65 protein-coding genes and 2 pseudogenes (1 of these 67 only partly in view) are annotated in these 55,883 nt (G+C 60.8%); 14 read left to right on the plus strand and 53 right to left on the minus strand.

Annotation, left to right across the window (positions count from 1 at the left end; genetic code table 11):
• Window positions 1-253 precede the first annotated feature (253 nt).
• From rpsI to eccCb, 6 genes and pseudogenes are all read right to left on the minus strand, one after another.
• Window positions 254-766 carry a 30S ribosomal protein S9 gene (gene rpsI, locus QMA15_RS14005; protein WP_019747567.1) on the minus strand — a complete coding sequence of 171 codons (513 nt, stop codon included), beginning with the start codon at window positions 764-766 and terminating at the stop codon, window positions 254-256.
• Complete coding sequence (rplM, locus tag QMA15_RS14010; RefSeq protein WP_019747566.1) at window positions 763-1,206, minus strand: 50S ribosomal protein L13; 444 nt, start codon at window positions 1,204-1,206, stop codon at window positions 763-765. Before rplM ends, rpsI begins: the two co-directional genes overlap by 4 nt.
• 289 nt (window positions 1,207-1,495) lie before the next feature.
• The gene (locus QMA15_RS14015) at window positions 1,496-1,789 is read right to left on the minus strand and encodes a WXG100 family type VII secretion target (protein ID WP_003940975.1); all 294 of its coding nucleotides are present in this window, start codon (window positions 1,787-1,789) and stop codon (window positions 1,496-1,498) included.
• 87 nt (window positions 1,790-1,876) lie between these two features.
• Window positions 1,877-2,182 carry a WXG100 family type VII secretion target gene (locus tag QMA15_RS14020; RefSeq protein ID WP_003940986.1) on the minus strand — a complete coding sequence of 102 codons (306 nt, stop codon included), beginning with the start codon at window positions 2,180-2,182 and terminating at the stop codon, window positions 1,877-1,879.
• A gap of 182 nt (window positions 2,183-2,364) precedes the next feature.
• Entirely contained in the window at window positions 2,365-3,867 is a 1,503-nt protein-coding gene (locus QMA15_RS14025) for a type VII secretion-associated protein (RefSeq protein WP_070796259.1), read from the minus strand.
• Window positions 3,864-6,311 (minus strand): annotated as a pseudogene (eccCb, locus tag QMA15_RS14030) (type VII secretion protein EccCb); the annotation flags it as partial. The gene QMA15_RS14025 and the pseudogene eccCb, both read right to left, overlap by 4 nt.
• 104 nt (window positions 6,312-6,415) lie before the next feature.
• On the opposite strand from eccCb, the gene QMA15_RS14035 reads away from it, so the two are divergent.
• From QMA15_RS14035 to QMA15_RS14060, 6 genes are all read left to right on the plus strand, one after another.
• On the plus strand, window positions 6,416-6,571 hold the full coding sequence (locus QMA15_RS14035; protein WP_283569500.1) for a hypothetical protein: 156 nt from the start codon (window positions 6,416-6,418) through the stop codon (window positions 6,569-6,571).
• A gap of 435 nt (window positions 6,572-7,006) precedes the next feature.
• Window positions 7,007-7,555 carry a hypothetical protein gene (locus QMA15_RS14040; protein ID WP_290285010.1) on the plus strand — a complete coding sequence of 183 codons (549 nt, stop codon included), beginning with the start codon at window positions 7,007-7,009 and terminating at the stop codon, window positions 7,553-7,555.
• Between the two features lie 131 nt (window positions 7,556-7,686).
• Window positions 7,687-7,875, plus strand: a complete 189-nt coding sequence (locus QMA15_RS14045) for a hypothetical protein (protein WP_290285012.1) — start codon at window positions 7,687-7,689, stop codon at window positions 7,873-7,875.
• Between the two features lie 240 nt (window positions 7,876-8,115).
• Complete coding sequence (locus QMA15_RS14050; protein WP_290285014.1) at window positions 8,116-8,430, plus strand: hypothetical protein; 315 nt, start codon at window positions 8,116-8,118, stop codon at window positions 8,428-8,430.
• A 55-nt stretch (window positions 8,431-8,485) separates the two neighbouring features.
• Window positions 8,486-8,938, plus strand: a complete 453-nt coding sequence (locus QMA15_RS14055; protein ID WP_290285016.1) for a hypothetical protein — start codon at window positions 8,486-8,488, stop codon at window positions 8,936-8,938.
• Window positions 8,939-8,961: 23 nt separating this feature from the next.
• Window positions 8,962-9,165: a hypothetical protein gene (locus QMA15_RS14060; RefSeq protein ID WP_290285017.1), complete on the plus strand. Its 204-nt coding sequence runs from the start codon at window positions 8,962-8,964 to the stop codon at window positions 9,163-9,165.
• Window positions 9,166-9,285: 120 nt separating this feature from the next.
• On the opposite strand, the gene QMA15_RS14065 is transcribed toward QMA15_RS14060, so the two are convergent.
• From QMA15_RS14065 to eccCa, 12 genes and pseudogenes are all read right to left on the minus strand, one after another.
• Window positions 9,286-9,609, minus strand: a complete 324-nt coding sequence (locus tag QMA15_RS14065) for a hypothetical protein (RefSeq protein ID WP_290285020.1) — start codon at window positions 9,607-9,609, stop codon at window positions 9,286-9,288.
• Between the two features lie 20 nt (window positions 9,610-9,629).
• Window positions 9,630-14,510: a tape measure protein gene (locus tag QMA15_RS14070; protein ID WP_290285022.1), complete on the minus strand. Its 4,881-nt coding sequence runs from the start codon at window positions 14,508-14,510 to the stop codon at window positions 9,630-9,632.
• A gap of 30 nt (window positions 14,511-14,540) precedes the next feature.
• On the minus strand, window positions 14,541-14,774 hold the full coding sequence (locus QMA15_RS14075) for a hypothetical protein (RefSeq protein WP_290285023.1): 234 nt from the start codon (window positions 14,772-14,774) through the stop codon (window positions 14,541-14,543).
• 145 nt (window positions 14,775-14,919) lie between these two features.
• Window positions 14,920-15,351, minus strand: coding sequence for a hypothetical protein (locus QMA15_RS14080; protein ID WP_290285025.1), 432 nt, complete (start codon window positions 15,349-15,351; stop codon window positions 14,920-14,922).
• The gene (locus QMA15_RS14085) at window positions 15,341-15,604 is read right to left on the minus strand and encodes a hypothetical protein (protein ID WP_290285027.1); all 264 of its coding nucleotides are present in this window, start codon (window positions 15,602-15,604) and stop codon (window positions 15,341-15,343) included. Before QMA15_RS14085 ends, QMA15_RS14080 begins: the two co-directional genes overlap by 11 nt.
• Window positions 15,605-15,919: 315 nt before the next feature.
• Window positions 15,920-16,666, minus strand: coding sequence for a hypothetical protein (locus QMA15_RS14090; protein ID WP_290285029.1), 747 nt, complete (start codon window positions 16,664-16,666; stop codon window positions 15,920-15,922).
• A gap of 823 nt (window positions 16,667-17,489) precedes the next feature.
• Window positions 17,490-19,454 carry an AAA family ATPase gene (locus QMA15_RS14095; RefSeq protein ID WP_290285030.1) on the minus strand — a complete coding sequence of 655 codons (1,965 nt, stop codon included), beginning with the start codon at window positions 19,452-19,454 and terminating at the stop codon, window positions 17,490-17,492.
• A 237-nt stretch (window positions 19,455-19,691) separates the two neighbouring features.
• Window positions 19,692-20,057 (minus strand): helix-turn-helix domain-containing protein, encoded by a 366-nt coding sequence (locus tag QMA15_RS32775; protein ID WP_356701053.1) that lies wholly within the window; start codon window positions 20,055-20,057, stop codon window positions 19,692-19,694.
• Window positions 20,058-20,073: 16 nt separating this feature from the next.
• On the minus strand, window positions 20,074-20,580 hold the full coding sequence (locus QMA15_RS14100; protein ID WP_290285032.1) for a hypothetical protein: 507 nt from the start codon (window positions 20,578-20,580) through the stop codon (window positions 20,074-20,076).
• A 263-nt stretch (window positions 20,581-20,843) separates the two neighbouring features.
• The gene (locus tag QMA15_RS32780) at window positions 20,844-21,059 is read right to left on the minus strand and encodes a helix-turn-helix domain-containing protein (protein ID WP_356701007.1); all 216 of its coding nucleotides are present in this window, start codon (window positions 21,057-21,059) and stop codon (window positions 20,844-20,846) included.
• A gap of 657 nt (window positions 21,060-21,716) precedes the next feature.
• The gene (locus QMA15_RS14105; RefSeq protein WP_290285034.1) at window positions 21,717-23,069 is read right to left on the minus strand and encodes a recombinase family protein; all 1,353 of its coding nucleotides are present in this window, start codon (window positions 23,067-23,069) and stop codon (window positions 21,717-21,719) included.
• Window positions 23,070-23,083: 14 nt separating this feature from the next.
• A pseudogene (gene eccCa, locus QMA15_RS14110) lies at window positions 23,084-24,682 on the minus strand (type VII secretion protein EccCa); the annotation flags it as partial.
• Between the two features lie 224 nt (window positions 24,683-24,906).
• Here eccCa and eccD point away from each other — a divergent pair.
• Together eccD and mycP are read left to right on the plus strand one after the other, a co-directional pair.
• Window positions 24,907-26,373: a type VII secretion integral membrane protein EccD gene (eccD, locus tag QMA15_RS14115; protein ID WP_279163696.1), complete on the plus strand. Its 1,467-nt coding sequence runs from the start codon at window positions 24,907-24,909 to the stop codon at window positions 26,371-26,373.
• 14 nt (window positions 26,374-26,387) lie between these two features.
• Window positions 26,388-27,800, plus strand: a complete 1,413-nt coding sequence (mycP, locus tag QMA15_RS14120) for a type VII secretion-associated serine protease mycosin (RefSeq protein ID WP_080945645.1) — start codon at window positions 26,388-26,390, stop codon at window positions 27,798-27,800.
• A gap of 14 nt (window positions 27,801-27,814) precedes the next feature.
• On the opposite strand, the gene eccB is transcribed toward mycP, so the two are convergent.
• Window positions 27,815-29,281 carry a type VII secretion protein EccB gene (gene eccB / locus QMA15_RS14125; RefSeq protein WP_279163695.1) on the minus strand — a complete coding sequence of 489 codons (1,467 nt, stop codon included), beginning with the start codon at window positions 29,279-29,281 and terminating at the stop codon, window positions 27,815-27,817.
• A gap of 97 nt (window positions 29,282-29,378) precedes the next feature.
• Between eccB and eccE the strand changes: the two genes are divergently transcribed.
• The gene (gene eccE, locus QMA15_RS14130; RefSeq protein ID WP_290285039.1) at window positions 29,379-31,019 is read left to right on the plus strand and encodes a type VII secretion protein EccE; all 1,641 of its coding nucleotides are present in this window, start codon (window positions 29,379-29,381) and stop codon (window positions 31,017-31,019) included.
• Window positions 31,020-31,035: 16 nt separating this feature from the next.
• Here the strand turns inward: eccE and QMA15_RS14135 are convergent, their stop codons facing one another.
• Together QMA15_RS14135 and QMA15_RS14140 are read right to left on the minus strand one after the other, a co-directional pair.
• The gene (locus QMA15_RS14135; RefSeq protein ID WP_020906901.1) at window positions 31,036-31,593 is read right to left on the minus strand and encodes an NAD(P)H-dependent oxidoreductase; all 558 of its coding nucleotides are present in this window, start codon (window positions 31,591-31,593) and stop codon (window positions 31,036-31,038) included.
• 22 nt (window positions 31,594-31,615) lie between these two features.
• Window positions 31,616-32,194, minus strand: coding sequence for a TetR/AcrR family transcriptional regulator (locus tag QMA15_RS14140; protein ID WP_020969046.1), 579 nt, complete (start codon window positions 32,192-32,194; stop codon window positions 31,616-31,618).
• Between the two features lie 57 nt (window positions 32,195-32,251).
• Between QMA15_RS14140 and QMA15_RS14145 the strand changes: the two genes are divergently transcribed.
• The gene (locus QMA15_RS14145) at window positions 32,252-33,394 is read left to right on the plus strand and encodes an acyl-CoA dehydrogenase family protein (RefSeq protein WP_020906899.1); all 1,143 of its coding nucleotides are present in this window, start codon (window positions 32,252-32,254) and stop codon (window positions 33,392-33,394) included.
• A gap of 57 nt (window positions 33,395-33,451) precedes the next feature.
• Here the strand turns inward: QMA15_RS14145 and truA are convergent, their stop codons facing one another.
• From truA to rpsJ, 32 genes are all read right to left on the minus strand, one after another.
• A complete protein-coding gene (truA, locus tag QMA15_RS14150; RefSeq protein ID WP_084326077.1) occupies window positions 33,452-34,336 on the minus strand; it encodes a tRNA pseudouridine(38-40) synthase TruA in 885 nt (294 codons plus the stop codon).
• A 6-nt stretch (window positions 34,337-34,342) separates the two neighbouring features.
• Window positions 34,343-34,900: a 50S ribosomal protein L17 gene (gene rplQ, locus QMA15_RS14155; protein ID WP_020906897.1), complete on the minus strand. Its 558-nt coding sequence runs from the start codon at window positions 34,898-34,900 to the stop codon at window positions 34,343-34,345.
• A 29-nt stretch (window positions 34,901-34,929) separates the two neighbouring features.
• The gene (locus QMA15_RS14160) at window positions 34,930-35,991 is read right to left on the minus strand and encodes a DNA-directed RNA polymerase subunit alpha (RefSeq protein WP_003941016.1); all 1,062 of its coding nucleotides are present in this window, start codon (window positions 35,989-35,991) and stop codon (window positions 34,930-34,932) included.
• Window positions 35,992-36,111: 120 nt separating this feature from the next.
• Window positions 36,112-36,717, minus strand: coding sequence for a 30S ribosomal protein S4 (rpsD, locus tag QMA15_RS14165; RefSeq protein WP_003940769.1), 606 nt, complete (start codon window positions 36,715-36,717; stop codon window positions 36,112-36,114).
• 22 nt (window positions 36,718-36,739) lie between these two features.
• Complete coding sequence (rpsK, locus tag QMA15_RS14170; RefSeq protein ID WP_003940683.1) at window positions 36,740-37,153, minus strand: 30S ribosomal protein S11; 414 nt, start codon at window positions 37,151-37,153, stop codon at window positions 36,740-36,742.
• Complete coding sequence (gene rpsM, locus QMA15_RS14175; protein ID WP_003940834.1) at window positions 37,153-37,527, minus strand: 30S ribosomal protein S13; 375 nt, start codon at window positions 37,525-37,527, stop codon at window positions 37,153-37,155. Before rpsM ends, rpsK begins: the two co-directional genes overlap by 1 nt.
• A 250-nt stretch (window positions 37,528-37,777) precedes the next feature.
• The gene (gene rpmJ, locus QMA15_RS14180; protein WP_003938068.1) at window positions 37,778-37,891 is read right to left on the minus strand and encodes a 50S ribosomal protein L36; all 114 of its coding nucleotides are present in this window, start codon (window positions 37,889-37,891) and stop codon (window positions 37,778-37,780) included.
• A 90-nt stretch (window positions 37,892-37,981) separates the two neighbouring features.
• Window positions 37,982-38,203: a translation initiation factor IF-1 gene (infA, locus tag QMA15_RS14185; protein WP_003418601.1), complete on the minus strand. Its 222-nt coding sequence runs from the start codon at window positions 38,201-38,203 to the stop codon at window positions 37,982-37,984.
• Between the two features lie 313 nt (window positions 38,204-38,516).
• Window positions 38,517-39,314 carry a type I methionyl aminopeptidase gene (gene map, locus QMA15_RS14190; RefSeq protein ID WP_290285049.1) on the minus strand — a complete coding sequence of 266 codons (798 nt, stop codon included), beginning with the start codon at window positions 39,312-39,314 and terminating at the stop codon, window positions 38,517-38,519.
• Window positions 39,314-39,859: an adenylate kinase gene (locus QMA15_RS14195; RefSeq protein WP_003940868.1), complete on the minus strand. Its 546-nt coding sequence runs from the start codon at window positions 39,857-39,859 to the stop codon at window positions 39,314-39,316. Before QMA15_RS14195 ends, map begins: the two co-directional genes overlap by 1 nt.
• A complete protein-coding gene (gene secY / locus QMA15_RS14200; RefSeq protein ID WP_020906895.1) occupies window positions 39,856-41,175 on the minus strand; it encodes a preprotein translocase subunit SecY in 1,320 nt (439 codons plus the stop codon). The genes QMA15_RS14195 and secY overlap by 4 nt, the downstream gene beginning before the upstream one ends.
• Window positions 41,176-41,432: 257 nt before the next feature.
• Window positions 41,433-41,876, minus strand: coding sequence for a 50S ribosomal protein L15 (gene rplO, locus QMA15_RS14205; RefSeq protein WP_019747555.1), 444 nt, complete (start codon window positions 41,874-41,876; stop codon window positions 41,433-41,435).
• A 2-nt stretch (window positions 41,877-41,878) separates the two neighbouring features.
• On the minus strand, window positions 41,879-42,058 hold the full coding sequence (rpmD, locus tag QMA15_RS14210) for a 50S ribosomal protein L30 (RefSeq protein WP_003940751.1): 180 nt from the start codon (window positions 42,056-42,058) through the stop codon (window positions 41,879-41,881).
• Window positions 42,058-42,729, minus strand: coding sequence for a 30S ribosomal protein S5 (gene rpsE / locus QMA15_RS14215; RefSeq protein WP_003940718.1), 672 nt, complete (start codon window positions 42,727-42,729; stop codon window positions 42,058-42,060). Before rpsE ends, rpmD begins: the two co-directional genes overlap by 1 nt.
• A gap of 31 nt (window positions 42,730-42,760) precedes the next feature.
• Window positions 42,761-43,168, minus strand: coding sequence for a 50S ribosomal protein L18 (gene rplR / locus QMA15_RS14220; protein WP_003940996.1), 408 nt, complete (start codon window positions 43,166-43,168; stop codon window positions 42,761-42,763).
• Between the two features lies 1 nt (window position 43,169).
• Window positions 43,170-43,709, minus strand: a complete 540-nt coding sequence (rplF, locus tag QMA15_RS14225) for a 50S ribosomal protein L6 (RefSeq protein WP_003940970.1) — start codon at window positions 43,707-43,709, stop codon at window positions 43,170-43,172.
• Window positions 43,710-43,723: 14 nt separating this feature from the next.
• Window positions 43,724-44,122, minus strand: a complete 399-nt coding sequence (gene rpsH, locus QMA15_RS14230) for a 30S ribosomal protein S8 (protein ID WP_003940873.1) — start codon at window positions 44,120-44,122, stop codon at window positions 43,724-43,726.
• A gap of 452 nt (window positions 44,123-44,574) precedes the next feature.
• On the minus strand, window positions 44,575-44,760 hold the full coding sequence (locus QMA15_RS14235; protein WP_003940698.1) for a type Z 30S ribosomal protein S14: 186 nt from the start codon (window positions 44,758-44,760) through the stop codon (window positions 44,575-44,577).
• Between the two features lie 4 nt (window positions 44,761-44,764).
• Window positions 44,765-45,331, minus strand: a complete 567-nt coding sequence (rplE, locus tag QMA15_RS14240; protein WP_290285054.1) for a 50S ribosomal protein L5 — start codon at window positions 45,329-45,331, stop codon at window positions 44,765-44,767.
• Window position 45,332: 1 nt separating this feature from the next.
• The gene (rplX, locus tag QMA15_RS14245) at window positions 45,333-45,650 is read right to left on the minus strand and encodes a 50S ribosomal protein L24 (RefSeq protein ID WP_003941019.1); all 318 of its coding nucleotides are present in this window, start codon (window positions 45,648-45,650) and stop codon (window positions 45,333-45,335) included.
• Complete coding sequence (gene rplN / locus QMA15_RS14250; RefSeq protein WP_003940951.1) at window positions 45,650-46,018, minus strand: 50S ribosomal protein L14; 369 nt, start codon at window positions 46,016-46,018, stop codon at window positions 45,650-45,652. Before rplN ends, rplX begins: the two co-directional genes overlap by 1 nt.
• A gap of 337 nt (window positions 46,019-46,355) precedes the next feature.
• Window positions 46,356-46,637 (minus strand): 30S ribosomal protein S17, encoded by a 282-nt coding sequence (rpsQ, locus tag QMA15_RS14255; RefSeq protein WP_003941020.1) that lies wholly within the window; start codon window positions 46,635-46,637, stop codon window positions 46,356-46,358.
• Window positions 46,634-46,870: a 50S ribosomal protein L29 gene (gene rpmC, locus QMA15_RS14260; RefSeq protein ID WP_003940734.1), complete on the minus strand. Its 237-nt coding sequence runs from the start codon at window positions 46,868-46,870 to the stop codon at window positions 46,634-46,636. Before rpmC ends, rpsQ begins: the two co-directional genes overlap by 4 nt.
• Window positions 46,870-47,286, minus strand: a complete 417-nt coding sequence (gene rplP, locus QMA15_RS14265) for a 50S ribosomal protein L16 (protein WP_003940899.1) — start codon at window positions 47,284-47,286, stop codon at window positions 46,870-46,872. Before rplP ends, rpmC begins: the two co-directional genes overlap by 1 nt.
• A 3-nt stretch (window positions 47,287-47,289) precedes the next feature.
• On the minus strand, window positions 47,290-48,096 hold the full coding sequence (gene rpsC / locus QMA15_RS14270) for a 30S ribosomal protein S3 (RefSeq protein ID WP_003941003.1): 807 nt from the start codon (window positions 48,094-48,096) through the stop codon (window positions 47,290-47,292).
• Window positions 48,096-48,500: a 50S ribosomal protein L22 gene (rplV, locus tag QMA15_RS14275; RefSeq protein ID WP_003940717.1), complete on the minus strand. Its 405-nt coding sequence runs from the start codon at window positions 48,498-48,500 to the stop codon at window positions 48,096-48,098. The genes rpsC and rplV overlap by 1 nt, the downstream gene beginning before the upstream one ends.
• A complete protein-coding gene (rpsS, locus tag QMA15_RS14280; protein ID WP_003940820.1) occupies window positions 48,497-48,778 on the minus strand; it encodes a 30S ribosomal protein S19 in 282 nt (93 codons plus the stop codon). Before rpsS ends, rplV begins: the two co-directional genes overlap by 4 nt.
• 13 nt (window positions 48,779-48,791) lie before the next feature.
• On the minus strand, window positions 48,792-49,628 hold the full coding sequence (rplB, locus tag QMA15_RS14285) for a 50S ribosomal protein L2 (RefSeq protein WP_003940895.1): 837 nt from the start codon (window positions 49,626-49,628) through the stop codon (window positions 48,792-48,794).
• Window positions 49,629-49,667: 39 nt separating this feature from the next.
• Window positions 49,668-49,973 (minus strand): 50S ribosomal protein L23, encoded by a 306-nt coding sequence (gene rplW / locus QMA15_RS14290; protein ID WP_003940990.1) that lies wholly within the window; start codon window positions 49,971-49,973, stop codon window positions 49,668-49,670.
• A complete protein-coding gene (gene rplD / locus QMA15_RS14295) occupies window positions 49,970-50,644 on the minus strand; it encodes a 50S ribosomal protein L4 (RefSeq protein WP_003940723.1) in 675 nt (224 codons plus the stop codon). The genes rplW and rplD overlap by 4 nt, the downstream gene beginning before the upstream one ends.
• Window positions 50,641-51,297, minus strand: coding sequence for a 50S ribosomal protein L3 (rplC, locus tag QMA15_RS14300; protein ID WP_003940826.1), 657 nt, complete (start codon window positions 51,295-51,297; stop codon window positions 50,641-50,643). Before rplC ends, rplD begins: the two co-directional genes overlap by 4 nt.
• A gap of 17 nt (window positions 51,298-51,314) precedes the next feature.
• A complete protein-coding gene (rpsJ, locus tag QMA15_RS14305) occupies window positions 51,315-51,620 on the minus strand; it encodes a 30S ribosomal protein S10 (RefSeq protein WP_003938093.1) in 306 nt (101 codons plus the stop codon).
• A 575-nt stretch (window positions 51,621-52,195) separates the two neighbouring features.
• Between rpsJ and QMA15_RS14310 the strand changes: the two genes are divergently transcribed.
• The 4 genes from QMA15_RS14310 to QMA15_RS14325 all read left to right on the plus strand — a co-directional run.
• On the plus strand, window positions 52,196-52,672 hold the full coding sequence (locus QMA15_RS14310) for a hotdog fold domain-containing protein (RefSeq protein ID WP_003940943.1): 477 nt from the start codon (window positions 52,196-52,198) through the stop codon (window positions 52,670-52,672).
• Between the two features lie 85 nt (window positions 52,673-52,757).
• Window positions 52,758-53,282 carry a chorismate mutase family protein gene (locus tag QMA15_RS14315; RefSeq protein WP_019747551.1) on the plus strand — a complete coding sequence of 175 codons (525 nt, stop codon included), beginning with the start codon at window positions 52,758-52,760 and terminating at the stop codon, window positions 53,280-53,282.
• On the plus strand, window positions 53,279-55,363 hold the full coding sequence (pabB, locus tag QMA15_RS14320) for an aminodeoxychorismate synthase component I (protein ID WP_021343555.1): 2,085 nt from the start codon (window positions 53,279-53,281) through the stop codon (window positions 55,361-55,363). Before QMA15_RS14315 ends, pabB begins: the two co-directional genes overlap by 4 nt.
• An 8-nt stretch (window positions 55,364-55,371) precedes the next feature.
• Window positions 55,372-55,883, plus strand: partial view of a prephenate dehydrogenase dimerization domain-containing protein gene (locus tag QMA15_RS14325; RefSeq protein WP_290285065.1) — the 5' portion only. The gene runs 367 nt beyond the window's last position; 512 of the gene's 879 nt are visible here — the first part of the coding sequence; it begins with the start codon at window positions 55,372-55,374; the stop codon falls past the right edge of the window.

Here is a 55,883-nt window from a genome sequence, read left to right on the forward strand (position 1 = left end):
TACGCTCGCCGCGGCAACCGCCAATCTCAATGCAAGATCTGCAGTCAGATCCGAATTGGCAAGTCCACGAACACCGTCAGTACCGAACAACCGACCCATAGAACGACTCCTGAATCCTGTGAACCTCGAGAATGAAACTCGAGAATGGAATTTCTCCGAGAAACACAAGAGCGAGCGTCCGGTAACGATGGACGCCCGCTCTTGTGGTGAACAGGTGCCGAAGCAGACCCGTCGGGTCAACCTCGGCAAAGCATCAGCGCTTGGAGTACTGCGATGCCTTACGGGCCTTCTTCAGGCCGTACTTCTTACGCTCGACCGCGCGGGCGTCACGCGTCAGGAAGCCTGCACGCTTGAGGGCCGGACGATCATCAGGGGTTACCTCGATGAGTGCGCGCGCGATAGCCAGACGCAGTGCGCCTGCCTGACCGGACGGGCCGCCACCGTGCAGCAGTGCAATGATGTCGAAAGACTCGGGACGCTCGACGAGCACCAGCGGAGCCTTGATCAGCTGCTGGTGAACCTTGTTGGGGAAGTAATCCTCCAACGTACGGCCGTTGAGCTTGAACTGACCGGTACCGGGAGTCATCCGGACGCGAACGACAGCCTCCTTGCGGCGACCGACGGTCTGGACCGGGCGATCGAGGACGATCGGTGCGAGCGTAGCTGCAGCAACCTCTTCGACGACCTCGACTGCGTCAGCGGCGACAAGCTCTTCCACTGCTTCGATGTTCTCTTCGGACACGTTCTGCTCTTCCGGCGATGTCACTGTGCGACCTGCTTGATCTCGAACGGCACCGGCTGCTGCGCGGTGTGGGGGTGATTCGGGCCCGCGTAGACCTTGAGCTTGCTGCTCATTGCGCGGCCGAGCTTCGTCTTGGGGAGCATGCCGACAATGGCCTTCTCGACGAGACGATCGGGAGTCCTGTCGAGGACCTCACCGACAGTGCGGGACTTCAGGCCACCCGGGAATCCGGAGTGGTGGTAAACGTTCTTGCCCTGCAGCTTGTTGCCGCTGATGGCAACCTTCTCAGCGTTGATGATGACAACGAAGTCACCACCGTCGATGTGCGGCGCGTAGGTGGGCTTGTGCTTGCCACGCAGCAAGTTCGCTGCCTGAACGGCAAGACGGCCGAGCACCACGTCAGTGGCGTCGATGACGTGCCACGAGTGGGTCACATCTCCGGCCTTCGGGGTGTACGTAGACACAGATCTTCCTCGTCTTAATTCATTCCACTGCTGACCATGTGCGTATCGCGTAAACGATCCTCGGCGGCCAGTTGAGACCCGAGAACCGCCGGTCTCCACGCATTTCTGCCGGAGCCCTACGGCACGCCACCGATAGACGATACCGGTCTACCCGCTGCCAGGTCAAAGCGCAGCCATCTCCGCCGACAATGCCCTCGTCCGGAACCAGCAGGTAAGCGATCGACATGCGACTGCCCCGGCAACCTGACGGTACCGGGGCAGTCGGGGTGTCGTCACGACATGAATGTTGTCAGCGACCGAACCCGTTTGCGGCGATCCGGTCAGCTTCCTGCATCTTCTCCGAGCCGCTCGCCGTCGCTCCGGCGATCTGCGCGAGAACCATGTTCAGTTCTTCGGACGCCTGGGCCCAGCGGCGCTGTGCGTCGTTCCAGGCTTCGGAACCTGCCCCTTCCCAGCCTGCTTGCAGCTTGTCGACGACAACCTTGATGTCGCCCTGCTTGTCGTTGATCGCTTTGGCCTGCTGTTTCATCTGATCGGACAGCATTGCGAGGCCGCCGAAGTCGTACTTGATCCTGTCGGACATAACTGCTCCCGGTTCGGTGTGACTGGAGAGAACTTTGTGAGAACTACTGGCTGAGGACTGCTTGATCGAACGGCGAAGAGCTGACGGTCAGGACATGTTCACCGTCGCGCCGCGAAGCGAGCTGACGTTGTCGTCTTCGGTCGAGTCGAAGGTTCCCGCAGCCTGTTTGATCTGCTCGCAGATGTCGGTTAGAGCAGTGTCCAACTTCAGGGCCGCGCTGTTGTATCGCTCCATGATTCCTGCGTATTCGACCTGCGCCGCACCGTTCCACGAATTGTGCGAAGCGTCGGCCTCCGACCGAACAGCGTTGACCAGTCCCCTGATGTCACCGAGATGTCCGTCGATGGTCCCCGCCGAATCGATCAATTCAGCGGTAGTTGCGGTAAAGCCCATGTCGTCCCCCTGGATTCGGTGAGTACCGTTCGGTATCGGCGACCACCCACGACGGCTTGTCCGTCGGATGTGCACCGGGGTCGAGCGGAACTCCCTGATGTGCGCTACACATACTTTGACGCGACCTCCGTGCCAACGGTTCCGGCCCGATCGAAGAATGTTTGCAGAACCGACCGATCCGGTCAGGGCGTGAATTCGAGTGACTGCCACATCCGCAGGCAGTCCGCTTCGAGACTGTCCCACTCACCGACCAGATACTGGCAGCCGATACTCACTTGCCGACCGTTGTCGACGTACACGCGCCAACGCACCTCGGAGAAATCGTCCGGAAACTCGACGTACACCACTGCCTGTTTTCCTGCGGCATCGTCGATCACAGAAAACTCTCCGAACCGCAATGGGTCCTCGAACGCCGAAAACTGCTGACGCAAAGCGGCTTCGACGGAATCGAATCCAGCACCTTCCGCAAGACGTTTCTCGATGACCACGATCTTGCGATCAGCGCCGGAACTGGGTATCAAATCGGTGCGCCCGCTCGAGGTCCCTCGTGACAGAAGCTTCCAATCGGAAGGCAGCTCTGCTGCAACGCTCCCCACCTCCACACGCGTGAGTTCCGGCGTGACACCGGACTCGATCGACGGAATCGAAGTCTTCGGCGCAGGCTTTTCCTGCTCTTTCGACGCCTCCACGATCTCGACTTTGTCTTCCGCCGCAGCTGCGACCGAGTCCGCCAACCGAGAATCGCCTCGGTCGCGAGTCGACACCACGACCGTTGCCGCGACAGCAGCGACGACGGCGAGCACCGCAAGCGCCGCCGCGAACCGTCGACGGCCTCCGTGCCACCCGCCGACTCGACGGGGCGAGGTGGCAGTCGAGTCCACGGAAGGAATCGACATCGCGCCATCCGGATCGCCTACCCACCCGGCGCCAAAAGCTGAATTGTCGACGATTCGACCGGAACTGTCCCGCGCAGTTGTCTGGCGAACGAGCGTCCGAGGATCCACCAGAGACGACGCCACCCGACTCTCGTCCAGAATTCGAATGCTCGCATGGCCGTGGACATTCGTCGACCCACGTTCGAGCGAAGCCGCAACGGCATGGGAGCGCGGCCCGACCAACACCACAGCGTCCCGAACCGACAAGTCCCCGATTCCGGAAAACAACCCCGCAACGTCTGCGATCGCCGAGCTTTGTGCCCCGTCGATTCGGAGTTCACCGTCGACCTCAACGACAACAGAAGCGACCACCATTCCGCCACGCAGTTCGAGGACGACACACCGTGATCGCCAGGCTGTACGAGCCGACCTCGCCGCCGCGACCGACGTCGGAACGAGGACGACGTCGTGCGCCACTCGCCGTGCGGCATCGAGCAATCGCCGCCTGCGTGGGGCACCCCAGTCCGAGGGATGACTGAGATAGAGGATGTCTGCATCGACGATTCCGCACCCGTCCATCGCACTGGAGATCAGCCTGGCCAGCTCCAGGACGGTGGGGACAATCCGACCATCTACGTCGACATAATCGTCGTCGACGTAATCGATCGCATTTTCACCGGTCGTACCGGGACCCGACGCCGGTTCGCGTCTGAGGTCTGCACTGCAACAGAATTCGCGTTGACCCGAGACGACCCAGATATTGGATGCACCCCAATGTAGCGAGACCGACACCAAGGACGGAACGGTCACAGCGGTGGCATCCACGGAACTTGGACAAGTTGGGTTTGCGACCGAGAAACGTAGACCCCACGACCTTCCGGCAATGCCGACGCGCGGACGGTGCCGACGAGATTTCCCTCGTCGCGACTTCCGCTCATGATCAATCCGGCCGGTGCCATGTCGCGAATTCTCGCAATGACCGGCTCGTAGAGTGCTCTGGCCGCGCCACCGGAACGGCGGGCAATCACCAGGTGCAAACCGATGTCCTTGGAATGCGGAATGTATTCGAGCAACGGCGCCACCGGATTACCACTCGGTGTGGCCACCAGGTCGTAGTCGTCGATCAGTACATAAATCTCCGGCCCACTCCACCACGACCTTTCCCGTAATTGCTGCTGTGTTGTTTCGGCGTTCGGCATTCTGGCGGCGACGATCCGAGCCAAGTCGACCATCAACTCACCGAAGGTCGTCGACGACGCCGAGTAACCGCCGAGGTGATTCCCTTCGACCACTCCCAGCAGGGAATGCCGATAGTCACCGATAATCAGCTTGGCCTGCGCCGGTGTGTTCGACGCGATGATCCCTTCCGCTATTCCGCGCAAAAGAGATGTCTTGCCACACGCGGTGTCGCCGAATATCAAGAAGTGTGGGTGTTCCCGGAAGTCCATGTACACCGGGGCGAGGTCGGTCTCACCGAGCCCGATCGGCACGGTGAGGCACCGACCGTCGGCCGCACTCGGTGAGGGCCACCGGGTTCCGACAGCTTCGAGAAGTTCTGCCCGCGAGTACGAATCCGGAAGCATCCGCACGGTGGGCGCCGGGCGCGAATTCGACATGGCTGCAATATGTTCGACCGTCGACGCCACAGACCCACCGGAATTCTCACTACCTGGCGAACCGCCGATTCGAGGTAGTCCGGTGAGAAGGTGAAGCCCGTCGCGCGTGATGCCACGACCCGGTCGACCTTCCGGCACCAGGCTGGCTTTCTGGCGACCCGCATCCGAATCTCCCGGATCACCCAATCGAAGTTCGATGCGAGTACCCAGTTGATCCTTGAGTGCCGGCCGGATCTCGGCCCACCTCGACGTCGTGACGATCACGTGCACACCGAAGGACAAACCTTGACCGGCGAGCATGTTGATCTGAGGCTCGAGTGATTCGAAATCCGAACGAACGCTGGGCCAACCATCGACGACGAGGAAGACGTCACCGTACGGGTCATCTCGGAGTCCCGCCGCCACACCTTCCCCGGCAGGATCAGCTGTTCGCAATCCTCGGAAATCAGCCATGGAGTCGATGCCGAGGTCACGAAACAGTCGCTCTCGTTTCGCGACCACACCGAGTACCTCGGCAACCGTGCGGCGGACGCGGTCGGAATCCAAGCGGTTTGCCACCGATCCGACGTGCGGCAGATCTTTCAATCCGAGGAGCGTTCCACCGCCGAAGTCGAGGCAGTAGAACTGAATCTGTTCCGGCGTGTGCGTCATGCTCAGAGACAAGATCAACGTGCGCAAGGCCGTCGACTTTCCCGACTGCGGGCCGCCGACGATCGCGAGGTTGCCCGTTGATCCGTTCAGATCGGCGACGAGAAGATCGCGGCGCTGATCGAACGGCCTGTCGACTACGCCGAAGGGTGCGCTCAGATTTCCGCGAGGTTGATCACCGGCCGCCCACCGCGGCAACAACTGGTCAAGCGTCGGGGATGCCTCGAGCGGCGGTAACCACACCTCGTGCGCGCGTGGACCGTGAGAGCGCATGCGGTCGACGAGGACTCCCATGAGAGTACGTGCATCGTCACCGATTTCGCCCATGTCGATGACATCGGGCTCGACGGGAACGACAACAGCCTCTGGCCCGACCACGGGCGTCGCGGTAAACGGCAGCGGCGCGAGTTCGACGGGGGAATCTACCGAGAATCGAGTGGGCACTATCCGCTCGCCCTCGTACGGGCCTGACACGTATGCTCCTTGGAAGCGAACGATCTCCGCAGAATCGGACTTCAGGTATCCCGCACCGGGTGTGCCCGGCAGGTGATAAGCATCGGGAACGCCGAGAACGGAACGGGACTCGTTCGCCGAGAACGTTTTCAAACCGACGCGATACGAAAGATGGCTGTCGAGACCCCGAAGCTTTCCTTCGTCGAGCCGCTGACTGGCCAGCAGCAGGTGAATGTGAAGTGACCTGCCCAATCGCCCGATGGCCACGAACAATTCGGCAAATTCCGGCTGTTGACTGAGCAGTTCGGAAAACTCGTCGACAACGACGAAGAGTGCAGGCAACGGATCGAGTGCAGCGCCGGCCAGCCTCGCCTTCTCGTAATCGGACACGTTTGCGAAGTTTCCTGCCGCACGCAGCAGTTCCTGTCGACGATTCATTTCGCCGGCGAGCGCGTCCTTCATACGATCGACCATCGCCAATTCCTCGGCAAGGTTGGTGATGATCGCAGCAACGTGCGGCGCCTCCTCCAGGCCAACAGATGTCAGGGTTGTCCACTGTAAGGATCCACACAAAAAAGACGGCCCCAGCGAGTGCTACCAACACTCAGCCAGGGCCTCGGCCCAACCGGAATGGAACTCCGATGAACCGTACGAAAAATGTAGCAAGAGCTACCGACAAACTTTCGACCAGCGAGAACGTGCGTGAAGTCGCCGCCGTGATGCTGATCCTCGCAATCACCTACGCCGCCACATACGGCTTCCTTAAAGCGCTCATAGCGCTGGGATGGTGCGCATAAATCCCACCGAGACAGTGACGCTCGGACCATTCCGGCAACCGTAGGTCACCGATCTCAGTTCGATTCTCTGCGCCCGTAGAAACCACACGGGTGTGACGGCTAGCCCCCGTTGAAGTCACCCGTCAGATGGGTAGCAGCACCCATTCCGATTGAATCCAGCCACCTGTTGAAGGCGAGCCCGGACAGGAACCGCGTGGCAGCGGTAGCGCTGATTCAAACATCCCGGCCTCGACAGCCCGAGTAATTCCCGGACTGTGGACATACCAAGCAATCGACCGACGTGACCGACGCGGCCCTTGTGGCAGTCCTCTGACCTATTGCGTCAGGGGTCAGCCCTGCACTGCTACTCCCTCCGTTCCCTCTGCGGTCACCAATACACATGCCCCAGAAGCATTCTCAGCGCCCAATGACGCTGCATCACACTTGGAGTACCCCATGAACTCAACACCCGCCTACGATCTCGATGTCGACATCGACGGCACATACCAAATCACCCACACCAAGCAGGACATCTCCGCGGCCGACACCGCCTACGCGATGCGCGTAACGACACACACCACGATCACCCCAGGGGAAGTTCCCGCATATGACGTTCTTGTTGAGCAGAGTCACGGCCGCGAACTTGAGGTCGACCTGACATCGGGTCTCGAGCTTCTGAAGTCGTTGCAGAAGGCGTTGGAGACGTTGATGGTTTTGCAGCCTGATCACGAAGCAACTGTTGAGTATCGGAAGGCTGATTCTGCACGAGGAAGTGCCTGCGCGACGGACGACGCACATGTGGGCACTCCGGAGAAGGTCGAACCGTGGACCAACGCGAAGCCAGTACATCCCGCAGTGTTCGCCGACCTTGCCCGCCGAACTAACGTCGCCGACGACGCAGCCTCATGCACTGCGCACTACGTTCTGCGCAACCCGGATGCCGCTCCCGAAACTCTGGCCACGCTTCACGAGTGGTTCACGCAGTCCCTCACCAAGTCCACGTAGATCGAACTGTACAAGATTGTACAGCTGAGGATCTGCCAGAACCGACAAATAGCGCCCCACCCGAGCATCTCGATTCGGGTGGGGCGCAGTCGAATTAGTGGACCTACGACCTCGACTGGTATACATCCGTCGTGACCAACTCAAAGAAGCCGTTACTCACCACCGACGAATGGATCGAGGCAGTAGTCGCAGATGCGCCGCCCCTCACCGAAGAGCAAATACGCATACTGCGGCAGGCGTTTTCCGTGGTCGTCAACGCTCCACGCTCACGGGAGGGGGCAGCGAGCCAGAGCGACACGCCGCGCAGTGAAACGACATAAGGGCTGGTAGGGCGATAGACGAGCGATGGAATTTGGCCCATTTGGGCCAAATCCATTGCAGCCCTGCTGATATAAACTCGTGGTGACCAAATCACCGAACGACTCAAAGCAGCTCTCCACCGAAGAGTGGCTCGACATGGTGGTTGATGAGGCGCCTCCGTTGTCTCAATCGCAGTTGGATGCGATCTGTCGAATTTTCGAATCTGCAGACCGGAGTCATCTGTGACGGACAGAGTGTCGATGACACATCAGGAATGGGTGCAGCGAGTTCTCGATGAGGCTCCTCCCCTCAGCGAAGATCAGAAGGATCTGCTGCGGCCAGGCTTACGACAAAATGCAAGCAGAAGAGCAATCGGCCCATTCGCACGTCAACAACCCAACTATGAACCGCAAGCAACGAACAACAAACCGATGACTCAGGACGAATGGGTGCAGATGGTTGTTGATGAGGCTCCACCACTATCCGAATCGCAACTTGCTCTGTTGCGTCGGGTGTTCTTTGGCATTCACGATCGCGTCCTAGCGGAAAAGAAAGCGCAGGAGGTATCTGACTGAGAAACTTCGGACCGACTGGTATCCACTGTCTGAGCAACCTGGTAGTAATACTCGCATGAACAGGACAATCGCCGCAGTAGCGGCCATCAGCTCGGCCGCACTCATCCTCGGCGGATGCTCCAGCAATGACACCGCCGAAGAAGAAACCTTCAAACCGAAATCCGGAACGCAGCAGTATGACTCGGCGCAAGGCATCGCGGACGACCTCGCTGCTGCCGGTCTTCCCTGCGAGAACTTCACGATCAACGAGTCGACCCGATATGCAACACAGTCAGCAACCTGTGAGGTAGCCGGCACGGAAACAGTGCTCTCAGTTTTCACTTCGGATACCGACCAGGCTGAGAACATCGGCATTTTCTCGTCGCTGATGGAGCCACTAAAAATCGAGTACGGGCTTGTCGCGGGCTCGAAGTGGATGATCAATTGCGGTGACACGACGATCAACGACAACTGCAAGAACATCAAAGCCCAGCTCGGTGGTCGCCTCATCAAGCCGACCTATATCTGACGACCAGACAAAGGAGAACCGGGATGGAAAGCATTGCCGCCGATCAGTTGACGAATGCACACAAGGGGCGGACCTTCGTGCACAACGGCAGCGAGTTTGTGCTGCTAAGTGTGGCGGAGAAGGATGGTGGCTGGCGAGAACAACTTCAGGTGACCTTGACTGTCAGTAGGCAGGGACAGCAGGAGGAATATGTGGTCAGGTACGACGATCCCGTTGATCTGCTCTAGGCCCCGGCTTGAGCTCATCGTTTAGTTGTTTCTTCGAGTTGTTGCCCCTGTCGAGTAGGTAACTGAACGACGAAAAGCCGCCCCACCAGACCGAGAAGTCCAGTGGGGCGGCAATCGTTTCTAGCTCTTTGGCTCAGGCAAACCAGCAGGGCCGTACATCGCGTCGATACCTGCCTGTGATGGCATGTCGATCAGCGCGAGACGTTCCTGTAGGTACCTTTCGCGGTTCTCCTTCGAATACGCATTCCACCGACTGGCCTGGTGCTCCAGGATCACCTTCGTCCTGAGCCAGATCAGCGCAGCATCCTCATCCGAGATACCCGAATGCAGATCCTGAAAAGCAGGTTCAGACCAACCGAGCCTTTCCATCGAAGCCCGATGCATCGCAAGTGCGCGAGCACCACTGACACGGCCATTGTTCTCGTCGTACAATTGTGCGTACACGGATCTCACAATCTCCCTATTCATCGCGGCAAGAATCCGCCCACGCGCATTTGCTGCTGACGCTTGATGTACGTGTATATCGCTTCGAAGTTCTGCGACTGCGTCACCTCACCGATGTTGATTGAAGCATCGACAGTTGTTGGTTTCGCGGGCGCCAGAGTGGAACCCGCAAACGCCTGCAACTGACCCGGCGAATTAAAAATAGGCTCAGGACGCTGAGACAAATTGATACCCATCTCACCAGGCATCAACCAACCACCATCATCAAAAACCTTCGGCGCCTTCACACCCCAACGCTCCAGAATCTCAGCAGCAGACATCCCGCCCGTCTGCGCATCAATCTCAGCCTGAGTGAATGTCGCCGGCGTCGGTGCCGGAATCGCAGGCTTACCCATCAGCTCAGCGAAGTCCGTCGACAACCAACGGGACTCACCGATACCGAAGTAATCCTGCCCCTGGAGGCCGGTGAAGAGTGCGTCCACGGCGTTGTGGCCGAACGACTTCAGGATCCCATTCAGCGAGTAGTCCTTGCCTCCGGTCTCCTGCTTGCCCTTCAGGACCTCGGCGAGTCCGTCCTTCGCTTCTTGCAGTGCGATGTCGGCCCGCAGTCGATCGTTCGGTGATGCTTCGGCGTCCGCGTACACATCGTTGCGGCGCTCGTTGGCGTCGTCGACCTGCATCTGCGCTTCGAGGCGTTCAATCTCCGCGTCGGTGTAGGCCTTGGAAAGTTCGGGTGCCTGTGGTGACGGTCCCTTCTTTCCTGTTCCGGCTTCGTCCTTTTTAGCCTGGAGATCGATGACTTTCTGTTCGGCCTGCTGAACTTTGATGTCTGCCTGCGCACGGTCAGCTTCCGACTTTTTCTCATCGCCGTAGACCTTGTCTCGCGCTTCCTTCGCCTGCTGAACAGCGATATCAGCAGATTGGAGGTCGAGTTCCTGCTTGTCCGTCCACGTCACCTCACTGGTAGCACCGATGCTGGTTCCCTGTGCTTCGTTCCATCCGGCGATCATCGAATTTGGAAGATGGTACTTGAATGGGAACTGACTCGACTGCGCATTTGCGCGACCGTTGTCGAGGCCCGAAGTGCCATGCGCACCCCCAGATTCTGCAGAATGACCCCCAACCGTCGCAGCCATATGCTCTTCGGAAACACCAACCTGGAACTGCGTTCCTGCCGGTCCGAGACCCTGCTGAAGCCCAGCGACACCGCTGGTTCCGAGGAGGTTGTAGGTCGTATACAACCGCTTCACAGATCCCGTGACGCCCATGACGATCTGCTGCAACCAACCAACAAACCCGGAGCAGTCGAAGTTCGTCGGCCCCGTTCCGCCCCACTGGTAGGTGTTCCCGTCAACCGATGCGCCGGCCGCTAGTGCATCCGTGATGCCATTCCGTCCACCCTCGGCGAACCTTGGCAGAGTGTTCAGTCGGGGGTCGTCCCGGTTGATCGCTGCCAGTAGTCCGTTGTATTTCTCGGAGGATCGACCGTTGATGATCCATTCGCCCTTATCGACCCATGATGTAGGTACACCGTCGTAGCCGATTCCGAGAATGCCGTCCGTTGTGGATGTTCCCGGACCTGAGGTTGGGAGCCTGGATCCTACCGAGTTCTTCGGCAGTCGTGAGCCTCGCGAGTTGAATACTGGTGCAGCAGGACCGTACTGGCCGGTCGCACTGAACGCTGCTTGCGCTGCCGCCGTACGCTGAACATCGATCGTGATGACCGAGGTTCGGTTTCGCGCCGCATTAGTGATTTCAGCGTTCACAACCTGCGCGTTCGCGATCGCGTCCTTGATGATCAACTGAACATCGGGCGAAGCAGTCGTCAAGTCGATCTTCTGCAACTCAGCGAGGGTTACATTTCGACCCTCTGAGAACTGATCGAGAACCAAACCAACCTTGGGATCAACCTGTGTGCGATCGATCTCGGCCAGCCGCTGCCTAGTATCAGCATCTGCAACAAAGAACCTTGTCTGGTCAGCAGTGATAGTCGGCGTCGCAACATTTTTGTCGAGCTTGCCGAGTTCCACAACCACAGCGCCAATGCCTGCAAGCGCAGCGTCAGACTCTGCCGTGATCTCAACTTCACCAGTGGTCTCATTGATCTTGAGTAAGCCGAGGTTCAGGTTGGTGATCGCATCGATCGCGGCCTGATCCTTGACTGTCATGGTGATCGTGCGATCACCCTGGAACTCATCGGCCCGCACAGCGATGTTGGACAACGCTTCTGATGCCTCGTCGCGACCATCGACTGCCATCGTGATATCGACGCGCTTGTCTACGAGCAGCCCTTGAGTTTGCGCGAGTTCGCGAACCTTCTCGATCGGCAGGTCGTACATATCAGCTAGTGACTGCAGACCGCCTTCAAGTTCAGCAGCTGCGTCCTTGCTGCTCAGTCCACTGGCAATCAGGTTTGCGAATTCCTTACTGAGGCCGATCAGTGAGTCACGAAGTGCCTTGGCGTTGGGCATCTCCGGGTTCAGGCCCCCATCCAAACCGACCAGCGCATCACCCAGACCGCCGACAGGATCAACGCCCTCCTCCGCTGCTTTAGCCAGTTCTCGGACAGCCTCAGCCGCATCAAACATCGCGGACTGCGTGTCAGTCTCGAGAATTCCCAACGCCTGGAGAACAGTCGTCAGGCCATCGAGCTTGGATTTCGAATCGCCGGCAGAATCCGCGATCTGTGAAATGGCGCCCGCGATCTCAACACCCGCCGGCCCCACTGCCTCCATCGTCAACTGCAGAAGCCTGTGCGAGGCACGCTGCTTATCGAGCCACTCGACAGCCTCCTTGCTGTCATCACCGCTCGCCAACATGCGCCCACGCAAAGCGTCGAACGCTGCAGACGAACCGGTCACAGCCCGGCCCAGATCCTCGTTGGTGATCTTCAATCCATCGAGGGTCGCGGTCACCGCCTTCGACGTGTTGGCTGCGTCTTCCTGAGCCAACGTCGACGAAGCTGTCTCGCCGCGGGTGATACCCATCGCGTGACTGAGCGATTCCCAGCCGGCTACAGACTTCTGAATGAAACTTGGGCCTGTCGACGCCAGAGAAGCCTGCTCCTGGCGAAGCGAACGAAGGTTAGAGACAACCTGAGACGAAATCGAGGCCTCGTCCCCCGCCACCATCGCCTTCATCAAATCTGCCTGTGCAGAAGCAGCGTTCGTCACCGAGTCCGCAAGGATACGGTTCTGATTCGTTGCCTTCGCTACACCAGATTTGTAGTTAACAAACGCGACCGTTGCGGCCATCAGACCCATAGCGAGCGGCCCGCCTAGAGCGTTCACAACGCCGCCAACACTTGCCTTCAGCGCTCCCACAGCGGGGGTTGCGCCAACACGCATCGCTGATGCAAACCCGCTAGTCGCCGAAGACGCACCCATGAATGCGTTCTGCATGCCGCGGATGGTCGACGAGTTGTTTCCGAGTGCCCGCATCGCTGCACCAGTTACGCCGATCTGCGGAGCTAGATTCCTGAAGTCACCTCGAATCGCACCAAGTGACGCCCGGTAGCCTGACGTTGCCGTATTCGCGCTACGCATTCCTGCGGTGATCGGTGCGAGACTTGACGTGACTCGTCCCATGATCGCCGGAATGGTCTTGAACAACAGCCAACCCGCTGCCAATGCCACTACGGCACCTTGGTTGTCCCGCAGTAGACCGGCAGTGAGATTCAGCGCCGGCACCAGGGTTGCGTTGAGGATCGATGCTGACGCTTCAAGCGCCGACAGAAAACCGTCCCACGCGGACACACCAAGCGCACCGGATGCCGCAGCCAGCGAAGCTGCAATGCTCACGACAGCTGGACCAGCGGATTTCACCGTCCCAAGCAGGGAGTTGAACACGCCGACAATGCGATTCCAAGAACCGTCTACCCCGGAGAGGGAGAGCAGTTCCGATACCTTGGCTTTGCCCTGATCTACGAGGCCTGGCAGCTCGCCAGTGATCCAAGCTGAGAACTTATTGATCCCGTAGGTGGACTGGTCGATTACCGACGACGTGAGCCCTGAAAGCATCTTTCCGGCATCAAAGTTTTCAGGCAACATCACATCAAACAACAGATGATCGAAAGCCTTAGCCAACGGGCCAACAGACTTCGCCGTATCATCCAACGCCGTTGTAATAGACGACATCTGGCCAGGCAAACGCTCAAACCCAGGACCCAAAGCAGCCGCACCAAGACGGCCCATCGCAGCCTTGACATTCTCAAAAGCGCCAACAACAGTGTTACCCGACTCAAGAGCCGCGCCACCAATATTCTCGGAAATGACCTTCATGAACGTCGCGGAATCAACCTCGCCGCCCTTGACCATCTTCGCCAAAGCCTCAGCAGTCACACCATATTCCGCCTGCAACCACTGCAGAATCGGAATACCGCGGTCCGACAACTGATTCAAAGTATCCGTATACACCGTTCCGGACGCCTGAACCTGATTGAAAATCGAACCCATCTCAGAAAGAGACGAACCCGCAATCGTCGCAGCATCACCAGTCAACGACAGATACTTCGTCAACTCCTTACCCGGAGCGATACCCGCAGCAACCGCCGAAGCAGCCACAGTCGCAGCATCACCCAAACCGAAAGCAGTACCCTTCACAGACGCCAAAGCGGAATCCATGATCTTCGCGGTCGACTGAGTCGAATGACCCAAACCGCGGAGCTTGCCCTCAGCGGTATCGATCGCGGTGAGACGACCCATACCCTTCACTAGTGACGCTGCGAGCAGTCCGCCGACAGCTAGTCCTGAACCAATTGCACCAGCCTTCAGAGCCGAAGCGAGGCCCGTCGACATCTTGGTGCCGATGTTTTTGCCTGTGCTGTCCGCGCCCTGCTCAGCCGCACCGAGTGCCGCCCGAACCTGTCCCGGAACCTGCTTAGTGTCAACAATTAGGCTCACATAAGCAGTGGCCAGTTCAACTGCCATGGATCAGCCCTCCACCGACGAACGACTGTCCGCGTCGAGACCCAGAGCCAAAATCCCCTGAAGCTCGTCGTGACTGATGCCCGCGTCTTCCAGCAGCGCGAGAATGCGCCCCCAACTCGACCCGAAAAATAGTGTGAGAGCGATCCCCAGTGTTCGCAGGAACTGCTCGCCGTCCTCATCGAGCGATTCAGCATCCAGCAGTCGACGAACCTCGATCGGGTCCCCCTTCGACTCCAAGAGCCGCGCCCAAAGATGGACTCCCCTATGTGTTTTGATCACTAATCCCCCAAAGATTGCCCGATCTGGGCATGCAAAGGAGGCCCGAACCAATGCGGTCCGAGCCTCCGAGATGTGTTACTTATTCAGTTATTTCGAACATCAATCAGTAGTACGAGTTCTCACCGAGAAGGATCCGGCGCGCTTGCAGATAGGGACTGTTCACGCGAGCTGGGGCAGTCCCCTCACTCGGCACAATCGGCGCCGGCGGACGACTCAGCGCGAGAACCGCCGCCATGGCTTCCGCCTGCTCCTCCAACTCCTCACGAGTGCCACCAGTCAGAAATTCCAACGACTCCGCTGGCAGCTTCTTCTCCACGCGAACCTGATGCCGAAGGAGGGCAGCGACCACCAAATCTCTCTCCGCAGTCACAGCTTCAATCTCCGCAGGATCCTCCAACTGGGGAATTTCCCCATTAGCTTCGAGTTCGGCGAGCCGAGCATTCGCGGCCCTCACCGCCTTATCGGCTTCCTTCCGGGCAGCGCGCTCCTCAGCGAGATCCGCCGTCGTCAACTCACCCAAGTCTTCATCTATCAACTAGCAACCTTCCTTTCAATTTGGTTTCTCGACGCTCATGCAGTTCATCCAGCGGCGTCCGCGATTTCGGCACCGGATCCTGCTCAGCAATCAACTGCATCACCGCGACAAGACGAGACGACAACATCGCCACATCGCGAGCCGAGATCGTCGCATCAATCGCCCCCGCCAACCTGTCCCGCAACGCCTGCAGAGTTGCCAAGACCTCGCCTCCGCGAGCAACTGGCGCGATTTTCACTCGTATGACTTCCATCGATTTCGTCCTTCCATGCCTTGAGTTCACCCATAGTCGCCGCAGCTCAGTCACCAAGTTGGTGTACAGACCTGATGGGGGGATATAGGGCGCTTTGCCTGAGGATCGCCTTTTGATGTTTAAGGGGGTCGGCCCCCCTATTTGAGGTATGCACTGTTCACGGCATGTGAGTTATCCACAGGTGATGTGGAAATTGAGCCGATATATATATGCAGCCCTGTACCCGAGGGTCGCCGTTGTGGTGCCCCTGGGAGGTCTAGCCCGTGGGGCAGTGACACTGATGGTCTACTGCCCCACGGTGACTTCGTTTCCGCCTTAGTGGACGTAGCCGGGGTAGAGGTCTGGGGTGTTGTTGATCTCCGCGACAGGTAGGTCCGCGACAGCATCGAGGCCGCCTGCCCATGTCACATCGATGCCGTATTCGGTGTTGATTTGCACTCGATCGTTGATGTTGTCCAACGGGTTTGAGAGTGTGTATTCGCTCTTTTCCGTTACTGGGTCGACAGGCGCGTCGAGGGCGAGGATCGTCTCGACATGGTTGCGGTCGTTCGGGTGGCGCTCGAAGTGCTGGTCGGTGATGCCAGTCCAGCCACGTTCAACTGCGGTCGCGGCGATGGCCTTCTCGAGCACCGTGTCGCCGACGAGTACAGCGTCCGCTTGAAGGTCGGCGAGTCGTTGCTGCGCTGCTGCCGCGTCGCTTGCGTTGCTTGTCCATTCTCCTGCCGCTTCTCGGGTGAGTCGCTTGGCTTCGAGGTAACGCTGCTGGGTTTCACGGTCAAACCGGCTGACGCCGAGGAGTTTCCGCTCAGTGTCTAGTCGGAGCTGCTTGCGTGCTTCGCCCTGTTCGGTCAGGAGTGCGTCTAGTTCCCGCTGTGCGTCACGGTATGCGCGTGCTGTGTGGACGTGGCGCTGCATGTCCCGTGTCCTGTTGCCGTGTGCTTCGGCTACGGGGTTGGGGTTCCGGATTGACTTGATGTGCGTGGTGCCTTCGGCGATCTCGGCGAGGCGGTTTTCGTAGGCTGCGATGACCTGCTGTGCGGCCGGCGTGTTGTCGATACCCATTTGATTTGCTCCTTATTGGTTAGAGTTGTTGTTCTGCAATGGTTCCGAGCCCTCAGGTGCTCCCCTGCGGACTGGATGCGGTAGGGGCAGGTTTGTGGTCACTGCCCCGTTCTCGTCCTCTGTGCATGACGTGTACACGCAGTGACGTTCACTGTCGTAAGCGGCACGACTCGAACACTTGCGGCTTGTGCGAATCAATCGTTCCTCCAAACGGATTGCAGCATGTTCGTTCAAGATTTCGTCTGCTGCGAGAAGTAGGTCGGACATGTTCGCCTCGGTGATGAAACCTGTGCGTGTACCAGAGGGCCGCGTCTGACTGATCGTGTAGTCGCCAGTCGACGTTCGGCTGACTCGGAATGACCCATTCGCGGCCACTTCGCCTTCGAGTAAGTCCGAGAACATGTCGCACAGTTCGCGGAGCTTTGCCGCGGTCAATGTCCATTGGCCGGCGCCGAGTCCGAACTTGACTACGTATCGACGTAGGTTCGGTCGCCTGACGCGCTTGTGGGTGCGCATCTTTACTGAAACTTCCAATTAGCTTCCCTTTGTTAGTTGGTCAGCTAAGACGAAGATCATGCGTTCGACGCCGCCATAGCGGGCGAATGCGTCATCAACGATTTGTCTGAATCCGGGATGGTTCTGTTCGTGTAGTGCGTTGACGGCCTTTGCGGCTTCGGCTTCGTCAGTGCTGCTGATTCGGAGGTTTAACATTGGGCTGGTACTCCTTTCGGCGAGTGTGGTTGTTTTCGTGAGAACGTGGACTGGCATGCAATTCCAAGGGGTTAGGCCGGGGATGCGACAACTGACGCATCCCCGGAAACGGCTAAGCGATTTGAGTGGACTCGGCAGCGTGGACGATGCACTGGACGCACTTGCCCGTCGAGCGGATCGGTCCTCCGCAAACTAGGCATGAATCCCCCGGACTCGTGGGGGTGGCAGAGATGGCAAACTTCAAATCGTGTTGAACTTTGCCATTCTGTTTATGCAGGTAGTCCCTATCTTTGCCATCTTCGCCATCTTTGCCAGGTTTCAGGGTGTAGGGGGTAACTTCGCCAGCGGTGGCAATCTTTGGCAGAGACCAGAAACCCTTGGGTGGACGGCCCCGCATCCGTTTCACGACACCGAGAGCCTCGACCGCTCGATAGAGGGTTCGTTCTTTGATCTCGGCGTCCTTCGCGGCGCGCTTAATCTCCGCCGAATCATGCTCAGAGCCATCCGCAAGCCACTCCCCCAACCACGATTCAGCCTCGGTGCGCTGCACAGCCTGACCGCCATCCGAGTTCGGTCGAGAAGCATCCCGGAGTACGTCACCGACACTTCGATCGGAGTTGCCGACAATCACGAACCGGCCAACCTCAGCGGTCTTACCCGAGTCGGTAACAACGTCTTGGGATTCGATTCTGTATGTCAGCGCCAGGTCTTCCTCACCGATCGAGTTCTTCTCTTGGCTCATGATCCGATCGCCCGCATCCGATTCCGGATCCTTCGCAAAACCAAACACCGAACGCGCAACCTCACCGAAGGCAGACGACCCGTTGATCCCGGCGACCACGTCACCGTTGCTCGACTTGTTCAAGTGGGCGATACCGAGCACTACCCCGTCAATGTTCTCCGCGAGCTTCGCCCACGGCTCCACCAACGACCGAACCTCATTGTTGCGGTTGATGTCCGTCTTCGATCCAATCGTCGACATCAGCGGATCGACCACCACCAGCTTCACCTGATTCTCAATCAACAGCGCAGTCAGCTCGGCCATGTCATGAGAAGACAGGAACCGGACCTCCTCGCCGTCGAGTTCGACCTTCGGCGTGAACACCCGATGCATGTCAGCACCCGAAGCCCTCAGCCCAGGCTTCACGACGTACTTCGCAGATTCCTCAGCCGCGATGTAGGCGACGTTGACCGGCTTCCCTTCCCAGTGGCCGGCGAGTGTCCCCGTCGATGCGCTGGCCGCGATCCACCTGCCGCCGGTCGACTTGCCTGCACCAGGTCGACCCGCGAACAATGCGAGCGCCCCAAGCGGAATTCGACCCTTCCCGTCGTACTCCCACGCCCAGACAGGCACGTCGTCCTTCTCGTCAGTGAAGGGGATCAGCCGCAACGAACGACCACCAGCCGGAGTTGCAGGAGAAGAAACTGGTGGGCCAGCTGCCAGATCGACGGGCACGAACTCATCGACACCGAAGCCTGCCGCAACATGATCCGCGGCGTCCTTCCCTGCCTTCGCCTCAACAACACCCACAGTCGCAAGACCATCGAGCAACGACGCCACCTGATCCGCATGACGACGGCCAGCCGCGTCCTTGTCTCGAACGACGATCACGGTCTTTCCGTGCAATGGGGAGAGGTCGGCGAGGTGGGCTTTGCCGGCGCCCATCGCCGTACATGTAGCCGCAACCCCAAGCGTTTCGAGAGCGTGGACATCATTCTCGCCCTCAACGACGTAAACGACGTCGGCGCCCAGGTCCGTCCGATAGAGCTTCGTTCCCTTTGTGTTTCCAGACTGCCGAAACCGCTTCGCCGGCGACCGATGCACCTGCCGGCCATCCGGATACTCATACGTAGACCCGCCCGGATCGTTGAAGAGGTCCGTCGTCGACAACCCCACCGCAGACAACACGTCCGCCAGATCCTCCCCCGCGTGGGAATGGACGAGAACCCGATCGAACCCGTTGTCTGTGATCGTGATCGAAAGGTCAGCCGACGAGTGCCCCGGCGCCTGCGCCGACGCCCGACCGCTGCTCAACTCCCGGACGTTCAGACCCTGCTCACGGAACCTGTCAATCACACGTTCATACGCAATCAAATTCAATCTCGATCCTATTAGTCAAAAGTTGTTGTCAATTAAGAGAATTAAGAAACTCCCCGAGAACTGCTCGCAACTGCTCCGCTTCGTCTGGGTGCAGCGCCAAACTGACGCCGCTCTGATTCCCCAACACAAGTCGAGCCATCGGTTTCCCTCGACTGTTTGTCCGAGACTCCAAGTGCCAGGGCGCATTCACGCGGCGAACACTGACAACTTCAGTCATAAAGCTCCACCACTTTCTTTCAGCTCCCTACTCACCACAGCGACCAGCGACGCGTTGCAACCGATCTCGCAGGCAATGGCCTTCTGACTCATCCCGCCGGCCTCGATAAGCTCCCTGATCCGCGGTCTCGCGGCATGCTTATGTCCGCGTCCGGGGCCTGGCTTCGACGCCGTAGATAGCCCGTGACGCATTCGCTGGTCAGCCTTATCCCTGGCCGCAGTCAGATCCGCAGCGAGATAGACCCACTCACCACCACGACGGCGGGCCGGAACCAGACCGTTCGAGCGCCAGTTCCGCAGGCTGCGACGACTCCGACCGATGAACCTCGCGGCTTCCACTTCGCCCATCCACCGCGCCGGCATGTGCACCGGCTCGGACTCATCCACAATTGGCAAGGCTCGCAACAGGATCACCCACCCTCGACTCGAACAGGATGTCCCCGATCGTGGGGAACAATTTCATGTGACGAGCCAGCGCCTGCATAAGGTGCGTGTGCATCCCTTGTGGGGGAACCCAACCCGGAGTAGCCATCACGCGTAATAGACGCTCACGCAGCCGATCAGCGGGCCGTGGATCGTTGTTACGCACACCTCTGATGTAGCCACGATCCTCTCCGCAACGGAACCTCCAAGTCTGCCCGAGATTCGTCATGTCGACGCCCGCGGCTTCAGCCCACTGAGCCAGCCACCTCAGTAATTCGTCAGCTGCATCGAGGGCATCGAGGTTTGCCGGCGCCCGAGGGCCTGGCTTATCGGTCGGCTTGGAATCGGGATTTGAGTCGCCGGTGCCAAGCCGTGGCTGTCGATACAGTCCACCACGCAGATGAGCGATCACATCAGGGATCGCGTTGACCACTGTCTCCAGCGAATAGACATGTGTGGTCAATCTCCACACCTCATCAGTGCGGTGATCCTGTCTCGTGTCTCAGGCGTGAGAGGAGGCCAGTCCTTGACGAGATCGTCGATGAACTTGGATATCTCAGGGTTAGGGTGGTACGTTTTTGTTGGCAAGCTGCGCCCTTCGATCAGAAAAACAGCACAGAAAATATCCCTGAGCTGCGAACTCAGGGCAGGTCAAGCAATCAGACGTTCAGTTCGAACGTGTTTTCGAGTATATGCCGCACTGGCGACGACTCACCGTGGTCCGCACTAGGTGTTCCGCGGCCGTCCTCCGACGTTCCGGGTGCAAAATCTTTGCACCTGAATCTGCACGGCACGCTCGAGATCGTCTAGCGAGTACAAGATGCTGCCGTTGGCCCTCGGGTGACCTATCAGATCCCCTCGGTTACGCCAGTTCCGCAGTGTGCGCGGCGTGCGGTTCACGTGCTCCGCAGCTTGGCGCGTGGTGAGCATGGATTCTGACATGGTGCTCCCTACTTTGATTAGTTGATAATTGATTTTCTGGGAAACCGTTTCCCTCTACGTGTATCTTATCGACCGGCTCGGTCACACCGCTTTGTTGAGAAAACTACACCCAGTGGCGGACAGAAACACATAATGCGAGATGTAGCGAGATAGATGAACTAAAGACGCAGGTTGAACCGATATGGCGAAGCGCGCATTGCACAAGTCGGCGGGTCGCGCCTCCCGCAACAGCGAATCTCTACGGGATCCCGTAGAGATTCCGGACAGGCCATTTCTTCCTATCGACAACATCGACAGGAAGAAGAATGTCCGGCCGGAGTCCCGTTGGGTGTCCCACCAGGTGTCCCAGTGGGACAAACCCACGATGCCGCCGTGAACAGCAGATTCTTCGGCGATCGCCGCAAAACTCCTACGATCAGAAAGAGGATGCGGGAGCCTCTACAAGGTCCTTGTAGAGCTTCGAGTCCCCTTGGCACGATGTTCTCTAACGACACCGTGCTTCTCGTTAGATCCTCTTGAGACTCTCAATAGACTCTCCATCGGGTCTACTTAGATCCTCAATAGGACCTATCGAATTGCACGGATAATCGACTAGCAAAAAGCAACCACCTGCTAACCATTTGCTTAAGCACCTGCTTAACGCCTGCTTGGATTTCGCTACACTTTCCGCTCAATCTCGATGAACCGAGGATCAAAGCGCCGAAGCCCCTTATCCGAAGGATGCACCCGAACCACCATCAACGCATCAATAATTTTCCCTCGTAGATCAGGAGACTTACCTTCCCAAACCTCAACGAGACGGCCCCCTGCCAACACCAGCTCCACCAGCGGATCCCCCATCCGCGCCTTACCCAGTTCCGCATCAACCCTGTCGACCTGCAACTGCAGAGCTGCGTTCGCGGCCTCGAACTGACCCGCATCCATCGCCCCAGAGCCGAACATTCCCGCGATCTGCTCGGCCCTCACCTGCAACGAATCCCGCTCAACCTGAAGTCCAGCCACATCGATTTCGTCAGACTGCAAAACCACCGCAGCATCAGGCATCGAAAGCCGAGCAATCACTACGCCATCCACCAACTCGTCGAGCGCCACGCCCTGCCGTCGAACGTGATTCTGAGGGCATTTGTACGACCGCCGCTTGTTGGCGTCTACGTGTACCACCATGCGGTCCTCGCAAACCCCACACCGATAGACGCCGCTGCCCTGCCACTTGCGCTCGAATCCCAAACTGCTCGACCGCTTCGGGTCATCCAAGAACGCCACGATCCCGTAGTGGGCATCAACATCGATGATCGCCGGCCACTGACCAGTCCCGACGACTGCGCCACGATGTACCCGCAGGGCTGCATATCTCGGGTTCTTCAGCACTCGCCGCACGCTGGTCGACTTCCATTCCTGGCCACCGTGTGCCGTCCTCAGTCCTGCAGCATTCCACTCACGCGCCACCTGCCGCACGGACATCCCCGACAACACGGACTGCACGGCTTCTCGTATTGCCGTCGCCTCCGGCTCTAGTAGCTCTCCGTCAATCGTGTATCCGAATGGTCGGCGCGATGCGATCCAGAGACCAGAAGCGGCCTTCTGATCGTTGGCGCGTTTCCGGCGATCGGACATCGCATCGACCTCTGCTCTGGCGACACTGCCGAGGATTCGGGCGACCATCCGTCCGGAATAGGTGGTCAGGTCGAGCGTTCCTGATTTGACTGTCCGGATCTCCGTGTTGGCGAAGATCGCGATTAGTCGTTCGAGTTCGAGTGGCGAGCGATAGAGGCGATCTGCGTGATACACGATCACGGCGTCGATCTTGCCTGCCTGAATGTCGGCCAACATGTCCTCGTACCGCGGTCGCACAAGGCCCCTGCTGGCTGAGATGTCGTTATCCGAATAGTGTTCTACTACTTCCCAATTGAGTGATTCTGCCAATTCGGAGCAGTCTTCGAAGTGCCGTTCAACGCCCAGCCCCTCGCCAGTCCGGTCGAGTGAGATGCGGGTGTAGATCGCGGTACGCATGGATACACCATAGCGTGTGGTACTTGACAATCAGTCCCGAGAAAGGTTGCACCACCTTTGAAGTCGATCAGGACGAGGTTCAGTGCGTTGGGTGAGTGCGTCGCGATCAGGCCGAGCACCAAGGTTCGCAGGAACTCCGACTTACCAGAACCGGTGGCTCCGATACACAGCCCGTGCGGACCCATACCGTTTTCGGCCGACTCCTTCAGATCCAGTTCGACAGGGTTTCCATCTTGTCCGACACCGATCGGCACGCGGAGTCGGTCGCGCCCCTGACGTGGCAGCCAGCCATGCTCAGGATTGAACCTCGCAACATTTCCTATCCCCAACATCTGGCTCCAGGTCCGAAGGGATCGGTCGTCGTCAGTTGCGTCCACAGCGTTCTGCGATGCCGCACGGAACGGTGCGATGCGACGTCCGAACGACTGCGCCAGGCTCGTCGTCGCGGCGTCAGGCGTCGCAAAGTTCTCGACTCCTGCGCTGCTCACCGCGCCGATCTGATCGCTACCGACGACCAGTCGCAAACCACGCGCCGCCGCCAGCCGCGGGCAGAACCCGCACAGGTCGAGGACGGTCACCGAGTCGAGCCCGGATTCGGACAACAGGCCGGTGTCACCTTCGAGCAAGCCGCCGTCCACGACCAACACGAGATGCGGAACGCCCGCACTCGCTGGAGGGTTGCGAGCAAATCGAGCACGCATCGAAAGCGTTTCCCCGAGGGAACTTTCGAACTCGAGATACGAACCGAACACCATGCGTGAAGTGCCGGCGCCGTCCTGAGATTCCGGGTGTTGCACGTGTGGGAGCCACTTGACCCACTCCCACTCGGCTTCGGTATCGGGACCGCACACCACTGCAACTTGGACGGTGTCCGGACCGTGGAAAGTGCACAGCTGCATCAACATCGAGCGGACGAGCGCTCGAGCGGAATCCCTCTGCCCCTCAATGGACATTGCAGCAAATCCGCGAAGCGAGACGGCGGTCGGCAGGTCCTTTACAACCGAATGCGCACGGACGAATCGCCGAAGTGAGACAGCAGCGACGGGTTCGAGATCCTCGACCGGCCCGGTCTCCGGCGATACAAGTCTGGTGGCCAATCGCTGTGCACCCAGACCGACCCGAACGTGGCAGTAGTCCGAGTCGGTGATCTGACGTTCCCACATCCGCACAGTCCCGGCCAGTGTCCAAAGCTGCGACGGCTCGGGATTGCTCCACTCGAGAGCAGCACGCTGCGCACCAGACGTCGCAGCAACATCGCTGCGCATCTGATCCAGGTACCGCAGGTAGTCCTTGCGGTCCTCGTTCGCTTCGGACGCTCGTGCTCCACCGCTACGACCGCCCCCGGCGAGCATCCCGAGCATCGACACCATCATCATGACCGGAAACAGCAGGGACATCGGATTGCGCGCCATGCCGGAAGAGAACATCAGCGCCACCATGCCGATCATGGCAACCACCATGATCACCGGAAGTAGTTTGGTCAGTAGGTTTCCCGGCGTGACGCGAGGAATCTCCGGTGGGGCCTGAAGCGTCACCTCGCCGCCCGGTGTACGCGGCGATTCACGGCGCGCTCGACGCGCAAATCTGACAGTGCTCAATTCACCCACCCCCATCGGTGCTGCAACTGTTGCCGCCACGCGCCTCGTCCGACTACCGCCGGCCCGCCCCCCAAGGCGTAGTCACGCAATTGCAAGAGAATAGATCACAACACCGACACTCGGGTCGGTGCCACCTGTTGTCTGCGCTGTCGCCGACACAGGCGCACAGTTCATGTCGTATTGTTCGGGTGAACTGGGGTGACGTGACAGGGGAATCGCGTCATGGGAGGGGACAGATCTTGACCAGCACCACTGAAACCAGCGCTGCGCACACCGCAAACGGACGACGCGCGACCCATTCTGCCGAACTGTGCAGGTTGACGGTACTTTCAGCCCATTCGCAGGTGGATCTTGCGGTGCCGCTTCGTGTTCCACTCGCGGTGGTCATTCCGGGCATTGTGGACACAATTGTCAACCACAGCAATTTCAACGAGTTCGACCACAGCGCCGAACAATTCGAGCCCGTCGACTGGACTCTGTCGAAAGTCGGCAGGGCACCGCTGGCACCGACGCTGTCGCTGCACGAGCATGGAATCCGCGATGGGGAATTGCTCGTACTCGCGGCCGCGGACACCGCTGCCCCGCCCCCACTCTTCGACGACATCATGTACACCGTCGCGGCGACGGATGCAGACATCTACCGACGCTGGACTCCGATCACCGCGCGCATTGTCGGCTCGTCCGCCGCCCTCGTCGCTGCGCTCGTCGCGGCCCTCGCCCTGGTCCTCGGCGATACAGGTCTGATCGGCGCTGTCTGCGGTGGAGTGATGTCTTTGGTGCTCACCGTCGCCGCCGTCGTGGCAGCGCGGGTGTACGGAGACACTGCAAGCTCCATCACGCTCGGATGCACAGCGGTGCCACTGGCGTTCGTATCCGGCGCCCTCTGCGTACCCGGCACTGTTCTTTCTGCTCATCTCCTTCTCGGTTCGGCATTCGCAGCCGCGGTGACTCTGATCTGCCTCCGCTTGTGCGGTGCCGGATTAGCCGTCTTCACCGCACTTCTCGTCGTCCTCCTTGCTGCGGTGGGCACCTTCGCCGTCGCGACGACGCTTCCCGAGGCGCGCACCGCAACCGTCAGCAGCGCGGTGATTGCCGCAGCATTGATCGTTCTCACGTTCACCGCTCGACTGTCGATGCTGTTCGCGCGATTACCACTTCCCCCGGTTCCGACGCCGAGTAATCCCCTCGACGACGATCGCGACGGACTGCCCGAGCCCGAACTGCCCGGGCTGACCGAGTTGACTGAAAGGGCAGGGCGGGCTCGTAGCTACCTGACCGGACTGATCGTGGCCACGTCAGTGGTCGCGCTCACTGCCGCAGTCGCGCTCGCGTGGTCCTGGCCCGGTCAGGGAATCGTCTGGCCGAACCTTGCTCTCGCATTCGCGACGGCCGTCGTGCTGATGTTTCGCGGGCGCACCTACGCGGGCGCACATCAGGCGGTCCCACTCATCTCGGCAGGCATCTCGGTGGTTCTCGCTCTCCTGGGCGGCATGGCATGGACCCATCGCGACCATGCATTGGTCGTCTTCGCCATCACGATGACTGTTCTCCTCCTGTCACTGATTCTGGGAATCCTCGCCCCCCAGAACACATTCAGCCCCGTGATGCGACGCGCGGCCGAACTGTTGGACCTCGCTGCGATTGCAGCAATCGTTCCGCTGATCTGCTGGGTCAGTGGGCTCTTCGCGCTCATGCGCGGTCTCTGAGCGATCGGATCTCGATGGTGATTCGACGCGCGACGAACATCTGTGCCGCACTCGTGATCGTTGTCTTAACAGTCCTCGCCGGGGCGGGTGGCGCATCGAGTGCGGTTCCTTCCCCCATCGATCCTGCAATGCTGCCGGAGGACGGTCCACCCGCGCCTCCCCAACCCACCGAACAACGAACCCTGTGCGTCCCCGCCGTAGCGGGTGGTGACGGCGCGGATATTCCACGTTCTCAACAGGATCTCGGATTCGATTCGGTGTGGTCGATCACCCGAGGGGCGGGGCAGCGAATTGCTGTCATCGACACCGGCGTCAGCAGACATCCCCGGCTACCGGCCCTCGAAGGCGGCGGTGACTATGTCGGGACCTCCGACGGCACCGACGATTGTGACTCACACGGAACAGTCGTCGCCGGTCTCATCGCCGCCGAGCAGGTCGACGGTTCCGGATTTTCCGGAGCTGCGCCGGACGCACAGATCATCTCGATCAGGCAGTCCAGTGCCGCTTTCTCGGTGGCCGGCCAACGCGAAGACCCTGCCGTAGCCGAGAATTCGTCTGGCTACGGAAACGTCGACACCATGGCACTGGCCGTACGTCACGCTGCTGACTTGGGTGCAAGCGTTATCAACATCTCCGAGGTCGCTTGCAAGCCTGCCGGGGACGGGATCAACGACCAACGACTGGGCGCTGCAATCGAATACGCCACGATCGCGAAGAACGCCGTAGTCGTCGCTGCTGCAGGGAACGTCGGATCCGGAGGTTGCAAGAACCAGAATCCACCGCCGGACCCCCTCGATCCACAAGCCGATCCATGGAACTCGGTTACGACGATTGCCAGTCCTGCCTGGTACGACGACTATGTCCTCACCGTCGGGTCGGTCGACCCCAATGGCACCGCCAGCTCCTTCAGCCTCGGCGGTCCATGGGTCGACGTTGCGGCGCCCGGCACCGGAATCATCTCACTTCACCCGACGTCGCCTGGTCTGACCAACGGAGTCTACGGCTCCGACGGCGCCGTACAGTCGTTTAACGGGACCAGTTTCGCTGCGCCCTATGTCGCGGCAACCGCCGCGCTGGTCCGGTCGGTTCACCCGGAACTGACTGCACTTCAGGTCATGCAACGTATCGAAGCCACCGCCCACGCTCCGGCGCAGGGTTGGAATCCCTACGTCGGTCACGGCGTCATCGATCCACTCGCCGCGGTAACGGGCGAATTGGCACCGGGGGAACGCGTCAAGGTCAATCATCAGTCGGTAACGATCGATCCCCTACCCACGCCGCCGACCCCCGACAACCGATCTCGCGACGCGGCACTCGTCGGAGCCGGAACGGTCGGCACCCTAGCCCTACTGACGCTATTGGCGTCGATGCCCATTCGTCGAGTAATTCGTCGGAGACTTCCCGAACGACGGGACGTCGATCTCTGAACCGTCAACGGTGTTCAGTTCACTGGAGCGGCCGGCGTTGAATCGGGGGCGACTCCGTCGTGAGCTATCAGTGCATTGCTCTTCTCGAGCGCCGGACCTGATGCAAGTAGATCGAGTATCTGCCAAGGCGCGCGATCGGGCGTTCGCGTCAATCCGAGCGCGCGAGCGGAGGTTTCGTCCGGTACTCCGTATTTCACACCGGTATCCGCTACGTAGAACACTCCGTCGTGTCTGGTGCTGTTCGTCTCGATTCCAGTCGCTTGAACAAAACCGCCGAAGCCCTGTTCGACGTGGACGCTGTCGAGATTGTCGCCCGATCCGTCCGCCTGCGCCAAGGACACCAACTTGCCACCCTCCGGGATCGGAACCTGCAATCCAGCGACGAGTTTCAATGTTGCAGAACTACTTTCGCCGCCGTCGACTGCAGGTGAGGGAGCCCATTCCAGACATCCGACAGGTGCGCCATGATCATCGACGATCTCCGGAACCACCTGCGGCAAAGAGTCGACGGCCAGCTCCCTCACCGAGGGAATACGACTGATGGCATCAGGGGTGACGCTCGCGATCCCGGTGGCGCCCTGCGAATCCGAGAAGTAGATCAGTTGGGCGAGCGCCGCACCGACCTTCTGGATACCGTTCTCGAGCACCACGTAGTACTGCAGGTCCGCGCCCACCGAAACCTGAACGACGGAGCCGACAGTCTTGTTCTGCAGCGGGAACCGGGGCGCTGATCCCAGTTCGCGGATTCGCGGAGCCTCGATGCGCGGAACTTCGGGGATCGAATTGAGAAATCCGGCACTGATCGGTCGCGCCTGTGCTCCTTCCAGCCCCAAAGCCCGCATGATCGCCGGATTGTCCACATCGATTTCCGCTCGCTTCCCGTCGTATACGAGAAAGTGATCGGAACCCGACTTCACCAGGAATGCACGGTCCCTCGTCAGATATGTCGTGTTCTCACCGACATTGGACGAGCCGACCAGGACCGAAGTCGTCAACGATTTTCTCCCGTCGGATCCGACGGAGTCGCATACCGTCCACAAGGCGTTGGTCGGGTCGGCTGATTCCGGCAGCGCGGACGGTGCGCCAGGAATGCCGACGAGTGCTCCCCGGGGTTTCGCCTCGACCTCAGACGCCTTGACTATTGCCGGTTTTCCTGGCGAACCCAGAATCAGTCGGGCGGAGGCCAAGTTCAGCACAGGGCGAAAAGTACCCTCCATGGCGACGAACATTGCGCCAGATTCCTTTGCAACAACGATTTCTGCATCGCCGATCTTGTCCTGTGGTCGAAACAGAGCGAGTACCGCGCAACCCGCCAATCCCAGTGCAGCGAGGACTATTCCGACGGTGAAGGCGCGGGACTGTGACCGCATCGGATCGTGAAGCATCCGCACGTCTCGTCTGACCAGCGCATGTTCCATCCGCCTGACCAAGAATCGGTACCCGTTGACCTGCCAGCGCGTGGTAGGTGTTGCAGCCATCATTCCCCCCGTGCCTTACATCCCCTTGCGAAGACACAGTACAGTTTGGCTGGGGCGGAAATTTTCGGGTAGTTCGCAGGTCAGGTATCGGGGAGGAACCGTGGACCGATCGCGGTTGAAGCATTGGCCGTCGTCACACAGGATTTCGACGCACGAATTCGTGTCGGCACAGATTCTCGGAATCAGTGCAGGCGGAATCGCGATGGCCAGTGGGCTGGATTGGCTCTGGGCGCTGGCAATCGGTTGTGTGGTTGCCGGATCAATGCTCCTCCATGTGGGCGGTTGGTCGGTAATGTCCTGGATTGTCAAGTACTTTCGCTATTTGCGCCGCAAGGACGTCGACGGCAGCACGATCGTCAGTTTTCACACTCCCTCCGAACAGTCGATCGGGCTCCGAGTGGACGGATCTTCACTCGTCGCTGTCGTCGAGATCGCTCCCCCACGCGACTACCTGACCAGGATCGGGCGTCATTCATTCGACGCTTCCCACCTTCTGCCCACAGCAGCCCTGGTCAATTGTCTGCATCAGCACGACATCTCACTCACCGGCATCGACATTGTCAGTCATGAATACCGCGCCGCATCAGGAACGCCGGCCACCGAAGTCTACGAACGTCTCATCGGGCCACTACCAGCCACCGCCACCAGAAGTGTTTGGCTTGCACTACGTTTCGACGCTTTGGAGGGTCGTGCAGCAGTCGAACGCCGAGGCGGGGGCGAACAGGGCGCGGGCCGCGCGATCGCTGTTGCCGCCAATCGTGTCATCCGGGTACTCGATTCAGCGGGATGCAAGGCGCGGATCCTGACCGCACCGGAGATCGCGTCGTCCACTGCCCAGGTCGCAAGAGGAGTCGCCAGCCACGAGGTCACCGAAACGTGGCGAAGTACCCCCTTGCCTGGTGTGTCCAACGTCGGATACGGAATCGAACCCCGTTTCATCACCACCTCGACCCTGACCCGAGTATGGGCAGTGGCAACGGTCGGGACGTCCGTGACAATTCGGTTGCGCCCCACGGGCGAACACGGAGAGGCGAGGGTCAGTGCGACATGTCGCTTCACCACGCGCAATCCACCTGAGAACGCACCGCTGGCCGGTTTGGTCTCGCTACGTGGGCGCCAGCGCGACGGATTGCTGACCAACCTGCCAACCGCATTGGCCGCGCTGGACCGCATCACGCCGCACATTCGCATGGACGGGGGCACACTCGACTCACTCGCTCTACCTCTTGCCGGGTGCGGCCAGCTCATCGGCTCGGACCGAAACGGGCACGGTGTCGCGGCCAGAATTTCGGGGCCGGGCGTCAACACCGTTTTTGTCGCCGGCGAACTCTATCTGGCTCAGCAATTGATCTTTCGAGCCATCGCGACCGGCGCACTGGTACTCATCCACACCGATCGACCGGAAGCATGGACCGCGCTCACCGACTCCATGGGAGTGCCTGACCGACTCCGCGTGTCCGGGCAGGGTGGTGGGCTCGAGGGCGCTTTCAACACTGTCGTGTTCGACGGAGTCGAGGGGTTACCGCCGCGTGCCGGCGTGACCGCGATCTACGTGTACGGACATCCACGCCAATGGCCTCGGATCGACCCTGAAATCTCGATAGTCCAGCCATTCGCACTCGGTGACAAGATCACAGTCGAAACCGGCCGCACGCGCGTCGAACTGACTCTGGTAACCATTGCTTCCGAGACCTCGTTCATCGGCCGTCCTCGAGCCGGCGACGCTCACCAGATGGCGTGATCGCGTATGTCCAAGATCAGCCAGGATAGGGATCACTCGCACGCTGCATCCGCAATCCGCTCCCCCACCAATGCAATTCACGAATCATCTTCTCGCTCGCATCGATCGCGATCGAATCGACGCCGTACGGCTCGTGTCCGAATTGCTTGCGCACCCGGTGAATGGTCACGCTTTGACGCACCGAGACCATGTGCAGCTCCGCCACTACTTGCCTCAGTTGTTCGACGGCCCGAACACCACCTGAAATCCCGCCGTAGGACACGAATCCGATCGGCTTGGCACGCCACTCGTGTTTCACGGAATCGAATGCGGTCTTGAGGGCAGCCGGGTACCCGTGGTTGTATTCGGAGGTCACAGCAACAACAGCGTCGGCTCGTCCGATTCGCTGGCGGAAAACCTCCGTGGCAGGTGAATCCGAGAAATCCTGGGGCAACGACAGCTCTCTGAGGTCGATCACCGATACGTTCCACGACGGGTTCGCGGTTGCGCGCTCGACAAACCAATCCGCCACTGCTCGTCCTATTCGCCCCTCGCGGACCGAACCTACGATGACTTCGACCTTCAAAGGTGCCATGAACGTCGATGCTAGCGACTCGTCACGCAGTGATCCCGTCCGTGATGAGTGCGGCCAGTTCCCGATACGCGCTGGCATCGTCCAACCCGGTAGCCCGATAGACCGCGCGTTGCTGGATCCGAACCATTGTCGCTGCGGCCGCATCAGCGACAAATGACGCGTGTACCCGCCGGAATGCGCCCGAATCCACTCCCTCGACGATGAGCGCTCGCACACGATCCGCGGCGATCGACGTGTTCTTCTCGTAAACCTGACTCGCCGACACCGATTCAGCCAGGTCTTCCATGAATTGACGGGACGCCGCGGTCAGTTGATCACCGACTGCTTCGAGATACACCGCAACTCGACGAGTGGGTGTCGACTCGGCAGCGACGGCACTCTCCACCGCATCGGTCGCCGCACGGAAGAAGTGCACCGTCACAGCCCGCACCAGATCCTCTTTGCCGGCCGCCACGGTGTACAAGGTGCTCTTGGAGCAGTGCAGACGAGCTGAGATCTCGTCGAGCGTGAGGTGGGCGAAACCCTCGCTCAAGAACAGTTCGACCAATTGATCGAACAACTCTGCCCTGCGCGCAGTCGTCTTGTGAACCAGCCTTGCCATACGCAAGACAGTACTGCAGTATCGTTCCCAGTACTACTACCTAGCTAGGAGCCGACCGTGCCCGTCGAACGCCTGATGCCCAGCCAAGAAGCTCGCGATCTCATCGAACTGACGCGTGATGTCGCGGACAAGGTACTCGCGCCCAAGGTCAACGAATACGAGAAGGCCGAGAAGTATCCCGAAGGCGTGTTCCCCGCACTCGGACAGGCAGGCCTGCTGAGCCTTCCGTATCCCGAGGAATTCGGTGGCGGCGATCAGCCGTACGAGGTGTACCTCCAAGTCCTCGAAGAGATCGCCTCGCGCTGGGCAGCGGTTGCAGTGGCGGTGAGCGTGCACAGCCTCTCGTGCTTCCCACTGTTCACCTTCGGCACCGACGAACAGAAGGCCCGCTGGCTGCCGGACATGCTGGGCGGCAACACCATCGGCGCATACAGCCTTTCCGAAGCGCAGGCCGGATCCGACGCCGCCGCATTGTCGTGCAAGGCGACGGCCACCGACGGTGGCTACCGCATCAACGGCTCGAAGGCCTGGATCACCAACGGCGGCAAGGCAGACTTCTACAACCTCTTCGCCCGCACCAGTGACGACGGCTCTCGCGGCATCTCCTGCCTCCTGGTGGACAAGGACACCGAAGGCCTCAGCTTCGGCAAGCCCGAGGAGAAGATGGGACTGCGCGCGGTCCCCACTGCATCCGCGAATTACGACGACGCCTTCGTCCCTGACGAGCGGTTGATCGGTCAGCGCGGCCAGGGATTGCCGATCGCCTTCAGCGCGCTCGACTCCGGCCGACTCGGAATCGCTGCTGTTGCCGTCGGAATCGCTCAGGGCGCACTCGACGACGCGGTCGCCTACGCGAAGGAGCGCAAGGCATTCGGCAAGCGGATCATCGATCACCAGGGACTCGGATTCGTGCTCGCGGACATGGCGGCCGCAGTTGACTCCGCTCGAGCCACTTACCTCGATGCAGCCCGCCGCCGCGACGCCGGAGTTCCGTACTCGCGCAACGCCAGCGTCGCCAAACTCGTTGCCACCGACGCAGCAATGAAGGTCACCACCGACGCCGTTCAAGTGTTCGGCGGGTACGGCTACACCCAGGACTTCCCCGTCGAGCGCTACATGCGCGAGGCCAAGATCACGCAGATCTTCGAGGGCACCAATCAGATTCAGCGTCTGGTCATCGCGCGTCAACTGGCGGGATAGTCGTCTACATGAAATGCCCTCCCACGCAGAGTGGGAGGGCATTTTGTATCGAGGCGGTCAGTCGCCGCAGCACCCGCCCGAAGACGGAATCTCGCGGGTTTCACGGGTAATCGCGTTGCGGGCAGCCAGTTCCGAGTAGTCGGGGTAGTCCACGCGAACCAACGAAAGTCCGTGCGCCGGCGCAACGAGGATCGAACTCGACCGCGACGTTTCGTCGAGCAAACCTGCCACCCAGTCGGCGGTGCGGCGTCCCTCACCGACCGAGAGGACTGCCCCGACAAGACTCCGGACCATCGACCAGCAGAACGCATCGGCATTCACGTACGCCGTGAACACCGTGCCCTCCTGCGCCCAGTCGAAGCGTTGCAACTCCCGCACCGTCGTAGCGCCTTCTCGACGCTTGCAGAATGCCGCGAAGTTGTGCAGGCCCAGAAGCCGATTCGACGCTTCTTGCATCGCTGCGAGATCGAGTGGTTTGGGGTACGACACCGTATCGCGTGCGCGTAGGGGTTCCACTCCGAATGCCGCGTTGGTCACCCGGTACTCGTAGTAGCGTCGCATCGCCGAGAAGCGCGCATCGAAGTCACCCGGAACCACCGAGATCTGTTTGACCCGAACGTCCTTGGGCAGGAAGCGTGCAAGTCTGCGCACGAGTCGCGACGGATCGTCGGGGAGCAACTCGCCCGGGACGTCGACGTGCGCTACCTGCCCCGTGGCGTGAACGCCGGCGTCCGTGCGACCGGCAACAGTCAGCTGAACCGGTTGCCGTAGTACCGTTCCCAACTTGTCTTCGATCTCACCGCACACGGTGCGCAGATCGGTTTGACGGGCCCAGCCCGAGAAGTCGGTGCCGTCGTAGGAGATGTCCAGCCGCAATCGAACGAGCCCGCCGTCCCCGATGGGGGCGGCGGGCTCGTTCGATTCAGCGTGTGCCGAAACCAAGGGAGACTAGTCCTTCTTGGCCTCTTCGGCCTCGGGAGCGTCGGCCGCAGTTGCGGTCTCGTCCTCGATAGCCTCGACGACTGCGTCAGCGTTCTCGACCTCAGCCTCGGTCGCGTCGGCCTCTACGGCCTCGACGACGTTCTCTGCGGCGGGAGCTTCCTGCGAGGACTTGACGCGACGAGCGCGGTCAGCCTCGGAGGTGACGGTCTTTTCCTTGACGAGCTCGATGATTGCCATCGGAGCGTTGTCGCCCTTGCGGGGGATCGTCTTGATGATGCGGGTGTATCCACCGTTACGGTCCGCGTAGAACGGGCCGATCTCGGCGAACAGGGTGTGAACGACATCCTTGTTGCGGATGACCTTCAGCACCTCACGACGGTGAGCCAGCGTGCCGGCCTTCGCGTGCGTGACGAGCTTCTCGGCGTAGGGGCGCAGTGCCTTGGCCTTGGACTCGGTGGTGGTGATGCGACCGTGCTCGAAGAGCGCGGTAGCCAGATTGGCGAAAATCGCCTTCTGGTGGGAAGCCGACCCGCCGAAGCGGGCACCCTTCTTGGGCTTGGGCATGATGATCTCCTAGTAAAGGACCTGAGCTGCTACAGCTGTTCGGTCTCGGCGTAGTCCTCGGTACCTTCGGCATCGCCGAAGGAACCGGCATCAGTGTCACTCCACGTTCCGGTGGCGGCGTCGTAGCCGGCAACGGTGGTGGGATCGAAGGATGCGGGGCTGTCCTTGAGGGACAGGCCGAGCGAATGCAGCTTGACCTTGACCTCGTCGATGGACTTCTGTCCGAAGTTGCGGATGTCGAGCAGATCGGACTCGGTACGGCCGACAAGCTCACCGACGGTGTGAACACCTTCGCGCTTGAGGCAGTTGTAGGAGCGGACCGTGAGGTCCAGATCCTCGATGGGGAGTCCGAAGGAAGCGATGTGATCGGCCTCGGCGGGCGAGGGTCCGATCTCGATTCCTTCTGCTTCGACGTTCAGCTCACGGGCCAGGCCGAAGAGCTCAACCAGGGTCTTGCCCGCCGAAGCGAGCGCGTCCCGTGCGGTGATGGAGTTCTTCGTTTCCACGTCGAGAACGAGCCGATCGAAGTCGGTGCGCTGTTCGACGCGAGTGGCCTCCACCTTGTAGGTGACCTTGAGCACCGGCGAGTAGATCGAGTCGACCGGGATACGGCCGATCTCTGCGCCGGACGCCTTGTTCTGGACGGCGGGGACGTAGCCACGACCGCGCTCGACAACGAGCTCGATCTCCAGCTTTCCCTTGTCGTTCAGGGTGGCGATGTGCAGATCAGGGTTGTTCACGGTGACGCCTGCCGGGGGCACGATGTCGCCTGCAGTAACAGCGCCGGGGCCCTGCTTGCGGACGTACATGGTGACCGGCTCGTCCTCTTCGGAGTTCACGACGAGGCCCTTGAGGTTCAGGATGATGTCGGTGACATCTTCCTTCACTCCCGGGACGGTGGTGAACTCGTGGAGAACGCCGTCGATACGGATGCTGGTGACAGCAGCGCCGGGGATCGACGAGAGCAGCGTGCGGCGCAGCGAATTGCCGAGCGTGTACCCGAAACCTGGCTCCAGGGGCTCGATGACGAACTTCGAGCGGTTATCAGCGATGACCTCTTCGGTCAGCGTGGGTCGCTGAGAAATGAGCATTGGTATTTCCTCCTGTACGGACGTCCACTATTTGACGCCCACGATGGGAAAGGGCCTGCGGCCCTGTGAGTGGTTGAGGAGTCCGGAGACTCCTCAACCACTCACGGGGTGCGAAGCGCCTTACTTCGAGTAGTACTCGACGATGAGCTGTTCCTGCAGAGCGATGTCGATCTGCGCGCGCTCGGGAAGCTGGTGAACCAGGATCCGCAGACGCGAGCCGACAACCTGCAGCCACCCGGGAACCGGGCGATCGCCGACGGTCTCACGCGCAACCTGGAACGGAAGCGTGGAGAGCGACTTCTCCTTGACATCGATGATGTCGTACTGCGAGACGCGGTAGCTCGGGATGTCGACCTTCTTGTTGTTCACGAGAAGGTGACCGTGAGTGACCAGCTGACGTGCCTGACGGCGCGTGCGAGCGAGGCCTGCGCGGTACACGACGTTGTCGAGACGCGACTCGAGGATGCGAAGCAGGTTCTCGCCGGTCTTGCCGGGGCGGTTGTTCGCCTCCTTGTAGTACAGGCGGAACTGCTTCTCCATGACGCCGTAGGTGAAGCGAGCCTTCTGCTTCTCCTGCAGCTGGAGCAGGTACTCGCTCTCCTTGATACGCGCGCGGCCGTGCTGTCCGGGCGGGTACGGGCGACGCTCGAATGCCTGGTCGCCTCCAACGAGGTCGACGCGCAGACGACGCGACTTGCGGGTGATGGGTCCGGTATAACGTGCCATTTTCTTCTACCTATCCTTCCCGCTATACCCGACGCCGCTTGGGCGGACGGCAGCCGTTGTGCGGCTGGGGGGTTACATCGGAAATGGTGCCGACCTCGAGGCCAGCAGCCTGGAGGGAACGGATTGCGGTCTCGCGACCGGATCCCGGTCCCTTGACGAAGACGTCAACCTTCTTGACACCGTGCTCCTGCGCCTTACGGGCAGCGCTCTCAGCAGCAAGCTGAGCGGCGAAGGGAGTCGACTTACGCGAACCCTTGAAGCCGACGTGTCCCGAAGACGCCCAGGAAATGACATTTCCGGCGGGGTCCGTGATGGACACGATGGTGTTGTTGAAGGTGCTCTTGATGTGAGCGGCGCCGTGCGGGATGTTCTTCTTATCCCTGCGACGCGTCTTCTGGGTCTTCTTCGGACCGGTGCTACGTGACTTCGGGGGCATTACTTCGCCTTCTTCTTGCCGGCAATGGTGCGCTTCGGACCCTTACGGGTACGGGCGTTGGTCTTGGTGCGCTGACCACGCACGGGCAGACCACGACGGTGGCGCAGGCCCTGGTAGCAGCCGATCTCGATCTTGCGACGGATGTCGGCCTGAACCTCGCGGCGAAGGTCACCCTCGACCTTGAGCGACTCCTCGATGTACTCGCGGAGCTTTGCCAGGTCCTCGTCCGAGAGGTCCTTGCTCCGGAGATCCGGGCTGACGCCGGTGGCGTCAAGGATTTCCTTGGAGCGGGTACGGCCGATGCCGTAGATGTATGTCAGTGCGATCTCCATGCGCTTTTCGCGAGGAAGATCAACACCAGAGAGACGTGCCATGGTGGCATTTCCTTATCGGTGTGCGGAGGTCTGCTCCCAGCCCTTCCCCTGTGCCTCTTGCCGAGTACCGACGCCCGAAGGCGCAGATGATCTCATCAACTAACTCAGTGGGGCCCCGGCCTCCGTGCCGGGGGTGAACCATTGTCCGACCTTGGCGATCGGTGAACGATCGCGTGGGGTCTCGTCAACAATGGCTGGTACTGGGAGGTCTTCTTTGCTTGTTGCCAAGCAGATCTTCGAAAAGCTAGATCTAGCCCTGACGCTGCTTGTGACGCAGGTTCTCGCAGATCACCATGACTCGACCGTTACGGCGAATCACTTTGCACTTCTCGCAGATCTTCTTGACGCTCGGCTGAACCTTCACGTCTTCTGATCTCCTGTTTTGTCGCAGCCCGCCGCGATGAACCGCGGCAGACATACTTCTCCCTGACCCAGGTCAGGTCCGGGAAGTTCGTTACTTGTAGCGGTAAACGATGCGTCCGCGCGACAAATCGTAGGGCGAGAGCTCCACGACAACGCGATCTTCCGGGAGGATGCGAATGTAGTGCTGACGCATCTTTCCGCTGATGTGGGCGAGGACCTTGTGGCCATTCTCGAGCTCAATGCGGAACATCGCATTGGGCAGCGGCTCGACTACTCGTCCTTCGACCTCGATGGCCCCGTCTTTCTTAGCCATATCCTCCGCGATCCGTTTGGTTTGGCATGCTTCGTGCATCGGCTTCCGTTACATTGGCACGCAATGGAAAGATCGTCGGCACTTCGGGGGCCCGATCCCGGAGCGATCCGGGCGTAGGCACACGAACTATCGACGCGCATAGCGCACCGCCTAGCCATGTTACGCGATGTAAACGACCAGGCCAAATGCGCCTCCGGTCAGGGTGACGACGCACACCGCTCCCCCATCGAAAAAGTCCCAGCCTCGACATGAGGCTGGGACTTCTCGAACGTGAATCATGCTCGCTGCCAACACTTGTCAGCGACGGCGTCAATTACTCCGGCCGGAGGGTCAGAATCCGCGGACCGTCCTCGGTCACAGCGACAGTGTGTTCCCAGTGCGCCGCACGGGACCCGTCGGTCGTCACAACGGTCCAGTCGTCGTCGAGAATCACCGTGTCGGTGGTGCCGAGCGTGAGCATCGGCTCGATCGCGAGGCACGATCCGACAACCAGTTCAGGACCCTTACCCGGGGCACCTTCATTGGCGAGGAACGGATCCATGTGCATTTCCCGACCGATTCCGTGTCCACCGTATCCGTCGACGATGCCGTAGGAACGACCGTGCAACTTCTCGGCGGCATGAGTACCGACCTCGATCGCGTGCGAAACATCCGTCAGACGGTTACCGGCGATCATCGCCGCGATCCCGGCTTCCATCGAAAGCCGAGTGGCTTCGCTGAGTTCCTGATCGGTGACGCTGATCTCACCGACACCGAACGTCCAGGCAGAGTCACCGTGCCAACCGTCGAGGATCGCGCCACAGTCGATGGAAACGAGGTCGCCTTCAGCCAGGATGTCCTGAGCTGAGGGGATCCCGTGAACGACGCGATCGTTGACCGAAGAGCAGATCGAACCGGTGAAGCCGTGGTACCCGAGGAACGAGGGCACGGCGCCGGCGTCACGAATGACCGATTCTGCGACCGCGTTCAATTCCAAAGTGCTGACACCGGGCTTTGCCGCAGCGCGCACCGCCACCAGGGCCGAACCCACGATCGCACCGGCAGCAGCCATCGCGTCGAGTTCGCCCGCGGAGCGGAACGGAACAACCTTGCGTTTACGCCCGAAGACCATTACTTACCCAACGCTGCCAGGGCGCGTGCGTTGACTTCTTCGACCTCGCCGATCGCGTCGACGGAGACGATGCTGTCCTTGTAGTAATCGAACAGCGGTGACGTCTCGTCGCGGTAGACCCGGAGTCGGTTGCGAATGACGTCCTCGGTGTCGTCTGCACGACCGCGGGCGAGCATGCGCTCGACCACGATGTCCTCGTCGACGACAAAAGAGAGAACACCGTCGAGCTTGGTGTCGAGATCCTTCAAGATTCCCTCGAGTGCCTGAGCCTGTTCGACCGAGCGCGGAAATCCGTCGAGAAGGAAACCGTTTGCTGCGTCCGGCTCTGCGACGCGAGCCTTCACCATGTCGTTGGTGATCGAACTCGGTACGAGTTCGCCGGCGTCGATGTACTTCTTTGCTTCCACACCGAGAGCGGTGGCCTGACCGATGTTCGCGCGGAAGAGATCACCCGTGGAGATATGGGGAACGCCGAACTTCTCGGACAAGATAGCGGCCTGGGTGCCCTTGCCGGCACCGGGAGGACCAAGGAGGACAAGTCTCACTTGAGGAACCCTTCATAGTTACGCTGCATTAGCTGACTCTCGATCTGCTTCACGGTGTCCAGGCCGACGCTGACCATGATCAGCACCGCGGTGCCACCGAACGGCAGGTTCTGCGCGCCGCCGCCATTCCCGATGTCGAGGAACAGGTTGGGCAGAACAGCAATGGTGCCGAGGTAAATCGCACCCGGAAGGGTGATGCGACTCAGCACGTAGTTGAGGTAGTCCGCGGTCGGCTGACCTGGTCGGATACCGGGGATGAAGCCGCCGAACTTCTTCATCTCGTCGGCGCGCTCTTCGGGATTGAAGGTGATGGCGACGTAGAAGTATGTGAAGAAGACGATCAGGCCGAAGTAGATCGCGATGTACACCGGGTTGGCCGGGTTCACCAGGTAGGTGTTGATGAGGCGCTGCCACCAACTGGGGTCGACCGCTGTACTGGCCGAAGTCAGCTGTGCGATCAAGTTCGGGAGGTACAGCAGTGAAGACGCGAAGATCACCGGGATGACGCCGGCCTGGTTCACCTTCAGAGGCAGGTACGTCGAGGATCCGCCGTACATCTTGCGTCCGACCATCCGCTTTGCGTACTGAACCGGGATCCGGCGCTGACCCTGCTCGACGAAGACGACACCGGCGATGATCAACAGCGCTGCGAGGCAGACGAAGGCGAAGACCAGTGGACCGCGGCTGTCGAGAATCGACTTGCCCTCGCTCGGGATACGCGATGCGATACCGGCGAAGATGAGGAGCGACATACCGTTACCCACGCCACGTTCGGTGATGACCTCGCCGAACCACATGACCATGGCAGCACCGGCAGTCATGACCAGCACGATGATGGCAAGACCGAAGATCGACTTGTCGGCGATGATGTCGTCACAGCCCTGGAGCAACTGTCCACGTGCCGCAAGAGCGACGATGCCGGTCGACTGCAGGATTGCCAGAGCGATGGACAGGTAACGCGTGTACTGCGTCATCTTGGCCTGACCGGACTGGCCTTCTTTTCGAAGTTCCTCGAACTTCGGGATCACCACGGTCAGCAGCTGCACGATGATGCTTGCCGTGATGTACGGCATGATGCCGATCGCAAAGATCGACATCTGCAGCAGAGCGCCACCGGAGAACAGGTTGATCAGCGAGTAGATACCTGCTGAGTCACCGGAGTTGGCTATATCGATGCACTGACGCACGCGGCCGTAGTCGACACCTGGGGACGGAATGAGAGCGCCGACCCGATACAGAGCCACCAAGCCGAGGGTGAAGAGGATCTTCCGCCTCAGGTCTGGGGTCCTGAGGGCCGAGACGAAGGCGGAAAGCAAAGATCCTCCTGGCACGACGGTAGGGAGACAGATCGTTTGACCTGTCGAACTTTTGAACTCTAACAGTGAGCATTTGGGAACTAAGCGGGCAGACCACGAAAACCGGGTAAGCCGAAGATACATTTGCCACTCGGTGACCAGAATACTGGCCCATCCGAGGCATGCACGACCAATCTGCGACAAGACCTGGTAGACGCCGATGGCCGCAGCGCAGCAAACGCTGCGCTGCGGCCATCGGACTAGCTACGCGTGATTACTCACAGCTCGGTGGCGGAACCACCGGCAGCAGCAATCTTTTCCTTGGCGGAACCGGTGAACTTGTCGACGGTCACCTGAACGGCAACTGTCAGTTCGCCGTCGCCCAGAACCTTGACGAGCTGGTTCTTGCGGACTGCGCCCTTGGCAACGAGATCCTCGACCGTGATTGCTCCACCTTCGGGGAACAGACGGGCGATGTCGCCGACATTGACGACCTGGTACTCGGTGCGGAACGGGTTCGTGAAGCCCTTGAGCTTGGGCAGACGCATGTGAAGCGGCATCTGTCCACCCTCGAAGCCCACGCGCACGGTGTTACGTGCCTTGGTGCCCTTGGTACCGCGACCTGCGGTCTTACCACGCTTGCCGCCCTCACCGCGTCCAACACGAATCTTGTTGGACTTGGATCCCGGAGCGGGGCGCAGGTGGTGCAGTTTGATGGTCATGGTTAGACCTCCTCAACTGTTACGAGGTGGCGCACCACGTTGATCAGACCGCGGTTCTGTGCGTTGTCCTCACGAACAACGGTCTGACGGATGCCCTTGAGACCGAGCGTGCGCAGAGAATCCTTCTGGTTCTGCTTGGTCCCGATGATGCTCTTGATCTGAGTGACCTTGAGATCTGCCATTACTTCACACTCCCAGCAGCCTGTGCGCGAGCGCGAAGCATGCCGGCGGGTGCAACCTCTTCGAGGGTGAGGCCGCGGCGAGCCGCAACTTCCTCGGGACGCTGCAGACCCTTGAGCGCAGCAACGGTCGCATGCACGACGTTGATGGCGTTGTCGCTACCGAGCGACTTCGACAGGATGTCCGCGATACCAGCGCACTCCAGCACGGCGCGCACAGCGCCACCGGCGATAACACCGGTACCGGGGCTTGCCGGGCGAAGCATGACGATGCCGGCAGCAGCCTCACCCTGAACGGGGTGAGTGATGGTGTTGGCGATCATCGGGACGCGGAAGAAGCTCTTGCGAGCCTCCTCGACACCCTTCTGGATGGCCGCGGGAACTTCCTTGGCCTTTCCGTAGCCGACGCCGACCAGTCCGTTGCCGTCTCCGACGATCACCAGAGCGGTGAAGCTGAAGCGACGACCACCCTTGACGACCTTGGAAACGCGGTTGATCGTGACAACGCGCTCGATGAACTGTGACTTCTCCGCAGCGTTTCCGCCACGGCCACCGTCGCGACGGTCACGGCCGCCACCACGGTTGTCCCCACGAGCGTTGCTGTTGTCACCGCTGTTGGGGCCATTCTGTCCGGCGGGTCCGCTTCCGCCGTCACGCCTTTGACGTCCCGGCATCAGGCTGTCCTTCCGTTGAAAATGTTGGTCATCAGAACTTCAACCCGCCTTCGCGAGCCGCGTCTGCCAGGGCCGCGATGCGACCGTGGTAGCCGTGTCCGCCGTGGTCGAAGACAACTGCTTCCACGCCGGCAGCCTTGGCGCGCTCGGCGATCAGCTGACCGACCTTCGCGCTCGCAGCCTTCTTGTCGCCTTCTGCCACGCGCACGTCTGCTTCGATGGTCGACGCGGAGGCCAGGGTGTGGCCGGCCAGGTCGTCCACGAGCTGGACGTGGATGTGGCGCGAGGACCGGTTGACGACCAAGCGGGGACGCTCGGGCGTGCCGGAGACCTTCTTGCGGAGACGGAAGTGACGACGCGTCTTCGAGAGACGACGCTTGGTGGACGCATCCTTGCCCAGCGGAATCCGCTTGGCTTTCTGGTTTGCAGTCTGGCTCATATCACTTACCCGTCTTTCCGACCTTGCGGCGGATCTGCTCACCCTCGTAACGCACGCCCTTACCCTTGTACGGGTCCGGACGACGGAGACGACGGATGTTGGCCGAGATCTGCCCGACCTTCTGCTTGTCGATGCCGGACACCGAGAACCGGGTGGGCGACTCGACGACGAAGGTGATGCCTTCAGGAGCCTCGATCGGCACCGGGTGGCTGAAGCCGAGCGCGAACTCGAGGTCCTTGCCCTTCAGTGCCACACGGTAACCAACACCGTGGATCTCCATCTTCTTCGTGTAACCCTCGGTGACACCGGTGATGATGTTCGCAACCAGGGTCCGCGACAGACCGTGCAGCGCGCGGCTACGACGCTCGTCGTCGGGGCGCGTGACGCTCAGCGAGCCGTCCTCTGCCTTTTCGATTGCGATGGGCTCGGAGATGGTCAGCGCGAGGGTGCCCTTGGGACCCTTGACGGTGACATCCTGGCCGCTGATCGTGACGTCAACGCCCGCGGGGACGGTGACCGGAATCTTTCCAATACGCGACATTGTGGTGGCCTCCCTTACCAGACGTAGGCGAGGACTTCCCCGCCTACTCCTTGATTGGCCGCCTGGCGATCGGTGAGCAGACCGGACGACGTGGAGATGATGGCCACGCCGAGGCCTCCGAGGACCTTGGGCAGGTTGGTGGACTTCGCGTAAACCCGGAGACCGGGCTTGGAAACGCGACGCACGCCGGCGAGGCTACGCTCGCGGCTGGGACCGTACTTCAGATCGACGATGAGGGTCTTGCCGACCTCTGCGTCTTCGGTACGGAAATCGGAGATGTAGCCCTCGCGCTTGAGGATCTCGGCGATGTTCGCCTTGATCTTCGAGTGGGGAAGCTTCACCTCATCGTGGTACGCCGTGTTGGCGTTGCGCAGACGCGTCAAGAAGTCTGCGATGGGGTCAGTCATGGTCATAGGTCGACCTCGACACCTTTCTCGCTGTGGTTCCCATGCAACACCGGACGAATCCGATCGTGGGCCTCCAGCAATTCGGCTGGGCCGTCCGACTTGTGTCAGACGGCGTAAGTTACCGCACCGAGCTGAACGCATGCGTCAGCCACGGCAACCGCTCTAGTGTAGGGAACTTTGGCGCAGGTGTCCACCGGGATGCCACGTCGGCTCCCCCACCGCCACCCGAAGGTCGCTGATCGAGAAGGTATCGACGCACCCCGAAATCTGAACTGCTCGTTCGGCACCGAAGAACGACATCGACGAACGATGATCGCTTTCAACCAGAGTCGCAGCGCGACAGTTCTTTTCAGGATCGGCGCGATACACAACTCGATGGAAACCACGAATGGACGTGGGTTCCAAAGGAACCCACGTCCATTCACATGCGTGGTGTGACGAAGCCCGAGGGCCTCAGATCACCAAGAGCTCTTGCGAACTCCGGGAAGCTCGCCGGCGTGAGCCATCTCGCGAACGCAGATACGGCACAAGCCGAACTTGCGGAACACCGAGTGCGGGCGACCGCACCGCTGGCAGCGGGTGTAGGCGCGAACCGCGAACTTGGGCTTCTTGTTGGCCTTGTTGACCAATGCCTTCTTAGCCATGCGCTCAGTTCTCCTTGAACGGGAAGCCGAGGTGCTTGAGCAGTGCACGGCCTTCTTCGTTGTTGGTTGCGGTGGTCACGACGGTGATGTCCATACCGCGGGGGCGATCGATCTTGTCCACGTCGATCTCGTGGAACATCGACTGCTCGTTGAGGCCGAACGTGTAGTTGCCGTTGCCGTCGAACTGGTTGCCCGAGAGACCGCGGAAGTCGCGGATACGGGGCAGAGCGACAGACACGAGGCGGTCCAGGAACTCCCACATGCGGTCGCCACGGAGGGTGACGCGTGCGCCGATGGGCATACCTTCGCGGAGCTTGAACTGCGCGATGGACTTACGTGCCTTGCGGATCTCGGGCTTCTGGCCCGTGATCAGCGACAGGTCATGGACAGCGCCGTTGATCAGCTTGGCGTCACGGGCAGCGTCGCCGACGCCCATGTTGACGACAACCTTGACGACGCCGGGGATCTGCATGACGTTCGAGTAGTCGAACTCATTGTTGAGCGCGTCCTTGATCTCAGCGCGGTAGCGTGCCTTGAGGCGCGGCTGGACCTTGTTTTCGGTGGAGGTCATGTCAGATGTCCTTCCCGTTCTTCCGGGAAATCCGAACGCGCTTGCCGGACTCTTCGTCGGTGCGGTAGCCCACGCGGGTGGGGTTTCCGTCCGAGTCGACGACTGCAACGTTGGAAACGTGGATCGGGGCTTCCTGCGTGACGATGCCGCCGGAGGATGCTCCGCGCTCGTTCGCGGAAACCGCGGTGTGCTTCTTGATTCGGTTCACGCCTTCGACGAGGACCTTGTCGGTCGCGGGGTAGGCCTGAATGACCTTGCCCTTCGCGCCCTTGTCCTTGCCGGCGATGACCAGAACGGTGTCACCCTTGTGCACCTTCATCACAGCACCTCCGGGGCAAGCGAAACGATCTTCATGAACTTCTTCTCGCGCAGCTCACGGCCGACGGGTCCGAAGATGCGGGTTCCACGGGGATCACTGTCAGCCTTGATGAGCACTGCAGCGTTCTCGTCGAACTTGATGTAGGAACCGTCCGGACGACGGCGCTCCTTGGTCGTGCGAACGATGACGGCCTTGACGACCTCACCCTTCTTGATGTTTCCACCGGGGATTGCGTCCTTGACGGTGGCGACGATGACGTCACCGATCCCGGCGTAGCGACGTGACGAACCGCCGAGAACGCGGATGCAAAGGATTTCCTTGGCACCCGTGTTATCAGCGACGCGAACTCGCGACTCCTGCTGAATCACTTGATCTCCCTAGACCTGGAATTTCGTGCGCAACGGATTACCGACCCGGTGCGCGCGGTCATTGTTGCCACCTGCGTCGTGTCTGAGCTGCAGTCCCACCGACTGACGTCGGGAGACGATCACTGCAAGCACCGTTCGAGCTGCGCACGTGAAGACACACCTCTGCCACAGGCAACCGTTCTATTGTAGGGAAGGGTTCACCGAATACCAAATCAGCCGTACTCGACGCAACTCGAACCCTTCGCCCGGAAAGCCCCCGGAAAGCCGAATGGCCCACTCCCCCAAGGGGAAGCGGGCCATTCGGTGGTACTCGATCAGCTCGAGGATTCGATCAGGCTTACTTGGCCTTTTCGAGGACCTCGACCAGACGCCAGTGCTTCGTCGCGGACAGCGGACGGGTTTCCATCAGCTGAACGCGGTCGCCGACGCCGGCAACGCCGTTCTCGTCGTGCGCCTTCACCTTGGTCGTACGGCGGATGATCTTGCCGTAGAGCTTGTGCTTGACGCGGTCTTCGAGCTCGACCACGATCGTCTTTTCCATCTTGTCGGACACGACGTATCCGACACGGACCTTACGGCTCGCGCGCTCTTCTGTGCTCACTGCTTTTTCCTCACTCATGCCGCGTCACCTGCATCCGGACCCACAGCGAGTCCGAGCTCACGCTCACGCAGGACGGTGTAGATGCGCGCGATCTCGTGACGAACGGTGCGCAGTCGTCGGTTGTTGTCCATCTGGCCGGTAGCCATCTGGAAACGAAGGTTGAAAAGCTCTTCCTTCGACTCACGGAGCCGGGTGACCAGCTCGTCTTCACTGAGCTCGCGGAGCTCTGCTGCTGGGGTTCCAGTAGCCATCAGAACTGCTCCTCTCTGGTCACGATCCGGCACTTGCACGGGAGCTTGTGCATCGCGCGGCGCAGGGCCTCACGAGCAATCTCCTCGTTGGGGTATGTCATCTCGAACAGAACGCGTCCGGGCTTGACGTTGGCAATCCACCACTCGGGCGAACCCTTACCGGAACCCATTCGGGTTTCGGCCGGCTTCTTCGTGAGGGGGCGATCCGGGAAGATGTTGATCCAGATCTTGCCGCCACGCTTGATGTGCCGAGTCATGGCGATACGAGCGGACTCGATCTGCCGGTTGGTGATGTAGGCAGGCTCGAGAGCCTGGATGCCGTAGTCACCGAAGGTCACCTGGGTACCGCCCTTGGCGGCACCCGAACGGCTCGGGTGGTGCTGCTTGCGGTGCTTGACCCGCCGTGGGATCAACATGCGTCAGCCCTCCTGATTCTGTTCAGTTGCGGGAGCATCGGCGGTTGCGGTCGCTGCGCGGCCGGCCTCGGTGCTGGTCGCAGTGGTACCGGTGGCACCGGAACGACGCGGACGGCTCGGACGCTCACGACGCGGGCGATCCCCGGCCGGTGCGGCCGTGTTGGCGGCGAGCTCACGCTTGCCACCGACGATGTCGCCCTTGTAGATCCAGACCTTGACGCCGATGCGACCGAAGGTGGTCTTGGCCTCGTAGAGGCCGTAGTCGATGTCCGCACGAAGCGTGTGCAGCGGCACACGGCCTTCGCGGTAGAACTCCGACCGGGACATCTCGGCGCCGCCGAGACGACCGGAGCACTGAACGCGGATTCCCTTGACGTTGGGCTGACGCATGGCCGACTGGATGGCCTTGCGCATTGCACGACGGAAGGCAACGCGGTTCGAGAGCTGCTCGGCCACACCCTGTGCGACGAGCTGTGCTTCAGCTTCTGCGTTCTTGACCTCGAGGATGTTCAGCTGAACCTGCTTGCCGGTCAGCTTCTCGAGCTCGGAGCGGATGCGATCGGCTTCGGCGCCGCGGCGGCCGATGACGATGCCCGGACGTGCAGTGTGGATGTCCACGCGAACACGGTCACGGGTGCGCTCGATTTCGACCTTCGCGATTCCTGCGCGCTCCATGCCGGTGGCGAGGAGCTTACGGATCGCGACGTCTTCCTTGACGTACTCCGCGTACTGCTTGTCTGCGTACCAGCGAGACTTCCAGTCGGTGGTGATGCCGAGACGGAAGCCGTGCGGGTTGATTTTCTGGCCCACTACTGAGCACTTCCCTTCCGGCGATTACGGGTCGATGTTCCGGTCTTCGGCAGGCTCTCCACGATCACGGTGATGTGACTGGTGCGCTTGCGAATACGGAACGCACGTCCCTGTGCACGCGGCTGGAACCGCTTGAGGGTCGCGCCCTCGTCCACGAACGCCGTAGCAACGACAAGCGTGCTGGGGTCGAGGTCGAGGTTGTTCTCGGCGTTGGCTGCTGCGGAGGCGATCACCTTGGCGACCGGCTCGCTCGCTGCCTGCGGCGCGAACTTCAGGATGTTCAGGGCGTCTTCAACCGAGCGCCCGCGGACCAGGTCCACAACTCGACGTGCCTTCATCGGCGTAACGCGAACGTGCTTCGCTACAGCCTTGGCAGTCGGGTTGGCGGTTTCGGTGTTGCTCATCGCCTCTTCGCCTTCCGATCATCCTTGATGTGACCCTTGAACGTGCGGGTCGGTGCAAACTCTCCGAGCTTGTGTCCGACCATGGAGTCGGAAACGAACACGGGGACGTGCTTGCGGCCGTCGTGAACTGCAAACGTGTGGCCGATGAAGTCCGGGATGATTGTCGAACGACGGGACCAGGTCTTGATGACCTGCTTGGTTCCCTTTTCGTTCTGTACATCCACCTTCGCGAGGAGGTGGTCATCGACGAACGGGCCCTTCTTAAGGCTGCGTGGCATCCTTCACTCCCTCCTAGCGCTTGTTCTTGCCGGTGCGGCGGCGACGGACGATCATCTTGTCGCTTGCCTTGTTCTTGCGGGTACGGCCTTCAGGCTTACCCCACGGGCTGACCGGGTGGCGTCCACCTGAGGTCTTGCCCTCGCCGCCACCGTGCGGGTGGTCGACCGGGTTCATCACGACACCACGAACGGTCGGGCGCTTGCCCTTCCAACGCATACGGCCGGCCTTGCCCCAGTTGATGTTCGACTGCTCGGCGTTGCCGACCTCGCCGACGGATGCGCGGCAGCGCACGTCGACGCGACGGATTTCACCGGAAGGCATACGCAGCGTGGCGTAGCTGCCTTCCTTACCGAGGAGCTGGATGCTGGCGCCTGCGGAACGAGCCATCTTGGCTCCGCCGCCGGGACGCAGTTCCACACCGTGGATGGTGGTACCAGTCGGGATGTTGCGCAGCGGCAGGTTGTTGCCCGGCTTGATGTCGGCGCCTGCACCGGACTCGACCGGTGAACCCTGCACCAGGCCCTTGGGGGCGATGATGTAGCGCTTCTCACCGTCTGCGTAATGCAGGAGTGCGATGTTTGCTGTGCGGTTGGGGTCGTACTCGATGTGAGCGACCTTTGCCGGGATGCCGTCCTTGTCGTTGCGACGGAAATCGATCAGTCGGTATGCACGCTTGTGTCCGCCACCCTTGTGACGGGTGGTGATACGACCGTGTGCGTTACGTCCACCGCGACCGTGCAGCGGGCGAACCAGCGACTTCTCGGGGGTTGACCGAGTGATCTCGGCGAAGTCCGAGACGCTCGAGCCACGACGGCCCGGTGTTGTCGGCTTGTACTTACGGATTGCCATGAGTCTTCTCGTCCTCTATGTCTCGTCAAGTCCCGGCGCTTACGCGACCGGTCCTCCGAAGATCTCGATGGGCTTGCTGTCAGCGGACAGGGTCACGAGCGCGCGCTTGGTGTCCTTGCGCTTGCCGTAACCGAATCGGGTCCGCTTACGCTTGCCCTGACGGTTGGCGGTGTTGACGCTGGTCACCTTGACGCCGAAGACCTTCTCGACGGCAATCTTGATCTGCGTCTTGTTCGAGTCCGGGTGCACCAGGAAGGTGTAGGTGCCTTCCTCGATCAGTCCGTAGGACTTCTCGGAGATGACCGGAGCGAGCAGGATGTCGCGGGGGTCAGCGATGGTGCTCACTTGGCGTCCTCCTTGTTCTGAGCGCTCTCTGCGGGCCCGTGGATGAACGCGTTGAGTGCCTCGACGCTGAACACGACATCGTCTGCATTGAGCACGTCGTAGGTGTTGAGCTGGTCGGGTGCAATGGGATGCACGCCTTCCAGGTTCTGCACGCTCTTCCAAGCGGCTACATCCTGGCGACCCACGACGAGCAGCAGCTTCTTGCGATCCGAAATCTCACCGAGGAACGCGATTGCGCCCTTGGTCGAAGGCGTCTGCCCTGCAACCAGTTCCGTGATGACGTGGATGCGCTCGTTGCGTGCGCGGTCAGAGAGGGCTCCGCGAAGAGCGGCTGCCTTCATCTTCTTGGGGGTGCGCTGGCTGTAGTCACGCGGCTGCGGGCCGTGAACGGTTCCGCCGCCGACGAACTGCGGTGCGCGAGTCGAGCCCTGGCGTGCGCGGCCGGTGCCCTTCTGGCGGTACGGCTTCTTGCCACCGCCGCGGACGTCGCCGCGGGTCTTGGTGGAGTGGGTTCCCTGACGAGCAGCTGCGAGCTGCGCGACGACAACCTGATGGAGAAGCGCGATGTTGGCCGGAGCGTCGAAGATCTCAGCGGGGAGATCGACGGTGCCGTTGGTCTTGCCGCCGGCGACCTTGACGTCCAGGGTCAACTTGGTCTCGGTGCTGGTCATGCCCGTGCACCACCCTTCACTGCACTCTTGACGATCACGAGGCCGCCCTTGCGGCCGGGGATCGCACCCTTGATCAGCAGCAGGCCGTTCTCGGCATCCACCTTGTGGACCGAGAGGTTCTGCGTCGTGATGCGGTCGCTACCCATGCGTCCGGACATGCGCATGCCCTTGAACACGCGGCCGGGAGTTGCACAGCCACCGATGGAGCCCGGGCGGCGGTGAACAGCCTGGGTACCGTGCGACGCGCCCTGTCCCTTGAAGCCGTGACGCTTCATGGTTCCGGCGAAGCCCTTGCCCTTGCTGGTTCCGGTGACGTCGACGTATGCGCCGTCCTCGAAGACCTCGGCGGTGAGCTCCTGGCCGACCTCGTAGTCGGAGGTGTCCGCAACGCGGAGCTCCACTACGTGGCGACGCGGGGTCACACCAGCCTTGGTGAACTGGCCGGAAGTCGGCTTGTTCACCTTGCGCGGGTCGATGGCGCCGAACGCGAGCTGAACGGCGCTGTAGCCGTCACGCTCTTCGGTACGGATCTGGGTTACGACGTTCGGCCCAGCCTTCACGACGGTGACCGGGACAACCCGGTTGTTCTCGTCGAAGACCTGGGTCATGCCGAGCTTGGTGCCCAGGATTCCCTTGATCTTGGTATCAGTCATTGTTTTTGTCTCCGCCGTCACTGAATGTTCACGTCGACACTGGCCGGAAGGTCGATGCGCATGAGCGCGTCAACCGTCTTCGGCGTCGGGTCGAGAATGTCGATCAGCCGCTTGTGAGTACGCATCTCGAAGTGCTCGCGCGAGTCCTTGTACTTGTGCGGCGAGCGGATGACGCAATATACGTTCTTCTCGGTCGGCAACGGCACAGGTCCAACGACGCGGGCACCCGTACGGGTTACCGTCTCGACGATCTTGCGCGCTGACGCGTCGATCGCCTCGTGGTCGTAGGCCTTGAGCCTGATGCGGATCTTTTGTCCCGCCACGCTTAGTGTCCTTTTCTTGCCGCGTTTCGTAGCCCGCCTGGTCAGGCTCGAGCTACCTCGTCTGCACAGTCCTTGCCTGGACGATGACACGACGAACACTGAAGCGATCGGGACCAAGTCCGAAAGTTCGGAAGACCGTGTTAGCGGTAAACCGAGCATCGGATCAGATCAGGATCTGCTGCCGCTGTTCGTTTGTCATTGTTCTCCGGTACACGCGGTCGGGCGTGTCGCCTTCTCACTCATCCTGCGCCGGACAATCTTTCGATCATCTGGCGCGTGATGCGTACCGGACGTGTTCGATGTCGAACACAAAGTAGGTACTGCTTCCGTCCTGCATTACTTCTCGTCTTGCATGTCTTGCATGGTCACAGTCGTTGACCCGATTACCCTGACGGGATCTGCGATCGATCGTCTGTGACGTCTTACCCTTACCCGATCACGGCCGCAAACGACCGCGTCCCGGACAAGGCAACCCGACCAGTATGCCGTACCTGGCCCGATTCCTCAACTCCCCCGAACCAGCCTTTCCGAGTGAGCTGCGCGACAACAACCTTACTCAGAAGTAAGATAGTCCGATGACTACTTCCAGCCCCACCTATCGCGGATGGCAGAAATTGCCGGACAACGCCCTCGGACATGCAGTTTTCTCGGCGGCGATGTCCATTCGCGTGCCCTACTTCGCCTCCGTTCTCCCCCGGGTGACCAAGTTGGAACCGGGCCTGTGCGAGGTCCGCTCCCCCAAATGGTGGGGCGTCCACAACCATCTCGGCACCTTTCACGCGATCGCAGCATGCAATCTCGCGGAGGTCGCAATGGGCATGCTGAGCGAAGCGACGGTTCCGAACTCGCACCGCTGGATCCCCAAGTCCATGAAGGTCGACTACCTCGCCAAGGCCGAGACCGGCCTGCGGGCGGTCGCCCGACTCGAGACTTTGCCGGACTTCGCGGCGATCGAGAGTGGCACGGAACTTCTCGTTCCCATCTCGATCTTCGACCGGGGCGGCAAGGAAGTAGTCCACGCCGAAATCACCACCTGGGTCTCCCCCAAGTAGGCACTCACGAACCCGCCTGCATCGCAACCTGATTCGCCCGCCAAACAGGTTTCGCAGAATTAGGCACCACCGCAGGTTTCGGCGAATGACGATCGTGGAACACCTCCCCGAACGGCGATGGTCGGTCGGGGTGCCGGTGTCCGGAGGTGGGTTGCGTTCCGGGCACCACATTGTCGACCTCGCGTCACGCCGAGCACCGGGAGGCCTCGTGGAAGAGTTCTTGACCACAACGAGTTCCGAAGCAGGCACGCAGACCTCGTCGTATCCGGACGAGGCCGAGGGATTGGACAGCTTCCGGCGCGACCTCGACGCCATCGACGCTCTACTTCTCGAGACGGTGCGGCAGCGGCTGGAACTCTGCCTACGCATCGGCGAGTGGAAGCGCTCCCGCGAGGTTCCGATGATGCAACCCGGCCGCGTCCGCCTCGTGCAGGAGCGGGCGCGTGAATTCGCCCGTAGACACGACCTCTCCCCCGACTTCTTCAACGCCCTGTACGAGCTGATGATTGCCGAGACCTGTCGACTCGAAGACCTGGTGATCAACGCACCTGTTGAGGAGGAGGACACTGTTCGGGAATCCGTCGGACCGAGATCAGGATCATCGACATGAGTTCCCGCACCCTTCTGGTGGACAATTACGACTCGTTCACCTACAACCTGTTCACCCTGTTGACCGAGGTCAACGGGGTTGTGCCGACCGTGGTCCGCAACGACGCGGATTGGGATTCCATCGATCTCGCGTCATACGACAACGTGGTCATCTCCCCAGGTCCCGGCCGGCCGGATCGCGACCGTGATTTCGGAATCAGCCGCCGTTTCATCGAAGAAGCGCCTCTCCCACTTCTCGGTGTCTGTCTCGGCCACCAGGGCCTGTGCGAGTTGTTCGGCGCGGACGTGGTGGTTGCGCCCGTACCGATGCACGGCCGAATTTCGCTGATCGATCACGACGGCTCGGGCATCTTTGCCGGACTTCCGTCGCCGTTCCGAGCTGTTCGCTACCACTCGTTGACCGTCGAGAATCTGCCGAACGCCTTCGTTCGTACCGCGTGGACGTCCGACGGACTGCTCATGGGTGTCCGGCACCGGACCAAGCCGATGTGGGGCGTTCAGTTCCATCCGGAGTCCATCAGTACCGAGTTCGGCATAGATTTGCTCGCGAACTTCCGCGATCTGTCCGTCGGACGCACTCTGGATTCGGTGATCCGACCCGAACCGACTTCGCAAACACCCGACCTGCGGCCGGCGATCAACTACGACGTCGACGACGTGACTCTCGATTTTGCAGTGGACCCGTCGGCGGCCTATGCAGCACTGTTCGCCGACGGCCCGAACGCGTTCTGGCTGGACCGCGCGGCAACCGCAGAGCCGAGTGCGCGCTTTTCGATACTCGGCGATTCGTCGGGGCCGCTGGCCGAGTTCATCACGTACGACGTTCAAGCCGAGGTACTGACTGTCAGCCGAAAAGGCCTGTCCGACGAGCACATTCGAGTTCCATTCTTCGATTACTTGGACGCACAACTCGCGACACGCTTCGTGCCCTCACATCCGGAACTCGACTTCAACCTCGGCTACGTGGGCTACCTCGGCTACGAACTGAAAGCACAGACCGGAGGAAGGGCAGTCCATCCGGCACCCACTCCTGATGCCGCTCTGGTGTTTGCCGATCGCGCCGTCGTCATCGATCACACCGCGGGCCGCACTCACGTTTTGAGATTGCGCGAGAAAGTCCGGGACGCCGGCTATGACGATTGGCTCGAATCGACCGTCGACACCTTGGCGCGGATCGGCGCGGACCTTCCGGAACGCACCCCGGTTCCGCTGATCAGCGACACCGTCTGGACGCAGGCTCGCCTTCGGCATGATCGCGATCAGTACCTGTCGTTGATCGGAACGGCCCTCTCGGAGATCCGGGCAGGTGAGTCCTACGAGGTATGTCTGACCAACATGGCGAGCGTCGACGAGACGATCGATGCACAGCAGGCGTTCGAGTATCTGCGCTCGATCAATCCGACGCCGTACAGCGCACTTCTCGACTTCACCGGCATCTCGGTGGTCTCGGCCTCGCCTGAGCGGTTCCTTCGTGTCGACTCGGACGGCAACGTCGAGTCCAAGCCGATCAAAGGGACCCGGCCGCGCGGCGTCACCCGAGCGCGTGACGCTGCCCTACGGCAGGACCTGCTCGACAGCGAGAAGGACCGCGCCGAGAACCTGATGATCGTGGACCTCACTCGCAACGACCTCACCAAGGTCTGCGTTCCGGGAAGTGTCCACGTTCCGAGGCTGTTCGCGATCGAGTCGTACTCGTCCGTTCACCAAATGGTGTCGACGGTGCGCGGACATCTGAGTCCGGGGTCGTCGGCGGTGGACTGTGTGCGTGCCGCGTTCCCCGGTGGATCGATGACCGGCGCCCCGAAGGTACGGACGATGGAGATCATCGACCGCCTCGAATCAGGCCCACGTGGGGTCTACTCGGGATCGATCGGGTACTTCGCGCTCGGTGGCGCCGCGGACCTCTCGATCGTGATCCGGTCGCTGGTCTGCACCGAGAGCGGCGTGACCTTCGGAATCGGCGGTGCCATCACAGCGTTGTCCGATCCGGAAGAAGAATTCGACGAGACCACGGTCAAGGCGTCCACGCTGCTCCGTGCGCTCGATGCGGTGTCCTCGCGGGTCCTCGAGTACGGCGGGTAGATCCAGCCATGACGCCGGCATCAGGCACCGCGACGGTTGTCGGCGGCCTGGGTGCCGTCGGATCCATGTTCGTCGAACTGCTTCGCGGCGAGGGGTCGACGGTCACCGTCGTCGACCCAGCAGGCAGCGATCCTGACGGAGATGTAGTCGTCGGAGACATCACGAAACCCAGTGACCGGGTCCTCGCACACGTGGAGTCCTCGAGCATCATCGTGCTCGCGGTTCCCGAACAGGTCGCTCTAGCCGCACTACCGAGCCTTCGAACATCCGGTGCTCTCGTTGTGGACACACTGTCGGTCAAATCGCGGATGGACGCAGCAATCGCCGACGCCGGCCGAGAAGGGGAGTTCCTCGGACTCAACCCCATGTTCCGTCCGTCGCTCGGACCGCGCGGTCGGGCCGTCATCGCAGTGCCGTACGTCGACGGTCCGCAGTCCGCCAGATTCCTCGACGTCGTGCGCTCGTGGGGAGCGTCGGTCGCGGTGATGGACGCCGATCGTCACGACCGGTTGGCTGCGGC

The organism is Rhodococcus sp. APC 3903 (assembly GCF_030407755.1).
In the GTDB taxonomy this organism is placed as follows: Bacteria; Actinomycetota; Actinomycetes; order Mycobacteriales; family Mycobacteriaceae; genus Rhodococcus_F; species Rhodococcus_F erythropolis.

Bases quoted from the DNA above. Each gene is read 5' to 3' on its own strand.
- rplF (WP_003940970.1), bottom strand. From the start codon at position 43,709: ATGTCGCGTATTGGAAAGATTCCGGTCACCGTCCCCGCGGGCGTTGAC.
- rpmD (WP_003940751.1), bottom strand. From the start codon at position 42,058: ATGGCAGATCTCAAGGTCACTCAGATCAAGAGCATCATCGGGACCAAG.
- rplE (WP_290285054.1), bottom strand. From the start codon at position 45,331: ATGACCTCCACCGAAAACAAGGTCCAGCCGCGCCTCAAGGCACGCTAC.
- rpsK (WP_003940683.1), bottom strand. From the start codon at position 37,153: ATGCCCCCGAAGTCACGTAGCACCGGTCCGAAGAAGACCCAGAAGACG.
- QMA15_RS32780 (WP_356701007.1), bottom strand. From the start codon at position 21,059: ATGTCAGAATCCATGCTCACCACGCGCCAAGCTGCGGAGCACGTGAAC.
- rplC (WP_003940826.1), bottom strand. From the start codon at position 51,297: ATGACTGATACCAAGATCAAGGGAATCCTGGGCACCAAGCTCGGCATG.
- QMA15_RS14085 (WP_290285027.1), bottom strand. From the start codon at position 15,604: ATGGAAGTCATACGAGTGAAAATCGCGCCAGTTGCTCGCGGAGGCGAG.
- QMA15_RS14015 (WP_003940975.1), bottom strand. From the start codon at position 1,789: ATGTCCGACAGGATCAAGTACGACTTCGGCGGCCTCGCAATGCTGTCC.
- QMA15_RS14050 (WP_290285014.1), top strand. From the start codon at position 8,116: ATGACACATCAGGAATGGGTGCAGCGAGTTCTCGATGAGGCTCCTCCC.
- QMA15_RS14105 (WP_290285034.1), bottom strand. From the start codon at position 23,069: ATGCGTACCGCGATCTACACCCGCATCTCACTCGACCGGACTGGCGAG.
- mycP (WP_080945645.1), top strand. From the start codon at position 26,388: ATGGTGATTCGACGCGCGACGAACATCTGTGCCGCACTCGTGATCGTT.
- QMA15_RS14140 (WP_020969046.1), bottom strand. From the start codon at position 32,194: ATGGCAAGGCTGGTTCACAAGACGACTGCGCGCAGGGCAGAGTTGTTC.
- QMA15_RS32775 (WP_356701053.1), bottom strand. From the start codon at position 20,057: ATGCCGGCGCGGTGGATGGGCGAAGTGGAAGCCGCGAGGTTCATCGGT.
- pabB (WP_021343555.1), top strand. From the start codon at position 53,279: ATGAGTTCCCGCACCCTTCTGGTGGACAATTACGACTCGTTCACCTAC.
- rpsS (WP_003940820.1), bottom strand. From the start codon at position 48,778: ATGCCACGCAGCCTTAAGAAGGGCCCGTTCGTCGATGACCACCTCCTC.
- rplD (WP_003940723.1), bottom strand. From the start codon at position 50,644: ATGACCAGCACCGAGACCAAGTTGACCCTGGACGTCAAGGTCGCCGGC.
- QMA15_RS14315 (WP_019747551.1), top strand. From the start codon at position 52,758: ATGACGATCGTGGAACACCTCCCCGAACGGCGATGGTCGGTCGGGGTG.
- rplP (WP_003940899.1), bottom strand. From the start codon at position 47,286: ATGTTGATCCCACGGCGGGTCAAGCACCGCAAGCAGCACCACCCGAGC.
- rplQ (WP_020906897.1), bottom strand. From the start codon at position 34,900: ATGCCCAAGCCCAAGAAGGGTGCCCGCTTCGGCGGGTCGGCTTCCCAC.
- QMA15_RS14055 (WP_290285016.1), top strand. From the start codon at position 8,486: ATGAACAGGACAATCGCCGCAGTAGCGGCCATCAGCTCGGCCGCACTC.
- rpmC (WP_003940734.1), bottom strand. From the start codon at position 46,870: ATGGCTACTGGAACCCCAGCAGCAGAGCTCCGCGAGCTCAGTGAAGAC.
- rpsD (WP_003940769.1), bottom strand. From the start codon at position 36,717: ATGGCACGTTATACCGGACCCATCACCCGCAAGTCGCGTCGTCTGCGC.
- QMA15_RS14310 (WP_003940943.1), top strand. From the start codon at position 52,196: ATGACTACTTCCAGCCCCACCTATCGCGGATGGCAGAAATTGCCGGAC.
- rpsH (WP_003940873.1), bottom strand. From the start codon at position 44,122: ATGACCATGACTGACCCCATCGCAGACTTCTTGACGCGTCTGCGCAAC.
- rpsM (WP_003940834.1), bottom strand. From the start codon at position 37,527: ATGGCACGTCTCTCTGGTGTTGATCTTCCTCGCGAAAAGCGCATGGAG.
- rpsQ (WP_003941020.1), bottom strand. From the start codon at position 46,637: ATGAGTGAGGAAAAAGCAGTGAGCACAGAAGAGCGCGCGAGCCGTAAG.
- infA (WP_003418601.1), bottom strand. From the start codon at position 38,203: ATGGCTAAGAAAGACGGGGCCATCGAGGTCGAAGGACGAGTAGTCGAG.
- QMA15_RS14135 (WP_020906901.1), bottom strand. From the start codon at position 31,593: ATGGCACCTTTGAAGGTCGAAGTCATCGTAGGTTCGGTCCGCGAGGGG.
- rplR (WP_003940996.1), bottom strand. From the start codon at position 43,168: ATGAGCCAGACTGCAAACCAGAAAGCCAAGCGGATTCCGCTGGGCAAG.
- QMA15_RS14235 (WP_003940698.1), bottom strand. From the start codon at position 44,760: ATGGCTAAGAAGGCATTGGTCAACAAGGCCAACAAGAAGCCCAAGTTC.
- QMA15_RS14060 (WP_290285017.1), top strand. From the start codon at position 8,962: ATGGAAAGCATTGCCGCCGATCAGTTGACGAATGCACACAAGGGGCGG.
- rplV (WP_003940717.1), bottom strand. From the start codon at position 48,500: ATGAGCAACACCGAAACCGCCAACCCGACTGCCAAGGCTGTAGCGAAG.
- eccB (WP_279163695.1), bottom strand. From the start codon at position 29,281: ATGATGGCTGCAACACCTACCACGCGCTGGCAGGTCAACGGGTACCGA.
- map (WP_290285049.1), bottom strand. From the start codon at position 39,314: ATGGTCTTCGGGCGTAAACGCAAGGTTGTTCCGTTCCGCTCCGCGGGC.
- rpsE (WP_003940718.1), bottom strand. From the start codon at position 42,729: ATGCCGGGACGTCAAAGGCGTGACGGCGGAAGCGGACCCGCCGGACAG.
- QMA15_RS14035 (WP_283569500.1), top strand. From the start codon at position 6,416: ATGAACCGTACGAAAAATGTAGCAAGAGCTACCGACAAACTTTCGACC.
- QMA15_RS14040 (WP_290285010.1), top strand. From the start codon at position 7,007: ATGAACTCAACACCCGCCTACGATCTCGATGTCGACATCGACGGCACA.
- rplO (WP_019747555.1), bottom strand. From the start codon at position 41,876: ATGACCATCAAACTGCACCACCTGCGCCCCGCTCCGGGATCCAAGTCC.
- QMA15_RS14090 (WP_290285029.1), bottom strand. From the start codon at position 16,666: ATGGGTATCGACAACACGCCGGCCGCACAGCAGGTCATCGCAGCCTAC.
- QMA15_RS14020 (WP_003940986.1), bottom strand. From the start codon at position 2,182: ATGGGCTTTACCGCAACTACCGCTGAATTGATCGATTCGGCGGGGACC.
- rplB (WP_003940895.1), bottom strand. From the start codon at position 49,628: ATGGCAATCCGTAAGTACAAGCCGACAACACCGGGCCGTCGTGGCTCG.
- rplX (WP_003941019.1), bottom strand. From the start codon at position 45,650: ATGAAGGTGCACAAGGGTGACACCGTTCTGGTCATCGCCGGCAAGGAC.
- QMA15_RS14160 (WP_003941016.1), bottom strand. From the start codon at position 35,991: ATGCTCATTTCTCAGCGACCCACGCTGACCGAAGAGGTCATCGCTGAT.